The 55313-nt window shown below is 64.8% G+C and carries 58 protein-coding genes and 1 tRNA gene (2 of these 59 cut by a window edge); 29 read left to right on the top strand and 30 right to left on the bottom strand.

Translation table 11 applies throughout. The annotated features are described in order from the left end of the window. From LB525_RS03855 to LB525_RS03820, 8 genes are all read left to right on the top strand, one after another. Positions 1-544, top strand: the 3' portion of a protein-coding gene (locus LB525_RS03855) for an HlyD family type I secretion periplasmic adaptor subunit (protein ID WP_224543500.1). 788 nt of this gene lie to the left of the window's left edge; the window shows 544 of its 1332 coding nt (coding positions 789-1332); its start codon lies off the left edge, out of view; its stop codon occupies positions 542-544. Between the two features lie 137 nt (positions 545-681). After that, the gene (locus tag LB525_RS03850; protein WP_140727844.1) at positions 682-1284 is read left to right on the top strand and encodes an ANTAR domain-containing response regulator; all 603 of its coding nucleotides are present in this window, start codon (positions 682-684) and stop codon (positions 1282-1284) included. Positions 1285-1286: 2 nt separating this feature from the next. Further along, on the top strand, positions 1287-2513 hold the full coding sequence (locus LB525_RS03845; protein ID WP_224543549.1) for a CmpA/NrtA family ABC transporter substrate-binding protein: 1227 nt from the start codon (positions 1287-1289) through the stop codon (positions 2511-2513). A gap of 320 nt (positions 2514-2833) precedes the next feature. Next, positions 2834-3010, top strand: a complete 177-nt coding sequence (locus LB525_RS03840; RefSeq protein ID WP_224543498.1) for a twin-arginine translocation signal domain-containing protein — start codon at positions 2834-2836, stop codon at positions 3008-3010. Positions 3011-3074: 64 nt separating this feature from the next. Next, positions 3075-4376, top strand: coding sequence for an MFS transporter (locus LB525_RS03835; RefSeq protein ID WP_224543497.1), 1302 nt, complete (start codon positions 3075-3077; stop codon positions 4374-4376). Between the two features lie 16 nt (positions 4377-4392). Continuing rightward, the gene (nirB, locus tag LB525_RS03830) at positions 4393-6843 is read left to right on the top strand and encodes a nitrite reductase large subunit NirB (protein WP_224543495.1); all 2451 of its coding nucleotides are present in this window, start codon (positions 4393-4395) and stop codon (positions 6841-6843) included. Between the two features lie 5 nt (positions 6844-6848). Further along, positions 6849-7178 (top strand): nitrite reductase small subunit NirD, encoded by a 330-nt coding sequence (gene nirD / locus LB525_RS03825; RefSeq protein WP_224543548.1) that lies wholly within the window; start codon positions 6849-6851, stop codon positions 7176-7178. Between the two features lie 3 nt (positions 7179-7181). Continuing rightward, on the top strand, positions 7182-9851 hold the full coding sequence (locus LB525_RS03820; RefSeq protein ID WP_224543494.1) for a nitrate reductase: 2670 nt from the start codon (positions 7182-7184) through the stop codon (positions 9849-9851). Between the two features lie 89 nt (positions 9852-9940). On the opposite strand, the gene LB525_RS03815 is transcribed toward LB525_RS03820, so the two are convergent. The 9 genes from LB525_RS03815 to LB525_RS03775 form a co-directional block, all read right to left on the bottom strand. Beyond that, a complete protein-coding gene (locus tag LB525_RS03815) occupies positions 9941-10444 on the bottom strand; it encodes a hypothetical protein (protein WP_224543492.1) in 504 nt (167 codons plus the stop codon). 102 nt (positions 10445-10546) lie between these two features. After that, a complete protein-coding gene (locus LB525_RS03810; RefSeq protein WP_140688410.1) occupies positions 10547-11533 on the bottom strand; it encodes an ABC transporter permease in 987 nt (328 codons plus the stop codon). Continuing rightward, positions 11530-12516, bottom strand: a complete 987-nt coding sequence (locus LB525_RS03805) for an ABC transporter permease (RefSeq protein ID WP_140846304.1) — start codon at positions 12514-12516, stop codon at positions 11530-11532. Before LB525_RS03805 ends, LB525_RS03810 begins: the two co-directional genes overlap by 4 nt. Beyond that, positions 12513-14057, bottom strand: coding sequence for a sugar ABC transporter ATP-binding protein (locus LB525_RS03800; RefSeq protein ID WP_224543547.1), 1545 nt, complete (start codon positions 14055-14057; stop codon positions 12513-12515). The genes LB525_RS03805 and LB525_RS03800 overlap by 4 nt, the downstream gene beginning before the upstream one ends. Before the next feature lie 229 nt (positions 14058-14286). Further along, a complete protein-coding gene (locus tag LB525_RS03795; RefSeq protein ID WP_411970996.1) occupies positions 14287-15339 on the bottom strand; it encodes an ABC transporter substrate-binding protein in 1053 nt (350 codons plus the stop codon). Positions 15340-15392: 53 nt separating this feature from the next. Further along, positions 15393-16304, bottom strand: a complete 912-nt coding sequence (locus tag LB525_RS03790; protein ID WP_140846306.1) for a sugar phosphate isomerase/epimerase family protein — start codon at positions 16302-16304, stop codon at positions 15393-15395. Positions 16305-16323: 19 nt separating this feature from the next. Continuing rightward, on the bottom strand, positions 16324-17871 hold the full coding sequence (locus tag LB525_RS03785; RefSeq protein WP_224543490.1) for a mannitol dehydrogenase family protein: 1548 nt from the start codon (positions 17869-17871) through the stop codon (positions 16324-16326). Then, positions 17847-18629 (bottom strand): SDR family oxidoreductase, encoded by a 783-nt coding sequence (locus LB525_RS03780; protein ID WP_224543488.1) that lies wholly within the window; start codon positions 18627-18629, stop codon positions 17847-17849. The genes LB525_RS03785 and LB525_RS03780 overlap by 25 nt, the downstream gene beginning before the upstream one ends. Before the next feature lie 196 nt (positions 18630-18825). Beyond that, positions 18826-19725 (bottom strand): MurR/RpiR family transcriptional regulator, encoded by a 900-nt coding sequence (locus tag LB525_RS03775; RefSeq protein ID WP_224543487.1) that lies wholly within the window; start codon positions 19723-19725, stop codon positions 18826-18828. 190 nt (positions 19726-19915) lie between these two features. Between LB525_RS03775 and LB525_RS03770 the strand changes: the two genes are divergently transcribed. Then, positions 19916-21100 (top strand): Gfo/Idh/MocA family protein, encoded by a 1185-nt coding sequence (locus LB525_RS03770; protein WP_224543485.1) that lies wholly within the window; start codon positions 19916-19918, stop codon positions 21098-21100. Between the two features lie 30 nt (positions 21101-21130). Here LB525_RS03770 and LB525_RS03765 read toward each other — a convergent pair whose 3' ends face one another. Beyond that, positions 21131-21757 carry a TetR/AcrR family transcriptional regulator gene (locus LB525_RS03765; protein WP_224543483.1) on the bottom strand — a complete coding sequence of 209 codons (627 nt, stop codon included), beginning with the start codon at positions 21755-21757 and terminating at the stop codon, positions 21131-21133. A gap of 212 nt (positions 21758-21969) precedes the next feature. Between LB525_RS03765 and LB525_RS03760 the strand changes: the two genes are divergently transcribed. Beyond that, positions 21970-22626 (top strand): class I SAM-dependent methyltransferase, encoded by a 657-nt coding sequence (locus tag LB525_RS03760; RefSeq protein ID WP_224543546.1) that lies wholly within the window; start codon positions 21970-21972, stop codon positions 22624-22626. A 21-nt stretch (positions 22627-22647) separates the two neighbouring features. On the opposite strand, the gene LB525_RS03755 is transcribed toward LB525_RS03760, so the two are convergent. The 3 genes from LB525_RS03755 to LB525_RS03745 are packed head-to-tail and all read right to left on the bottom strand — an operon-like array spanning position 22648 to position 25725. After that, positions 22648-23508: a carbohydrate ABC transporter permease gene (locus LB525_RS03755; protein WP_224543482.1), complete on the bottom strand. Its 861-nt coding sequence runs from the start codon at positions 23506-23508 to the stop codon at positions 22648-22650. Continuing rightward, positions 23505-24395: a carbohydrate ABC transporter permease gene (locus LB525_RS03750; protein ID WP_224543481.1), complete on the bottom strand. Its 891-nt coding sequence runs from the start codon at positions 24393-24395 to the stop codon at positions 23505-23507. The genes LB525_RS03755 and LB525_RS03750 overlap by 4 nt, the downstream gene beginning before the upstream one ends. A 37-nt stretch (positions 24396-24432) precedes the next feature. After that, entirely contained in the window at positions 24433-25725 is a 1293-nt protein-coding gene (locus LB525_RS03745; protein WP_224543478.1) for an ABC transporter substrate-binding protein, read from the bottom strand. A gap of 280 nt (positions 25726-26005) precedes the next feature. Here LB525_RS03745 and LB525_RS03740 point away from each other — a divergent pair, with 280 nt between their 5' ends. Genes LB525_RS03740 through LB525_RS03730 form a run of 3 tightly spaced genes read left to right on the top strand, consistent with a single transcriptional unit; the run spans position 26006 to position 28456 of the window. Beyond that, positions 26006-26878, top strand: coding sequence for an ROK family protein (locus LB525_RS03740; protein ID WP_224543477.1), 873 nt, complete (start codon positions 26006-26008; stop codon positions 26876-26878). Beyond that, positions 26875-27642, top strand: a complete 768-nt coding sequence (locus tag LB525_RS03735; protein WP_140846317.1) for a GntR family transcriptional regulator — start codon at positions 26875-26877, stop codon at positions 27640-27642. Before LB525_RS03740 ends, LB525_RS03735 begins: the two co-directional genes overlap by 4 nt. A gap of 22 nt (positions 27643-27664) precedes the next feature. Then, a complete protein-coding gene (locus LB525_RS03730; protein ID WP_224543476.1) occupies positions 27665-28456 on the top strand; it encodes a sugar isomerase domain-containing protein in 792 nt (263 codons plus the stop codon). Between the two features lie 41 nt (positions 28457-28497). Here LB525_RS03730 and LB525_RS03725 read toward each other — a convergent pair whose 3' ends face one another. Beyond that, positions 28498-28680, bottom strand: a complete 183-nt coding sequence (locus LB525_RS03725; RefSeq protein WP_095766249.1) for a hypothetical protein — start codon at positions 28678-28680, stop codon at positions 28498-28500. 300 nt (positions 28681-28980) lie between these two features. Between LB525_RS03725 and LB525_RS03720 the strand changes: the two genes are divergently transcribed. Continuing rightward, the gene (locus LB525_RS03720; protein ID WP_095766690.1) at positions 28981-29415 is read left to right on the top strand and encodes a hypothetical protein; all 435 of its coding nucleotides are present in this window, start codon (positions 28981-28983) and stop codon (positions 29413-29415) included. Between the two features lie 77 nt (positions 29416-29492). Here the strand turns inward: LB525_RS03720 and LB525_RS03715 are convergent, their stop codons facing one another. The 3 genes from LB525_RS03715 to LB525_RS03705 form a co-directional block, all read right to left on the bottom strand. Further along, positions 29493-30683 carry an NADH-quinone oxidoreductase subunit D gene (locus LB525_RS03715; RefSeq protein ID WP_140846319.1) on the bottom strand — a complete coding sequence of 397 codons (1191 nt, stop codon included), beginning with the start codon at positions 30681-30683 and terminating at the stop codon, positions 29493-29495. 78 nt (positions 30684-30761) lie between these two features. After that, positions 30762-31157, bottom strand: coding sequence for a hypothetical protein (locus LB525_RS03710; RefSeq protein ID WP_224543474.1), 396 nt, complete (start codon positions 31155-31157; stop codon positions 30762-30764). An 83-nt stretch (positions 31158-31240) separates the two neighbouring features. After that, on the bottom strand, positions 31241-31852 hold the full coding sequence (locus LB525_RS03705; protein ID WP_224543473.1) for an alpha-ketoglutarate-dependent dioxygenase AlkB: 612 nt from the start codon (positions 31850-31852) through the stop codon (positions 31241-31243). A 95-nt stretch (positions 31853-31947) separates the two neighbouring features. On the opposite strand from LB525_RS03705, the gene LB525_RS03700 reads away from it, so the two are divergent. Continuing rightward, positions 31948-32187 (top strand): KTSC domain-containing protein, encoded by a 240-nt coding sequence (locus LB525_RS03700; protein ID WP_224523998.1) that lies wholly within the window; start codon positions 31948-31950, stop codon positions 32185-32187. 7 nt (positions 32188-32194) lie between these two features. Here LB525_RS03700 and LB525_RS03695 read toward each other — a convergent pair. Then, positions 32195-32284: transfer RNA gene (locus tag LB525_RS03695), tRNA-Ser, on the bottom strand. Between the two features lie 450 nt (positions 32285-32734). On the opposite strand from LB525_RS03695, the gene LB525_RS03690 reads away from it, so the two are divergent. The 4 genes from LB525_RS03690 (at position 32735) to LB525_RS03675 (ending at position 35584) form a co-directional block, all read left to right on the top strand. Further along, complete coding sequence (locus LB525_RS03690; RefSeq protein WP_140846322.1) at positions 32735-33436, top strand: DUF2569 family protein; 702 nt, start codon at positions 32735-32737, stop codon at positions 33434-33436. Positions 33437-33520: 84 nt separating this feature from the next. Then, positions 33521-33847 carry a hypothetical protein gene (locus LB525_RS03685; protein ID WP_095766255.1) on the top strand — a complete coding sequence of 109 codons (327 nt, stop codon included), beginning with the start codon at positions 33521-33523 and terminating at the stop codon, positions 33845-33847. 224 nt (positions 33848-34071) lie between these two features. Continuing rightward, entirely contained in the window at positions 34072-35061 is a 990-nt protein-coding gene (locus tag LB525_RS03680) for a BMP family protein (RefSeq protein ID WP_224543472.1), read from the top strand. Positions 35062-35128: 67 nt separating this feature from the next. After that, positions 35129-35584: a GNAT family N-acetyltransferase gene (locus LB525_RS03675; RefSeq protein ID WP_224543470.1), complete on the top strand. Its 456-nt coding sequence runs from the start codon at positions 35129-35131 to the stop codon at positions 35582-35584. On the opposite strand, the gene LB525_RS03670 is transcribed toward LB525_RS03675, so the two are convergent. Beyond that, positions 35579-35980, bottom strand: coding sequence for a hypothetical protein (locus LB525_RS03670; protein ID WP_224543469.1), 402 nt, complete (start codon positions 35978-35980; stop codon positions 35579-35581). The genes LB525_RS03675 and LB525_RS03670 overlap by 6 nt on opposite strands. A 21-nt stretch (positions 35981-36001) precedes the next feature. After that, positions 36002-36211, bottom strand: coding sequence for a SlyX family protein (locus LB525_RS03665; RefSeq protein ID WP_224543468.1), 210 nt, complete (start codon positions 36209-36211; stop codon positions 36002-36004). Between the two features lie 252 nt (positions 36212-36463). Here LB525_RS03665 and LB525_RS03660 point away from each other — a divergent pair, with 252 nt between their 5' ends. The 6 genes from LB525_RS03660 to deoA all read left to right on the top strand — a co-directional run bounded on the left by LB525_RS03660 (position 36464) and on the right by deoA (position 42705). After that, positions 36464-37996, top strand: a complete 1533-nt coding sequence (locus LB525_RS03660) for an ABC transporter ATP-binding protein (RefSeq protein WP_224543466.1) — start codon at positions 36464-36466, stop codon at positions 37994-37996. After that, positions 37993-39132 (top strand): ABC transporter permease, encoded by a 1140-nt coding sequence (locus LB525_RS03655; protein WP_224543464.1) that lies wholly within the window; start codon positions 37993-37995, stop codon positions 39130-39132. The genes LB525_RS03660 and LB525_RS03655 overlap by 4 nt, the downstream gene beginning before the upstream one ends. Before the next feature lies 1 nt (position 39133). Beyond that, entirely contained in the window at positions 39134-40105 is a 972-nt protein-coding gene (locus LB525_RS03650) for an ABC transporter permease (protein ID WP_140846328.1), read from the top strand. Positions 40106-40180: 75 nt separating this feature from the next. Then, positions 40181-40573 carry a cytidine deaminase gene (gene cdd / locus LB525_RS03645; RefSeq protein ID WP_224543463.1) on the top strand — a complete coding sequence of 131 codons (393 nt, stop codon included), beginning with the start codon at positions 40181-40183 and terminating at the stop codon, positions 40571-40573. A 12-nt stretch (positions 40574-40585) separates the two neighbouring features. Continuing rightward, positions 40586-41389 (top strand): purine-nucleoside phosphorylase, encoded by an 804-nt coding sequence (locus LB525_RS03640; protein WP_095766262.1) that lies wholly within the window; start codon positions 40586-40588, stop codon positions 41387-41389. After that, positions 41389-42705: a thymidine phosphorylase gene (deoA, locus tag LB525_RS03635; RefSeq protein ID WP_224543462.1), complete on the top strand. Its 1317-nt coding sequence runs from the start codon at positions 41389-41391 to the stop codon at positions 42703-42705. Before LB525_RS03640 ends, deoA begins: the two co-directional genes overlap by 1 nt. Positions 42706-42818: 113 nt before the next feature. On the opposite strand, the gene LB525_RS03630 is transcribed toward deoA, so the two are convergent. The 3 genes from LB525_RS03630 to LB525_RS03620 form a co-directional block, all read right to left on the bottom strand. Next, on the bottom strand, positions 42819-43385 hold the full coding sequence (locus tag LB525_RS03630; protein WP_224543461.1) for a TIGR02281 family clan AA aspartic protease: 567 nt from the start codon (positions 43383-43385) through the stop codon (positions 42819-42821). 208 nt (positions 43386-43593) lie between these two features. Then, positions 43594-44223 carry a uracil phosphoribosyltransferase gene (upp, locus tag LB525_RS03625; RefSeq protein WP_027165262.1) on the bottom strand — a complete coding sequence of 210 codons (630 nt, stop codon included), beginning with the start codon at positions 44221-44223 and terminating at the stop codon, positions 43594-43596. A 158-nt stretch (positions 44224-44381) separates the two neighbouring features. Next, the gene (locus tag LB525_RS03620; RefSeq protein WP_224543460.1) at positions 44382-45356 is read right to left on the bottom strand and encodes an adenosine deaminase; all 975 of its coding nucleotides are present in this window, start codon (positions 45354-45356) and stop codon (positions 44382-44384) included. Between the two features lie 168 nt (positions 45357-45524). Between LB525_RS03620 and ubiE the strand changes: the two genes are divergently transcribed. The 3 genes from ubiE (at position 45525) to coaBC (ending at position 49467) form a co-directional block, all read left to right on the top strand. After that, complete coding sequence (gene ubiE, locus LB525_RS03615) at positions 45525-46301, top strand: bifunctional demethylmenaquinone methyltransferase/2-methoxy-6-polyprenyl-1,4-benzoquinol methylase UbiE (RefSeq protein ID WP_224543458.1); 777 nt, start codon at positions 45525-45527, stop codon at positions 46299-46301. 43 nt (positions 46302-46344) lie between these two features. Next, positions 46345-47919 carry a 2-polyprenylphenol 6-hydroxylase gene (ubiB, locus tag LB525_RS03610; RefSeq protein WP_224543456.1) on the top strand — a complete coding sequence of 525 codons (1575 nt, stop codon included), beginning with the start codon at positions 46345-46347 and terminating at the stop codon, positions 47917-47919. Positions 47920-47991: 72 nt separating this feature from the next. Next, entirely contained in the window at positions 47992-49467 is a 1476-nt protein-coding gene (gene coaBC / locus LB525_RS03605; RefSeq protein WP_224543455.1) for a bifunctional phosphopantothenoylcysteine decarboxylase/phosphopantothenate--cysteine ligase CoaBC, read from the top strand. Positions 49468-49516: 49 nt separating this feature from the next. On the opposite strand, the gene LB525_RS03600 is transcribed toward coaBC, so the two are convergent. From LB525_RS03600 to LB525_RS03570, 7 genes are all read right to left on the bottom strand, one after another. Beyond that, entirely contained in the window at positions 49517-50983 is a 1467-nt protein-coding gene (locus LB525_RS03600; RefSeq protein WP_224543454.1) for an MFS transporter, read from the bottom strand. A 222-nt stretch (positions 50984-51205) separates the two neighbouring features. Further along, positions 51206-51682, bottom strand: a complete 477-nt coding sequence (locus LB525_RS03595) for a DUF992 domain-containing protein (protein WP_224543453.1) — start codon at positions 51680-51682, stop codon at positions 51206-51208. Between the two features lie 223 nt (positions 51683-51905). Then, on the bottom strand, positions 51906-52757 hold the full coding sequence (locus LB525_RS03590) for a tetratricopeptide repeat protein (protein ID WP_224543452.1): 852 nt from the start codon (positions 52755-52757) through the stop codon (positions 51906-51908). Between the two features lie 132 nt (positions 52758-52889). After that, positions 52890-53156 (bottom strand): 30S ribosomal protein S21, encoded by a 267-nt coding sequence (rpsU, locus tag LB525_RS03585; RefSeq protein WP_027165252.1) that lies wholly within the window; start codon positions 53154-53156, stop codon positions 52890-52892. Positions 53157-53335: 179 nt separating this feature from the next. Next, positions 53336-53722, bottom strand: coding sequence for an SET domain-containing protein (locus tag LB525_RS03580; RefSeq protein ID WP_095766271.1), 387 nt, complete (start codon positions 53720-53722; stop codon positions 53336-53338). A 110-nt stretch (positions 53723-53832) separates the two neighbouring features. Then, positions 53833-54591, bottom strand: coding sequence for an SDR family oxidoreductase (locus tag LB525_RS03575; RefSeq protein WP_224543451.1), 759 nt, complete (start codon positions 54589-54591; stop codon positions 53833-53835). 102 nt (positions 54592-54693) lie between these two features. Beyond that, positions 54694-55062 carry a YrdB family protein gene (locus tag LB525_RS03570; protein WP_224543449.1) on the bottom strand — a complete coding sequence of 123 codons (369 nt, stop codon included), beginning with the start codon at positions 55060-55062 and terminating at the stop codon, positions 54694-54696. 203 nt (positions 55063-55265) lie between these two features. Here LB525_RS03570 and LB525_RS03565 point away from each other — a divergent pair, with 203 nt between their 5' ends. Further along, a protein-coding gene (locus LB525_RS03565; protein ID WP_224543448.1) for a sarcosine oxidase subunit beta crosses the window boundary here: on the top strand, positions 55266-55313 show its 5' end (the start). The gene runs 1206 nt beyond the window's last position; the window shows 48 of its 1254 coding nt (coding positions 1-48); it begins with the start codon at positions 55266-55268; its stop codon lies beyond the right edge, outside the window.

Genomic DNA, 55313 nt, shown 5'->3' with positions numbered 1-55313 from the left:
GAAGGCGGCTGAGGACCTTCGTGACATCCAGACCAAACGCTCCGAGCTCGAAAAGGCGCTTCAGAAGACCGACGCGCGCGCGGCGCGCCGCGATGTCGTTGCGCCGGAAGATGGGGCGGTGATGAACCTTCGATATTTCACGCCGGGCGGAGTTGTACCCCCCGGCGGGATTATTCTCGATCTCGTTCCCGATCAGGACAAGATGGTGCTGGACGTCAAGCTTCAGCCCCTGGATATCGATGTCGTTCGCCCAGGTCTGCCGGCGACGGTGCGGCTGGTCGCCTATAAGCAGAGAACCACGCCCACGGTGAAGGGCGCCCTTACCCGTGTTTCGGCCGACGCAGAGATCGACGAGCGCAGCGGCGCGACTTTTTTCCGGGGGACCGTCGAGGTGGGCGCCGATGAGCTTAAGAAGCTTCCGCAAGTGAGGCTATATCCGGGAATGCCGGTGGAGGTCTCCGTTGTTACAGGCAAGCGAACCATGCTCGAGTATCTCTTCCAGCCGGTCGCCGACAGTTTTGCTCACGCCTTCAGAGAGGAGTGAGAAAGGCGGCCAACCTCCCTTGGCCGCAACACAGGGTTGGGCGCGATAGCGCAGCAGTTCATTCATTGGGGGCGCTTGCGATCCACCCCAGTCGATTGCCGCATTGCACAATTCCGCCCGGCCTGCACAATAGGCGCATGTCCGCCGGTTCGTTGACCATCCTTGTTATCGACGAGAACCGCATCCGTGCCTCGATCATCGAGGCCGGATTGCGGGACGCCGGCCATCGCCATGTCACGGTCGTCCATGACGTCGCCGGCATCGCCCGGCGCATCGCCGAGATCGAGCCGGACGTCATCGTCATCGATCTCGAAAATCCCAACCGCGACATGCTGGAGAACATGTTCCAGCTGTCGCGCGTGGTGAAGCGGCCGATCGCGATGTTCGTCGACCGCTCCGACCAGGCCTCGATCGAAGCGGCCGTCGATGCCGGCGTGTCCGCCTATGTGGTCGACGGACTGAAGAAGGAGCGCATCAAGCCGATCCTCGACATGGCGATCAGTCGCTTCAATGCTTTCTCGCGCATGGCGCGCGAACTGGAGGAGGCGCGCAGCGAGCTCGAGAACCGCAAGGTCATTGACCGGGCCAAGGGCATATTGATGAAGTCGCGGGGCTTAAGCGAGGAGGCGGCCTATGCGCTGCTGCGCAAGACCGCCATGAACCAGAACCGCAAGATCGCCGACATCGCCCAGAGCCTGGTGACGGCGGCGGGATTGCTGGGACCGCTGGAGGGCGAATGAGCATGTCGGCAGCGCATCAGATCACCGCCGGCTTCATGCCGCTCTTCGACAGCGCCGTCCTGGTCGCAGCCGGCGAGATGGGCTTTGCCGCGCGCGAGGGCATCGAGCTCAAGCTGCATCGCGAGACCTCCTGGGCCAATATCCGCGACCGCATCGCCATCGGCCACTTCGATGTCGCCCATATGCTCGGGCCGATGCCGCTCGCCTGCAGCCTCGGCCTCACGCCGCTTGCTTCCGAGACCATCGTGCCGTTCTCGCTCGGGCTCGGCGGCAACTGCGTCACTGTTTCCAATGCGGTGTGGCAAGGCATGGCGGCGCATGGCGCAGCACCTGACCTCGATCCGGCGCGCGCCGGAGCAGCGCTCGGCGCACTGATCCGCGAGCGGGCGGCCGCCGGCCGCGAACCGCTGCGTTTCGCCGTCGTGCATCCGCATTCCGGGCACAATTATGAGCTGCGCTACTGGCTCGCCGCCTGCGGCGTCGATCCCGACCGCGATATCGAGATCGTCATCGTGCCGCCGCCTTTCATGGCCGACGCATTGGCCGCCGGCCGCATCGACGGCTATTGCGTCGGCGAGCCCTGGAACAGCGCCGCCGTCGCGGCGGGCACCGGCCACGTCGTCACCGTGAAGGCGCTGCTGTGGCGCAACAGTCCGGAAAAGGTGATCGGGGTGCGCAAGTTGTGGGCCGAAGAGAACCCGGACGCGCTGGCGGCGCTGCTGAGGGCGCTGCATCACTCCGCCCGCTGGTGCCAGGATCCGGCACACCGCGGCGAACTGGCGGCGCTGATGGCGCGACCCGACTTCCTCGGCCAGCCGGAGGCGATCCAAATGCCGGCCCTGACCGGACAGCTTCAACTTGGCGGGGGCGCGGCACGGCGCGTCGAGGATTTCTTCGCGCCGTTCGACAAAGCGGCCAACTTTCCCTGGAAGAGCCATGCGCTCTGGTTCTACACGCAGATGGTGCGTTGGGGGCAGTTGCCGCATACGCCGCAAAACCTCGCCATCGCTCGGGAGTGCTATCGGCCCGACCTCTACCGCGCGGCGTTGAGGCCGCTTGGCGTCGCCTTGCCAGGCGCCAATGCCAAGGTGGAAGGCGCGCTGAGGATGGCAACGCCGGTCGGCTCAGCGGGGGCAAGCCTGGTCCTTGGCCCCGACGGATTTTTCGACGGCCAGATCTTCGATCCCGACCGGATAGACGCCTATATTGCCGGCCAGCGGCGCGCCTGATCATTTGCGCGCCATTCTTGTGCATTGCACAAAATTTATGCGCAATGCTGGTGCCATTGATCAATGTTTGACCGCGTCGCCGCTCGGCGCGGTCGAAGGGCAAAGCTTCCACATCATTGATTTTCCTTGAAATTCAGCTTTCGAGCGAAACTGGCACGCTTCGTGCTTTGAAATAATCGAGCCCGTTCGCGGGCAATGGAACAGGCGTCCAATGGCGGGCGCCACAGGCAAAGCTGCCGCTCAGGTCAATGCGCGATCCCGGATGTACGGACGCGCGAGGCTTGGACGGCGGCTTTTTTCGTTTTGGACCGGAGACGACGATGACCAAACGGATCGCAACGACATTGCTCAGGGATTTCACCCGCCGCGATTTCCTGGCGAGCAGCGCGCTGACGGCGGCGCTGTTCACCGCGGCGCTCCTGCTGTTTCCAGCCAATCACCAAACCGAAGGCAAAAGCCCGCAAGTGAGTGCGCAAGTCCCGGCCTCGCCCCGCTGACCGATGCCACGCCTCTGATCAACACAACGAGCGGCGCCTCCCACGCCGCAAACCGGAGCTCAAGATGACCGCAAACCTCCCAGCCGCGCCCAGCCAGGACAGTGCTTCAAGGCAGGCGCTCGTGATGTCCACCATCGCCTTCACCGTGTGCTTTGCGGTGTGGACGATCTTTTCCATCATCGGCGTGCGCATCAAACAGGAACTCGGCCTGAACGAGACCGAGTTCGGCCTGCTCGTCGGCACGCCGATCCTGACGGGCTCGCTCGTGCGCATGGTGCTCGGCGTCTGGACCGACCGCTATGGCGGACGCCTGGTCTATACAGCGACCATGCTCGCCGCGGCGATCGCGACCTTCCTGCTCGCTTTCGCCCACACCTACGGTCAGATGCTGCTTGCCGCTCTCGGCGTCGGCCTTGCCGGCGGCTCCTTTGCCGTCGGCGTCGCCTATGTCTCGCGCTTCTTCCCGGCCGGAAAACAAGGCACTGCGCTCGGCATTTTCGGCGTCGGCAATGTCGGCGCCGCTGTCACCAAGTTCCTGGCGCCCTTCGTGCTGCTCGCCTGGGGCTGGCAGGCGGTGGCGTTGATCTGGGCCGCGGCGCTGGTCGTCATGGCCGCCATCTTCTGGTTCACCACCGGCGACGATCCGGTCATCCGCGAGCGCCGCGCCGGCAAGGCGGCGCCGGCAAGAAGCTTCTGGCAGGAATTCGCGCCGCTGAAGAACCTGCGGGTCTGGCGCTTCGCGTTCTATTATTTCTTCTCCTTCGGCGCGTTCGTGGCGCTGTCGCTCTGGCTGCCGCGCTACCTGATCGGCGTCTACGGTTTCGGCATCGCCACCGCCGGGATGATCGGCGCCGCCTATTCGATCCCCGCCAGCATCTTCCGCGCCTATGGCGGCGTGCTTTCCGACCGCATCGGCGCCCGCACCGTGCTCTACTGGACCTTCAGCGTCTGTGCCGTCGCGACACTCGTTCTGTCTCTCCCCTCGGCAGACTATGTCGTGCGCGGCATCAGCGGGCCGATCCCCTTCCATTTCGAGATCGGCCCGCTCGCCTTCATCGCCGTCGCTTGCGTGCTCGGCTTCTTCATGAGCCTCGGCAAGGCGGCCGTCTACAAGCACATCCCCGCCTATTATCCGCAGAGCGTAGGCGCGGTCGGCGGCGTCGTCGGCATGATCGGCGGGCTCGGCGGCTTCATCCTGCCGATCGCCTTCGGCGCGCTGAACGATCTCACCGGGGTCTGGTCGAGCTGCTTCATGCTGCTCTTCCTCATCGTCGTCTCCTGCCTGGTCTGGATGCACGTCACCATCCGCCGGATGGAGCGCGCCGCCGCCGTCAACAACGCATCTCTTTCCTACGCCGCCGAATAGATCGGAGCAGAGCGACATGACCGAGAAACTCGTCATCATCGGCAACGGCATGGCGCCGGGCAGGATGCTGGAGCACCTGCTGGAAGCCGCGCCCGACCGCTACGCCGTGACCATCTTCAACGCCGAACCGCGCGTGAACTACGACCGCATCATGCTGTCGCCGGTGCTTTCGGGCGAGAAGGCGTTCGAGGAAATCGTCATCCATGGCGACGGCTGGTACATCAAGCACGGCATCACCCTCTACAAGGGTCACCGGATCGTCGCCATCGACAGGGGGGCCAAGACCGTCACCTCGGACCACGGCGTCATCGAGAGCTACGACAGGCTGGTCATCGCCACCGGCTCGGTTCCTTTCATCATTCCGGTTCCGGGCAAGGAATTGCCCGGCGTGCTCAGCTACCGCGATCTCGACGACGTCAACGCCATGCTGCTTGCCGCGCAGTCGCGCGCCAAAGCGGTCGTCATCGGCGGCGGCCTGCTCGGCCTCGAAGCCGCGGCCGGTCTGAAAGAGCGCGGCATGGACGTCACCGTGCTGCACGTCATGCCGACGCTGATGGAACGCCAGCTCGATCCCGCCGCCGGCTACCTTTTGCAGAAAGCCGTCGAGGCGCGCGGCATCAAGGTCATGACCAAGGCCAACACCAAGGCCATTGTCGGCAACGGCAAGGTCGAGGGTGTCGAGCTTATGGACGGCACGATCATTCCGGCGACACTGGTAGTGATGGCGGTCGGCATCCGGCCGAGCACCGCTTTAGCCAAGGAGGCTGGGCTCGAGGTCAATCGCGGCATCGTCGTCGACGACCGCATGCGGACTTCCGACCCCGCCATCATGGCGCTCGGCGAATGCGCCGAGGTCGGCGGCCATGTCTACGGGCTGGTCGCGCCTCTCTACGAGATGGCACGGGTGGCGGCAGCCAAACTGACGGACAGTGAGGACAGGCGCTTCGTCCACTCCGATACGCCGACCAAGCTCAAGGTCACCGGCATCGACCTTTATTCGCTGGGCGACTTCGCCGACGGCGACGACCGCGAGGAGATCATTCTGCGCGACGCGTCGGCCGGCATCTACAAGCGTGTGGTGCTGCAGGACAACCGCATCATCGGCACCGTCTTGTTCGGCGAGACGGCCGACGGCGCGTGGTTCAACGACCTCAAGAAGAAGGCGACCGACATATCGGAGATGCGCGACACGCTGATCTTCGGCCAGGCGTTCCAGGGAGGCGTTTCCTCGGACCCTTTGGCGGCCGTTGCGGCACTGGCGGATGATGCGGAAATCTGCGGCTGCAACGGCGTCTGCAAGGGCAAGATCACCGGCGCGATCACGGCCAAGGGGCTGACCGGCCTCGATGACGTGCGCGCCCACACCAAGGCCTCGGCCTCGTGCGGCTCGTGCACGGGTCTCGTCGAGCAGCTGCTTAAGCTCACGCTGGGTGACGCCTACAATCCGGCGGCGGTGCAGCCCATGTGCGGCTGCACGAGCCTTGGCCATGACGACGTGCGGCGCCTGATCAAGGCAAAGGGCCTGAAGACGATCCCCGCTGTCATGCAGGAGCTGGAGTGGAAGACCTCCTGCGGCTGCGCCAAGTGCCGGCCGGCGCTCAACTACTATCTCGTCTGCGATTGGCCGGACCAATATGCCGACGACTACCAGTCGCGCTTCATCAACGAGCGCGTGCACGCCAATATCCAGAAGGACGGCACCTATTCGGTGGTGCCGCGCATGTGGGGCGGCGTCACCAGCGCCGGCGAATTGCGCGCCATCGCCGACGTGGTCGACAAGTTCGATATCCCGATGGTCAAGGTGACGGGCGGCCAGCGCATCGACATGCTCGGCATCCGCAAGGAAGACCTGCCGGCGGTATGGGCCGATCTCGGCAAGGCTGGCTTCGTCTCCGGACATGCTTATGCCAAGGGCCTGCGCACGGTGAAGACCTGCGTCGGCTCGGACTGGTGCCGCTTCGGCACGCAGGATTCGACCGGGCTCGGCATCCGCATCGAGAAGTTCATGTGGGGCTCCTGGACGCCGGCCAAGGTGAAGATGGCGGTGTCGGGATGCCCGCGCAACTGCGCGGAGGCGACCTGCAAGGATGTCGGCGTGGTGTGCGTCGATTCTGGCTACGAAATTCACTTCGCTGGCGCCGCCGGCCTCGACATCAAGGGCACGGAAGTGCTCGGCCTTGTGAAGACCGAGGACGAGGCGCTGGAGACGATCGTGGCGCTCGTCCAGATGTACCGCGAGCAGGCCCGCTATCTGGAGCGCATCTACAAATGGGCCAAGCGGATCGGCACCGCCGAGATCAAGAAGCAGATCCTGGACGATGCCGAGCGCCGCAGGACGCTCTTCGACCGCTTCGTCTTCAGCCAAAAATTCGCGCAGGTCGATCCGTGGTCGGAGCGCGTCTCCGGCAAGGACAAGCATGAGTTCAGGCCGATGGCGTCGGTCGGGTTCGCGGAGGCGGCGGAGTGACCAATATGAACTGGATCGCCATCGGCTCCATCATCGATATTCCGCCGCGCGGCGCGCGTTGCGTTGCGACACCGCAAGGCAAGGTCGCCGTCTTTCGCACGGCAGACGACAAGGTCTTTGCCATCGACGACCACTGCCCGCACAAGGGCGGGCCGCTCAGCCAGGGCATCGTCCATGGCGCTGCCGTGACTTGCCCGCTGCACAATTGGGTGATCTCGCTGGAGACAGGCAAGGCGCTTGGCGCCGACGAAGGTTCGGTACGGACTATACCGGTCAAGGTCGAGGGCGAACGGTTGTTCATCGCGCTCGAGGCGCTGGCCTCGAAAGCGGCCTGAGGCATGCAAGAAGCACGCGAGGTGAGGACCACCTGCCCCTATTGCGGGGTGGGCTGCGGCGTGCTCGCCGAGGTCGCCGCGGACGGCACGACGACCGTCCGCGGCGACCCCGATCATCCCGCCAATTTCGGCAAGCTCTGCTCGAAGGGTTCGGCTCTCGGCCAGACGCTCGGCCTCGAAGGTCGTTTGCTGCGGCCGGAAATTCTCGGCAAGCCGGCGAGCTGGGACGAAGCGCTCGACCTTGTGGCCGCGAAATTCTCGCAGGCTGTAGCCGAGCACGGCCCGGACTCTGTCGCCTTCTATGTCTCCGGCCAGTTGCTCACCGAGGACTATTACGTCGCCAACAAGCTGATGAAGGGCTTCATCGGCTCGGCCAATATCGACACCAATTCACGGCTCTGCATGGCGTCGTCCGTCGCCGGTCATCGCCGCGCTTTCGGCGAGGACCTCGTTCCCGGTGTCTATGAGGATTTCGAGTGCGCCGACCTCATCGTGCTCACCGGCTCCAACACCGCATGGTGCCATCCGGTGCTCTATCAGCGCATGCTCGCGGCGCGAAAGGAACGCGGAACCAGGATCGTCGTCATCGACCCGCGCCGCACCGCAACCGCCGACGAATGCGACCTGCATCTGGCGCTCGATCCGGGCACGGATGTGCTGCTGTTCAACGGGCTGCTTGCGCATCTCATGCAGGCCGGAAAGATCGATGCCGATTTCATCCGCGAGAGTACCTCGGGCTTTGATGCCGCAGCTTCCTTGGCCGGTGCCGATGCGCCGTCGGTCGCGCGCGTGGCAAAGGGCTGCGGGCTGGCGGCAGCCGACGTCCAGGCCTTCTATGATCTCTTCGTCGAGACCGAGCGAGCGGTGACCGTCTACAGCCAAGGCGTCAACCAGTCGGCGCACGGGACCGACAAGGTCAACGCCATAATCAACTGCCATCTCGCCACCGGCCGCATCGGCAGGCCCGGCATGGGGCCGTTCTCGGTCACCGGACAGCCGAACGCCATGGGCGGGCGCGAGGTCGGAGGGCTTGCCAACCAGCTCGCCGCGCACATGGATTTCGGAGACGAGGCCAATATCGACCGGGTTTCCCGCTTCTGGAATGCGCCGAACGTCGCGCGGCGCGGCGGCTTGAAAGCCGTGGACATGTTCCAGGCGGTCGCGGACGGCCGCGTCAAGGCCTTGTGGGTCATGGGCACCAATCCCGCCGTCTCGATGCCCGACGCTTCGCGCGTGCGCGCTGCGTTGTCCAAATGCGATTTCGTCGCGGTCTCCGACGTGACCCGCACCGACACCACGCGCTATGCCGACGTGCTGCTGCCGGCCGCCGCCTGGGGTGAGAAGGACGGCACCGTCACCAATTCGGAACGGCGCCTCTCGCGCCAGCGGCCGTTCCTGCCGCCGCCCGGCGAGGCGAAAGCCGACTGGCGTATCATCTGCGAGGTCGCCGCGCGCATGGGCTTTGGCGAGGCCTTCGCCTACCGGACGCCGGCCGCGATCTTCCGCGAGCATGCAGCGCTCTCCGCCTTCGAGAACGACGGCAAGCGTCTGTTCGACCTTGGCGGTGTGGCTGATCTCAGCGATGAAGATTATTCCGCCTTCGTGCCGCGCCATTGGCCCGCGTCGGAGCGAGGCGGCCACCAGACGAGACTTTTCTCCGATGGCCGTTTCCCGACACAAGACGGCCGCGCGCGTTTCGTGCCGGTGCGGCAGGAGGCGACGGCCTTCACGGTCGACGCGGACTATCCGCTTGCCTTGAACACCGGCCGGCTGCGCGACCAGTGGCACACTATGACGCGCACCGGAAACGTGCCGCGTTTGATGGCGAACGCGCCGGAGCCCGCAGTCGACCTCCATCCGGCGGACGCGGCGGCGCATCAGCTCAAGGATGGCGACCTCGCTCATCTTTCAACCCGCTTCGGCTTCGTCCGCGCCAGGGTGCGCGTGGCCGACGCACAGCGGCGCGGCCAAGCCTTCATGCCCATGCATTGGAGCGGCCAGTTCGCGGCCAGGGCAGCAGCCGGCCTCTTGTCCTCGCCGGTCACCGATCCGCATTCCGGCCAGCCGGAGCTCAAGCATGTCCCCGCCAGGATCGCGCGGGAAGAGGCTGGCTGGGCGGGTGTGCTCATCACGCGGCGCGATCTCAGGCCGACCGGTTTCGTTCACTGGAGCCGGCATGCTGTCGAGGGCGGATGGATTTACGAGCTCACCGGAACCGAGCCGCCGGACCAGGGCATTCTCCTGGCGCGCAAGCTGCTCGGCGCGCAGCGACGGGATCAGCTCCTGGAATACACCGACCGTCGCGGGCTCGCCTATCGCGCAGCCGCCATCGACGAAGGCGGCGCCATGGCCGAAGCCCTGCTGGTCGCCGCTCCGGACCAGTTGCCCATGCGGGACTGGCTGGTGTCGCTGCTCGCCACGCGCCAGCCGCTCTCGGCTACAGACCGGCACGCGCTTCTGTCCGGTCGCTCGCCAGTGCCCATGCCTGCGATCGGGCGCGTCGTGTGCGCCTGCTTCCATGTCGGCGCCAACCAGCTCGCTTCGGCGGTCGCCGCGGGATGCGACAGCCTCGAAGCGATCGGCTCGACACTGCGCGCGGGCACCAATTGCGGCTCATGCCGCTCGGAGATCAGGGCGATCATCGACGCCCGCCGTGTGCAGGCTGCCGAGTAAACCATGCGTGTCGCCGTCGCCGGCATCGAAACGTTCTACTCCGGGTCTTTCTGCACTGGTCCCGCATAAGGCTACAGCGCGGTTTTGGCTCAGACGCCCGCGATCGCCAAGAGCCATGCCAGAATGTCGAGCAACAGAAAGAGCAGCGCGATCTGCAGAGCCACCCGCAGGCGCTGGATGATTCGCCAGTTGGCGGCCATGTCCGCCTTGATGCGAAGAGCAAGGGCGCGGTGCATCGCCGACATCGATGCCGGCCCGTCGCCATCGACATATTGATGCAGCAGTTCTTCCGGATCGAAGCGGAATGAGTATTGGTGGTAAGGCCAAAGCATGAAGACGATGAGCCCGCCGATGCTGAACAGCAGCGACACCGCAATCCATTCCCAAAGCCCGAGCCCGTCGGAAAGGGCCGCGCCGCCGAGCAGCGAGTTCGCGAATGCTGTGGCGAAGATCAGGCTGCCGGCGCGGGTGCTCATGTTCTCCACCACGGTCTGCTGATGGGTGAGACCTCTCACCGCCTCCTGATAGATGAACGCAAGACGACGGTCATCGTCGGCGGGACTGTTTGCAGCAGCACGCGAACGCTCGGCCATAAGGGTGCCTCTCCGATGCGACAGGGATGAGCCGCTTATTTTGTGCATGTCGTTGCCGCAAAACCGCTGCACACTTTTGCGCGACATGCCTTAGCTCAAATACTACCGATCCTCGATGATCCTCAAATACGCCGCCGTCACGAACAGCACGATGAAACCGAACAAAATGCGGCGGCCGCCTTCGGGCATCTGCAGGATGGTGAGCAGCGTCGTCAGCACCGTCAGGATCAGCGCGCCGACGATGGTGCCGGTGTAGCCGCCGCGACCGCCGAAGATCGAGGTGCCGCCGATGACGGCTGCCGCCACCGAAGGCAGCACCAGCGGCTCGGCGAGCGACAGCGAGGGCGCCTTGATCAGGCCTATATAGAGCAGGCCGGTGATGCCGGCGAGCAGGCTGGAGAGGACATAGAGCGCCGTGATCACCTGCCAGTAGCGGACGCCTGACAGGCGCGCGGCGCGTTCGTTATCGCCGACGGCATAGAGCAGGCGGCCGAAGCCGGTGCGGTTCAGCATAAAGACGATCAGCACCGCCACCGGCACGAACAGGAAGAGCGCGTTGGGAAAGCCGTAGGTGAGGCCGGTGCCCAGCCAGTTGAGGAAATCGGGAATCCTGGCGCCGGACGCGATGACGGTGCGCTGGTAGACCTGCAGGAAACCGGTGCCTATCAGGCTGGTGCCCAGCGTCATGATCAGCGGATGCACCCGAAACACGCCGACGCCGATGCCGTTGACGAGGCCGATCAGCACGGCGGGCAGCATGGCCAGCAGGAAAGCCACCGCCGGATCCTGGTTGACGATTTGCGTCGCCATGATGAAGGCGCTCATCGTCGCCACGGTGCCGACCGAAAGGTCGATGCCGCCGGTCAGCATGGTCATGGTCTGGCAGCCGGCGAGGATCGCCAGCGGGATGGCGAATTTCGCCGTGTTGGCGATCCAGCGCTCGTTGACGATGCCCGGACGCAGGACCTGCAGGATCGCCACGAGGACGATCAAAAGGATGATCAGCGGGATGAGCGGCCGGTCCGCCATGAAGCGCTTCAAGCGGCGGCCGAACGAGACCGGCTGGGGCATGGTCGCGATGTCAGTCATGGCGTTGCTCCCACCGGACGGCCGCGGATGGTGATGAAGGCGCCGAACATCACGACCGCGACCATGATCGCGCCTTCGATGATGGCGGTAACGTTCGGATCGATGGCCAGAAGCGTCAGATCGGTGCGCACCAGCCGCAGCACGAAGACGGCGATGATCGGCCCGAGCAGGCCGCCCTTGCCGCCGCCGAGCGCGACGCCGCCCAGCACGACGGCGGCGACGCTGGCGAGCAGATAAGGCCCGGGAATGGGCGCGCCAATGCCGGTGCTGATGGTGAGAGACAATCCGCCCATCGCGGCGAACAGGCCGGAGAGCGCATAGGCGACGATCCTGGTGCGCGCCACCGGCACGCCGCTGCGAAAGGCGGCGAGTTCGTCGCTGCCGATGGCATAGATGGAGAGGCCAAGCCGCGAGCGCCTGAGCGGAATCCACACGATGCAGAGGCAGACGACGAGCAGCACCAGGGCTTTCGGCACCCAGGCGTCGGCCCAGTCCGGCAGGCCGGGGATGGGCGCGGTGCCGATGACGCTGGCCTTCAGCCACTCGGCGGCGGCGCCGCCGGGAGCACCAAGCACCAGCAGCGCCGCGCCCTGCAGCACGAACAGCATGGCCAAGGTGACGACAATGTCGGGCACCCGCGTGACGACGATAAGCACGCCGTTCAGCGCGCCGAGCACCAGCCCCATGGCCAGCACAAAGGGCACGACGAACAATGCATATTCCTCGCTGGCGCCGTTCATCATCGAGGCAGCGGTCACGCTGGTCAGCGCCATCATGGCGGCGACCGACAGATCGATGCCGCCGGCGATGACGACGACGGTCTGGGCCGCGACGGCAAAGGCGTAAGGCAGAACCGCCCGCGCCAGCGAACCGAAGTCGCCGCTGCCATAGCCCGGCTGGATCAGCTTGGTGACGACGAAGACAAAGATCAGCAGGGCGAACAGGCCTGCCACCCAGCCTTGGTTTCGCAAGAAGCGGCTCATGACGCGGCCTCGGCGCTGGAACCAGGTTTGACCTCGGCAAGGATGCCGACATCCGCCCTGGCGCCGCGCGGCAGGCCGTAGGCGGCCCGCATCAATGCCGCTTCGTCGGCGTCTTCGACCGGGAAAGTGTCGACGACGCGGCCGCCGAAGATGACGATCACGCGGTCGCAGACACGCTGCACCTCTTCCATCTCGGATGTGTAGAACAGCACCGACTTGCCCTGGCCGGCAAGCTCGCGCAGCAGCTTGTAGATCTCCTGCTTGGTGCCGACATCGATGCCGCGCGTCGGGTCGAAGCAAAGGATAGTGCGGGCGTTGGCCGCGATCCAGCGGGCGATGGTCACCTTCTGCTGGTTGCCGCCGGACAGGCGCTGCACTTCGCCCTGGGCGCGGGTGTCGATCTGCAACCTGCCGATGGCGCCGGAAACCACCACCTGCTCGCGGCGCATGCGGATCGGGCCCCATTTGCGCGGCTTCGCGCTGAAGGGCAGCGCGATGTTCTCGCGCACCGAACGCTGCATGGCCAAGGCCTCGGCGCGGTCGCCCGGCACATAGGCGATGCCGGCCTGGATGGCGTCGCTCGGATGCGAGAATTTGACCGGCGCGCCGTCGACGTCGATGCTGCCGCCGGTCGGACGGATCGAGCCGGCAAGCGCGGCGAAGAGCTCGTCCTGGCCCTGACCTTCGAGCGCAAAGACGCCGGCGACCTCGCCATTGGCGAGATCGAAGGAGACGTCGTTGAGCTTGGTGCCGAGCTGCAGGTTGCGGACCGACAATCGCGGACGGCCGCCGCCGGCAACCGCCCCGTCATTCGCCGCGCGCGCGGCGACGCGCGTCTTCTCGATGCGGGTGCCGAGCATCATCTCGACTATTCTTTCCTCGATGCCCGGCTCGATGTCGACGACGCCGACGGTTGCGCCGTCGCGCAGCACGGTGGCGCGGTCGCAGAGCGCGGAGATCTCGACGAAACGGTGCGAGATGAAGATGACGGAGCGCCCGGCGTCGCCTTGGCGGCGCACGACCTCAAGCACTTTCTCAGCGAGGTTCGCCGGTAGTGCGGCGGTCATCTCGTCGAGAAGAAGCACGTCGGGCTCGACGGCGAGCGCGCGCGCCAAGTCGAGCACGCGCAGGATGGCCAAGGGGATATGACGCGCCGTCTCGCGGATATCGAGGTCGGGAATGCCGAGCTCGCGCACCCAGGCACGGAACAGCTCGACCGGCGTGCCGGTGAGCCGCAGATTGGATAGGACATCGAGGTCGGGGATCAGCGAAGGTTCCTGGTAGACCGGCAGCAGGCCGGCGCGGCGGGCGGCGGCGGGCGAGCGGACATCGAGCTGCTGGCTGCGGATCAGGATGCGCCCGGCGTCCGCCTTGATCGCACCCGTCAGGATCTTCACCAGCGTCGACTTGCCAGCGCCATTGGCGCCCATCAGCGCGTGCACCTCGCCCGGCAACACGGACAGCGAGGCGTTGCGCAGCGCGGCAACCGCACCATAGTTCTTCGCTACGCCGGAGGCGTCGAGGAGAGGGCTTTGCGGCAACGGGTTTGTTGTCAAATGGTGTGGTTCTCGTTCCAGAAATTAATGCAGGCGGTGGCTGAAGCAACCGACTTCCCCCTTTTCCCTTGTGGGAGAAGGTGTGGTCGAAGGCGCGGGGTGTTCCAGCGGCGTGAGACGTTGGCGTTCCCTGGAACACTCCTCATCCGTCTCGGCGCTATGCGCCGATCCGCCTTCTCCCACAAGGGGAGAAGGCAGAAAGGCGTCTCGTCTCTTACTCGCCCGGGCCCTTGCAGGCGATGATCTGATCCTTGGTGTAGGTCGTCCAATCCGGGATCGAGATCGAGACAGGCCATTCGGGGCTGAGCGAGGGGTCGACGACGCTCTTCAGCTTGGCCTTGCCTTCGTCGGTGGCGTTTTCCCAAAGCTGCGGCTCGACCAAGACGGTCTGCTGCGCCGGCTTCTTGCCGTCGAGGATCTGCAGCGCCAGCGCCACGCCGGCGCCGCCGATCGAACCGGGATTGGTGACGGCCGCTCCCACCAGGCCCTTGACCGAGCTCAACTGACCAACGAAGCCGGCATTGTCGGCGCCGACCACAGGCACCATCGGCGCCTGCTGCTCGACCAGCGCATCGACGATGACGTTGTCGATGCCCGAGGTCCAGATGCCGTTGATCGGGGTGCCGGTGGCGAGGAAGGACAGGATCTGCTGCTTGGCCTGATCCTGCTGCCAGCCGGTGAAGACTTCCTGCGCGACCTTCACGTCTGGGAATTCGGCGAGCGCCTTCTTGAAGCCTTTGTCGCGATCCGAGTCGGCCGAAGCGCCGGCGGCGCCGCGCATGTAGAGCACCTCACCCTTGCCGCCCATCTGCTGGAACAGCCACTTGGCGCCGAGATAGGCATATTGCTCTTGGTTGTTGGAGATGATGTAGGCGGACGGCTCGGTCACCGCCTGGTCGACGGCGACGACGACGATGCCGGCCTTGGTGGCTTCCTCGAGGCCGGCCTTGATGCCGGCCGGATCGGCCGGGTTGACGACGATGGCGTCGACCTTGGCGCTGATCAGGTTGCGGATGTCCTCGAGCTGGCCGGCGGCATCGGTGTTGCGGTGGGCGATGTTGAGCTTCGCCACTTCGCCCGAAGCGAGCGCCTGCGCCTTCATCGCGCAGATCATTTCCTCGCGCCAGCCATTGCCCTGCACCGTGTTGGAAATGCCGATCGTGTACTTGCCGGCTGCGACAGAGGCGCCCACCGAGGCAAGCAGCGCCGCGCCGGCAAGGAGCGAGGCCACGGTCAGATGTCTTTTCATTTCAGTACTCCTCCACATTGATCTTTTCAGTTCGGTTCCAGGCTCTGATTCAGTCGGAGCCAAGCTTTTCGTCATTTGATGAAGGGGCGCAGCACGTCGCGGGCCAGCAGGAAGCCGCGCTTGACCTTTTCGTCCGTCCCTTCGAAGCGCCGGTCCTCGTGCTCGATGACGACCGGTCCGTCATAGCCGGCCCGGTAGAGGCCCGAAAAAATCCTGCTCCAGTCGATGTCCCCAAGCCCCGGCATGCGCGGCACCTGCCAGCCTATGCCAGCCGAAAGGATTCCGCGCTCGTACAAACCATCATGATCAATCATCAGGTCCTTGGCATGCACATGCAGCATGTTTGCGCCGAACTCGCGGATGAAGCGCTCCTTGTCGATCATCTGCCAGACGAGATGCGAGGGATCGAAGTTCATGCCGACATCGCCGCCCCAGGCTTCCAGGATGCGGCGCCAGACATAGGGCGAGTAGGCGATATTGTGCCCGCCCGGCCATTCGTCATAGCTGAAGATCATCGGGCAGTTCTCGAAGGCGAGTTTTACACCGTGCTCGCGGGCGTGGGCGACGATCGCCGGCCAGACTTTTTGCGCATCCTCCCAGTTGGCATCGATGGTCTTCGAAGCATCGCCGCCGCAGAAGGTGTTGACGAGCGGCACGCCCATGCGGCTGGCAAGCACGATCACCTTCTTCAGATGGTCGATCACCGCTTCGCGATGCGCTTGGTCGGGATGGAGCGGATTGGGATAGAAACCGAGACCTGAGATGGCCAGGCCCTTGCCGGCAAGCTCGGCCGCGATGTCCTTGGCCTCAGCGGCCGGGACGTCCACGTCGATATGGCTGGTGCCGGCGTAGCGGCGGCTGGCGCCGGAAGTCTTCGGCCAGCAGGCGATTTCCAGCGCCTCGAAGCCGGCCGAGCACGCCCAGTCGGCGACTTCGCCGAGCGGCGTGTCGGGGAATGGTGCTGTCAGCAGTCCAAGCTTCATGATCCCTCCCGGTTGCTAACTATGCAGATCGCGCCGGCTGCTTCAACCGCGCATCGGTTGGCCCAGCGCAGACCTGACCGACAAAGCCCATCGGATCGTTCGAGAGCAAACCATCGAGCCCGGCGATGATATGGGCACGGAATTTGGCGTTGGCGGCCAAGGCCGGGTCGAAGATAGCGTCGATGGCGAGGATCGAATCGACGAGCGCTTTGCTGTCGGCCCCGATGCGGTCGGCGAGGGCGGCGATCTTGTCGGCAAAAGGATCGGACACCTGCCAGGCGCGGCCGAAGCGGGAAGAAGCCTTGATCAGATAAGCCATCCAGCCGGCGACCGGCACCGAGAGGAGCGCAATGCCTTCGCCCTTCGCCAGCCGGTCGCGGATCGGGTTGAGCAGGCGCTGCACGATCTTCTGCGAGCCGTCGGTGGCGATCTGGTGGTTGCGGTGGCGGATCGCCGTGTTGGTGAGGCGCGACAGGCTCTGCTCGACATAGGCCGTCGGCGTTAGGCCAGGCACGGGCGTCAACGTCGGCAATGTTTCCTCGGTCAGCATGCGCCGGACGAAACTGGCCAGAACCGGGTCGGCCATGGTCTCGAACGTGTGCTCGAAGCCGCCCAACACCCCGAGATAGCTGAGCGTCGTCTGGGCACCGTTCAGCACGCGCATCTTGAGGTGCTCGAATGGCGTGACATTGTCGACGAAGGTCGCGCCGACAAGGTCCCAGCGGGGCACGCGTCCGGCGAAGCGGTTCTCGATCACCCATTGGCGGAAGCGCTCGCCGACCACCACGGCGTCGTCGCGATAGCCGAAGCGCTGCTCGACGGCGTCGATATCGGCCTTGGTCGTCGCCGGCGCGATGCGGTCGACCATGGCCGCGGGGAAGGCGACATTGGCTTCGATCCAGTCCGCCAGCTTCCTGCTGCGCCGCTCGGCAAATGTCCGCACGACAGTGCCGAGGATGACGCCGTTGGTCGGGATGTTGTCGCAGGACAACAGCGTCACCGGCCTGGCATGCGTGGCCATGCGCAGTTCCAGCGCCCTTGCCAGAATGCCGGGCACGCTGCGCGGCGTCTCGGGGCTGGCGAGATCGTGCGCGATGTCAGGATGGTCGAGGTCGAGCGCGCCGATCGAGGGGATGTGGCAATAGCCTTTCTCGGTCACCGTCATGGTGACCGTCTCGATGTCGGGCGAGGCGAGCACATCCAGCGCCGGCGCCGCGCTGTCCTGGCTGTCGACGACGCGAACGATGCTGCCGATGACGCGCGCCTCGACCTCGTCGTTCTGGCGGATGAGCCGCGTGTAGAGACCGTCCTGGCGCCCCAGCGTGCCGGCCAGCAGGGGAGGGCGAATGTTGATGCCGACCAGTCCCCAGCGGTCGAAATCCTTCGCCAGAAGATCGTCGGTGTATTCGGCCTGATGGCAACGGTGGAAGGCGCCGACGCCGATATGGGCGATGCCTGGCTTCAGCGCAGCGCGGTCGTAAGCCGGCTTGCGGACCTCGGCCGGCAATCGACCGAGCAGGGCAGGGCCGAGGTTCTCGGCGCTCACCGATTGGCTCCGATCACCCATTGCTCCTGGTCGATCAGCGCGCCGGTCATCGGGCCGGCCGCGTCGGAAAGCAGGAAGACGGCAAGATTGGCGATGTCGGTTACGGACAACAGCCGGCCGAAGGGTTGCGTCGCATTGGCCGCGTCGAGCCAGCCCGGACCGTGGCCGAGCGTCTCGGCCTGCATGACGCGCTCGGCCGGGGTGTCGGTCCAGCCGACATTGATGCCGTTGACGCGGATGCGGTCGAAGCGGTGGGCGTTGGCGGCGTTCTTGGTCAGCGTCGCCAGCGCGCCCTTGGTGGCGGAATAGACGGCAAGCTCCGGCGAGCCGCAATGCGCGTTGATCGACAGGATGTTGACGATCGAGCCGCCCTGTCCGCGTTTCTTCATATCGGAGATTGCCGCCTGCATCAGGAAGAAAGGCGCACGGGCGTTGACGGCAAACAGCGATGCCCAATCGTCGAGGCTGGCGTCGACAAAGGAGGCGCGATCGGTCAGGCCGGCGGCGTTGACCAGGCCGTCGATGCGGCCGAAGTGGTCGATGCAGGCTTGCGCCAGCCGCGCCGGGGCCTCGGGGTCGCCCAGATCGGCAGCAGCGAAGGCGGTGGGAGTGCCGATGGCCGCGAGTTCGGCGGTGACAGCATTGCCGCGCTTCTGGTCCCGTCCGGTGATCAGCAATCCGGCGGCGCCGGAGCGCGCAAGCGTCTCGGCGATCGCCCGGCCGATGCCTTGCGTCGCGCCGGTGACCAGCACCACCTTGCCGTCGAGACGAACCTCCATTCCTCCTCCCGGAACAAAGTTTCCATTTTTCTAAATATGGAACGGCGGTTCTCTTTAGTCAATCGTGCTAGAGCGGTTCACCGTTCTCATGGAGCCGGTGAACCGCTCTATCTCCTTGTCTTCCGCAATTCCGGACGGAAGGTTACGGCGAAGACGCCGAACTTAACCGCTGATATTTTTCCTGGAATTGCTCTTGTCAGCCTGTCCGCTGCGCGACGACGCCGTGGACCAACGCCATGCCAACCGCGAGCGAGGCGGCAAGCGAGCGAAAGCCGCCGAAGTCCTGCTCGACCACTTCAAGCCAGGTGTCGGAGAGTTTTGCCAGCGGCGAAAAGGTGCTGTCGGTGATGGTGAGAATGCGCGCCTTGCGCTCATGCGCGACGGCGACAAGATCGGGCGTGATCGAGTTGTAGGGGCTGAAGGAGACGGCCAGCACCGCGTCGCGCGGCGTGATGCAGCCGACCTGGTCGAGCGCGGTCGAGCCGACATTGTCGACCAGCACGTTGCGCACGCCCTGCTGCGACAGCGTCAGCGACAGATAGGTGGTGACGGGGAAGGCGCGCTTGCTGCCGATGACATAGATCAGCTCGGCCGCCGCCAGGTGATCGACCATCGTCTCGAAAGCGACGATATCGAAATCATTGCCGATGCGGCCGAGCGAGGCCTGGCAGGCACCGACCATGCCGTTGAGAAAATGCAGGTTGGCGTTCGGCTCCGCGGCCTTGTCCGGGCTGCCTTGCGTGTCCGGCCAGGAGCCCTTCATGCGGTCCTTGAACAGGAGCTGGAAATCGGAAAAGCCCGAATAGCCGAAGATCTGGGCGAAGCGCACCAGGGTCGAAGGCTGCACGCCGGCCTGGTCCGCCACCTGCGCGATCGTGCTCAACGCCACTTCGCTCGGATGCTGCCAGAGGAAGATCGCCACCTGGCGAAGCCGCTTCGGGAAATGCACGGTTCCCGACGCAAGCACCGCCCGCAATTCCTCGTAGGTTTGCGGCTTCGTGTAGCCAAGTGCCGCCAGCGAACGGCTCCGTTTTCTTGCCGCCGTCTCCAGACTATCTGTGGACGGTTCGTCAGCCGCTCCGCGATGGCCGCTCATAGGAATACGCCTCATCGTGACCCAACCGTCGGATGCGTCATCGGATCCTGTCCTCCGGAAGCGCCCGATCGCCTGGTCCTAGGGTTAAAAAGCTAACGCGGCACAATCGTTTTACAAAACAAAAAATAGAAATATCATTTCGAAAACATCCGCGCCGGCCGGCATGCCGAACCTTGGGAGAATCGCAGTCATGGTCTACGCAACCGCCGACGGAACCTCGCGTCAACGCCTGCGGGTCGGCATGGTCGGAGGCGGCCGCAACGGCTTCATCGGCGCCGTGCACCGGCTGGCGATGCGGCTCGACGACCAGATCGCGCTGGTCGCCGGCGCGCTGTCCTCGGATCCGGAAAATGCCGCAGCCTCCGCCGCGGAGATCGGCATCGCGCCGGAGCGCAGCTATGCCGACTACCGCGCCATGGCGAAGGCCGAAGCGGCGCGGGCCGATGGCATCGAGGCGGTCGTTATCGTCACGCCCAACTATCTGCACGCGCCGATCGCCACGGCGTTCCTCGAGGCCGGCATCGACGTGATCTGCGACAAGCCGCTGTCGACGACGCTTGCCGAGGCGGAGGCGCTGGTGGCGCTGACAAAAGCGAAGCAGCGCCGCTTCGTCATCACGCTCAACAATACCGGCTACGCCATGGTCCGCCAGGCGCGCGAGATGGTGGCGGCGGGCGAGCTCGGCCGGATCGTTTCGGTGCATGGCGCCTACATCCAGGACTGGCTAACCAGGCCGATCGACGCCGAGGGCCAGAAGCAGGCGGAATGGCGCACCGATCCGGCGCGCGCCGGACAGTCGGCGGTGCTCGCCGATATCGGCGTGCATGCCTTCAACCTGGCAAGCTTCGTCTCCGGCTTCGAGGCCGAGGCGGTTTCGGCTGACCTCTTCACCGCCGTGCCGGGACGGCGGCTCGACGACAACGCGCATGTGCTGCTGCGCTGGGCGGGCGGGGCGCGCGGCACGATCCTCGCCAGCCAGACCTCGCCTGGCCACTACAATGACCTTTCGGTGCGCATCTATGGCGAGAAGGCCGGGCTCGAATGGTTTGGATCGCGGCCGGAGGAACTGCGCTTCTCGCCCTATGGCGAGGAAACCCGCACGCTGGTGCGCGGCGGCCATGGCTCGACGGCGGAAGCCCGGCGCGTCTCGCGCATGCCGGCGGCGCATCCCGAGGGCTATATCGAGGCCTTCGCCAATTTCTACCGCGACGCCGCCGAGATCATCCGCGCGCATCGCTCGGGCGGTGCCGTAGACGCCGGGCGCGCGGCGCAGGTACCCGACGTGGTCGACGGCGCGCGCGGCGTGAAGTTTGTCGCCGCCGCGGTGGAGTCGAACGCGGCGGGAGGGGCTTGGACGGCGGCGAGGTTTGGATAAACGCTGCGTCTCTTGCGTCCTTGAGACCGATCAATCGGTGTCGCGGCTTGCGGCCGGGCGACCGACCTGCCGGTGCTCGCCGCCGATCAGGTGTGAAAGCCCTTCGAGCGCCAGGCGCCGGAACATGGCGTCTACCTGCGACGGAGACAATTTCGGCTTTCGCTCGAACCACCAGTTCAACGCCGTAAGAAAAGCGCCGACGATGAATTGCACGACGAAGTCGCGCGGGATGGCATCGCCGTGGAGGGTAGGGGGCAATTCCTGCCGCACCATTTCCGACAGGATCAGGCGGATTTCGTTCTCCGTCACGGCGCCGCCCCGCCCGCCGATCATCGTGCGGTAATGGTCGGCATATCGAGCCGCATGCTCGAACATGGCCGTGCTGAAACCTAGCGGATCGTCGTGCGATGCTTCGGCTCCAGCACGCGTCGCCGACTGCGCCTCCTTGAGCTCCTCACGAAGCATCTGGAAGCCGCTGCGCAGCAAGTCCTCCTTGCCGGTATAATGCGCATAGAATGTCGAGCGGCCGACATCGGCTTCGTCGATAATGTCCTGCACCGAAAGGGTCTCGTAGCCCTTGCGCAGCATCAGCGCCAGCAGCGCCTCGTGGAGGGCTTTGCGGGTGCGGGCCGCCCTCCGGTCGATTTCCCGAGGCATGGGTTCGCTCCTTTGCTGTCGCACGGATTGGGCGACTTTTCCGGGACAGCGGGCTCGGATTGTCCGGTATCGAACGGTCCACCCGCTTCTTCCGTCGAAAATCCCGAACAAGCTGTCCATTATCCTACGAGCTGTTTCGAAACTGCGCCAGCCGCGGTCGCTGTGCCGGTATCGGCCGGACCTTGCGCTGCTGAAGAAAGGACGTGACGAACATGCACCATATGCGAAGCGAAGCACACACGGGGGCCGCAATCGGCCCTGAGGCCAACAGGGGTATTACCTTTCCGCGCCTCTACGATCTGCTGGTGTTCATATTAACCCGTGGGCGCGACAAGGCCTATCGCGAGGCCATGCTCGATCTGGCCGGCCTGGCACCGGGTTTCCACTTGCTGGACGTCGGATGTGGCACCGGCACTCAGGCGATTTCGGCCTGGCGCCGCGTGCAGCCTGGTGGATCGGTGGTCGGGGTCGACGTCTCCGAAAAGATGCTTGCCGCCGCGCGCCGCAAGGCGAGCCGGGCGGGCCTCGACATCGCGTTTCACCACGCCGATGCGGCCGAGCTGCCGTTCGAGGAAGGTCGCTTCGATGTCGTCACCTTCACGACCGTACTGCACATGGTGCCGGAGGCAAGGCGCGGTTTTTGTCTGCGCGAGGCCGCGCGCGTTCTGCCCCCCGGCGGGCGGCTGCTGGTGATCGATTACGCCGGACCGGCGGGCGAGCGCAGACACCTGTCGGCAAAGCACGGCCTGCATGGCCAATTCGACCTGCACCGCCTTCGCGAACCGCTGGCGGCAGCCGGGTTCGAGCGCATAGAAGGCGGCCCGCTCAACTGGCTGGGCCTGCATTACCTGCGGGGCATCAAATCATGAATACTGCGGTCGTGCTGATGGCTACCCCTTGATTGCCGAGCCGACGATCGAATCGACGAAGAAGCGCTGCAGGAAGACGAAGAGGATGAGCGGCGGCAGCACGGCGAGCGTTGCGCCGGCCATCACCAGGCCGGTGTTGACGGCGCCGCGGTTGTAGCTGAGCAGCCGGCTCAGGCTGATGACGATCGGATAGGCGTCGGCGTTGCCCTGCAGCACGGTCAGCGGCCACAGATAGCTGTTCCAGTGATAGACGAAGGCGAACAGAGCCAGCGCCGCGATGGCCGGCGCCACGCTCGGCGCCACGATCTTGAACAGGATGAGCAGCTCGGAAGCGCCGTCCATGCGGGCGGCGTCGATCAACTCGTCCGGCACGCCGGCGATGAACTGGCGCATCAGGAAGATGCCGAAGGCGTTGGCGAGGTTGGGCACGATGATGCCGGCAAGGCTGGCGCTCAGCCCGATCGAGCCGACCATGCGGTAGAGCGGGATCAGCGTCACGATCGGCGGCAGGAACATGGTGGCGATCAGCAGCGAGAAGAGCAGCGAGCGGCCGGGGAAAGAATATTTGGCGAAGGCGTAGCCGGCCATCATGCTGGTGACCAGGATGCCGGCGGTGGTGATCGTGGCGATGACCAAGGAATTCCACATCGAGCGTCCGACATTGATCACGCCGGCGACCTTGCCATAGGCCTCCAGGGTCGGCGTATGCGGGATCCAGACCGGCGGCACCTGCATGGTCTCGGCCGGCGTCTTCAGGCTGGAGAGAACCATCCAGGCCAGCGGGAAGGCGGAGGCGACGGCGACCAGAAGCATTGCGGTCGCGAGCAGCGCCTTGCGGCCCGAAGGGCGCTTGCGGGTGAGCGACCGGGTTGGAGCGCTCATTCGGTGTCCTTGCGATTGGCAAAGGCAAACAGCGCCGAGACGCAGACGATCAGCGACAGCATCAGCATCACCGCCATGGCCGAGCCCAGCCCGCCCTGGGCGCGTTCGATGCCGACGCGGCGGATGTGGTAGGTGAGCACGTTGGTCGAGCCGACCGGTCCGCCTTGCGTGATCAGCGCCACCGGCTCGAATACCTGCACCGCATTGATGATGGCAATGACCGCGCTGAACAGAAGCGTGCGGCGAAGCAAGGGCAGGGTTATGAATCGGAACTGCTCGCGTCCGTTGGCGCCGTCGAGCGTCGCCGCCTCATAGAGGCTGCCGGGGATCTGCGTCAGGCCGGCGATGGCGAGCACCGTGAAATAGCCGACCTGCTGCCAGACATTGAGGAGCACGATGGAGACCAGCGCCGAGCGCGGCGAGGAGAGCCAGGGCTGCGGACCGATGCCGGCCAGGCCGAGCAGTTGGTTGAGCGGTCCCTCGCTTGGCGAACAAAGCTTCGACCAGACCAGCGCGACCGCAATCATCGGCACCATGTAGGTCGAAAACAGCACCGTGCGCAGCGCCGTGCCGCCGGCGATTTCGCGCTGGTAGACCAGCAGTCCGAAGACGACCGACAGCGGCAGGATGAGAACGACGGACAGCGCGGTGTAGATTGCGGTGTTGAGCAGCGCCGTCTTGAAATCACGGCCGACCGAGGTCGGGCCGAAGATTTCCTGGAAATTGCCGAGGCCGGTGAAGCTCGCCTCGGAAAAGGGCGTCTGCGTCGACCAGTCCTGGAAGGACAGCCACACAGTCAGCAGCATCGGCAGCAGCACGAACACGCCGATCAATGTCACGGCGGGCGCAAGCATGATGCCCGCCGAGGCACGAAAAGCTTTGGCCATTCACCTGCTTCCGATGGCTCCGGGTCAAAGACCCGAGCTATTTCGCCGCGCGCTCCAGGATCGACGTGGCGTCGTCCTGCGCATTCGCCTGCGCATCCTTGGCCGAGACCTGGCCATACTGCAACGCCTCGAGCGTCTGCTGCAGCGACTCGCTAAACTCCTGGCCGCCGGGCACGACGGGGAAGGGGCGCGCATCGGCAAGCACCGAGACGTAGCCGGACAGGAATTCGGAGCCGAGCTTGTCCTTATGCGCTTCGATGTCGGAGGTGCGTGACGGCAGGATGCCCATCGACATCAATATGTCGGACATGGCCGAGGCGCCGTTCTTGCCCGACTTCGGGCTGTTCAGCCAGGCGAGGAATTCCCAGGCCGCCTTCTGCTCGGCCTCGCCGGCCTTGGCGTTGACAACGGTCATCCAGGAATAGGAGATCGAATGCGGCTTGTCGCCGCTTGGGCCGACAGGGATGGGAGCGGTGGCGATGTTTGCGAACTTGTCGCCCATGCCGGTCTTGAGCGCGCTTTCCCACCAGTTGGCCATTATGATCATGCCGGTCTTGCCGGAGACGAAATTGTCGAGGAACGGGCCCGTGGTGTTGGCGTCCGCCGTTGCCATCGCCGGATTGCTCGCGCCGGACTTTATCAAGTCTTCATAGAGAGCGAAGGTTTCGCCGACCTGGGGACTGTCCAGTGCCGGCTTGCCGTCCTTGACCAGGTTGCCACCATTGGAGACGAGCAGCGAGGCGAAAGGATGGACCACGCCCGCCGCCCATGAGTTGATCATGCCGAAGCCCTGCTGGCCCTTGGCCTTGTCGGTCAGCTTCGCGGCGGCATCCTTGAGTTCGGCCCAGGTCTTGGGCGGAGCGGCGATGCCCGCTTCCTTGAACAGTTCCTTGTTGTAGTTCAGCGCGTAGACGTCGATCTCGTTCGGAATGCCATAGAGCGTCCCGCCGACCGAGGCGGCGCTGACTACGCCCGCCGGCCAGGCGCTCTTCACCTCGGCTGCCACCGCATCGGGAGCAGGGGCGACGAACTTGTCCTTTGCCAGTTCCGGCAGCCACAGATCGTAGATGCCGCCGATCGTCGGACCATCGGACGAGCCGCCCTGCGAGCGCAGCGTGGTCAAGAGATCGCCGAAGGGAACCGCACGCACGGTGACGGCGACATCCGGGTGCTCCTTGGAAAAATCCTTGGCCGCCGCTTCGAGCAGCGCCACCGTCTCCGGCGACCAATGCGTCAGGTAGGAGATGTTGACCGATTGCGCCCAGCCGGTCGCGGGCAGCGCAATAAGTCCCGCGGCGAATCCAAGCTTCGAGATCCAGGCAAGCGACATCGGCGTCCTCCACATAAGCCGTGACCAGAGTGGATGACGTTGTGACAACTTTGAGCAAAGGCGCAAGCCCCCTTGCGCGCGAAGGTTCGGAGCACGTTTGCAGATGAAAAACCAGATGGCGTCGATCCATTCAGATTTTGTAAATATATCACCAGGATAAGATGCGGTTTCCTGGCCGATCACCGATCAATAAGCAGCCGCCGACGTCTTTGCGGCACTTGCGAGCGGCATCATGTCGTTATAATGACATCTGAAAAAATGCTGACCGGAGCCGCCATACATGACACGGGTTCTCGCCATCGATCTCGGCGGCACCAATCTGCGCGCCGCGGTCCATACGGGCGATATCGGCGCCCTCGTGCCCCAGGTCCGTGAGCCGGCTCCGGCGAGCCTCGACGCGTTCGTGACGCACGTTCGCACGCTTGCGGCCGCAGGCGAGACCGAAGCGCTCGGGCTTGCCGTGCCGGGACTTGTCGAGGGCTCCGCATGCCGCTGGATACCGAATCTGCCCTGGCTCGACGGCGTCGACGTCGCGGCGCTGTTTCCCGACGTTCGCGTGGCGGTCGGCAATGACGCGCAGATCGCGCTGCTCGCGGAAGCGGCGCAAGGCGCAGCCAGGGATGTCTCCGACGCGATCCTGCTGGCCATCGGCACCGGCATCGGCTCGGCGGTACTGGCCAATGGCGGCATCGTCGCCGGCGCGCATGGCGGCGCCTGCTCCTTCGGCTGGGCCAGCGCCGACGTCAAGGACCACGGCGAGGATCGCAGCGGCTGGCTGGAACGTGTCGCCTCCGGCCGTGCGCTGGACGCCCATGCCGCACAGATCGGACTGGCCGACGGCCGCCAGCTGATCGCCGCCGCCAAGGCAGGCCAGCTTGCCGCGCAGACCCTGCTCGAGGTGCCGGCGCGCCAACTCGGCACGGCGCTGGCCGGCGCGGTCGGGTTGCTCGATCCAGGCGTCATCCTGGTCTCGGGCGGCCTGGCCGACGCACTGGATGTGATCGCGCCGCCTTTGCTTGCGGCGCTACGGCGTCAATTGCCGCCGCATCTGCGCGGCGTCGAACTTAGGCCTGGAAAATTCGGCTCTCGCGCCGGCCTGGTTGGTGCTGCGCTTGCCGGACAGGCGGGAAGCGGGTGGAGACAGATCCGATGAGCGAAGCAAGCTTTCAGCAGCCGGACCGCAGGCGACCGGAGCCGCTCTGGTACCAGGTCGAGGAGGCGATCCGCGCCATCGTCAAGAGCGGCGAGTGGGCGACCGGCGACCAGATCCCGGCCGAGGACAGGCTCTGCGCGCTATTCGGCGTCAGCCGCATCACGCTTCGCCACGCGCTGCGCAATCTTGAGGAAAGCGGACTGCTCAGGCGCGAGCATGGAAGGGGCACCTTCGTGCGCTCGGCGACGCTGGTCGCCGGCACGCGCGAGCTCACCTCCTTCACCCAGGAGATGGGCAATATCGGCGTGGTCGCCGGCTCGCGCCTGCTCGACTGCAGCCTGACGACGGCGAGTGCGGCGGCGGCCGGCGCGCTGGAGATCGAGGAGGGCGACCCTGTCGTGCGGATCCGGCGATTGAGGCTCGGCAATAACGAGCCGATCGGCATCCAGACGGCGCAACTGGCGGCCGCGCGCGTGCCGGGTTTTCTCGATGCCGGCCTGCTCAAGGGCTCGCTCTACGAGGCGCTGGAGCGTCAGTACGGCATCGTGCCGGCCGAGGCGCGCGAGAACTACCGCGTCGGCGCGGTCAGCGCCGCCGACGCCGAGCTGCTCGACCTGCCCGCGGGCAGTCCCGCCTTCGTCGTCGAGCGCATCACCATCGACGAGCGCGGCCCGTTCGAATTCACCGTCTCGATCATGCGCGGCGACCGCTACGAGATACGCTCGACGCTGCGCGCCGGCCGTCTCCCAAACACCAGAAGCTGACACGATCAACAGGAGTACCGAAGTGTCCGATCTCTACATTCCCCGTCTCGCCGCCCTCCTCGAACAGGCATCGAAGGCCAATGAAGAAGCCTTCGGCCAGGCGGCGAGCCGTTTCGCCGACACGCTGCAAAACGGCGGGCTGGTCCATCTCTACGGTTCGGGCCATTCGGTGCTGCCGGCGCAGGAGATGTTTCCGCGCTATGGCAGCTTCGTCGGCTTCAATCCGCTGACCGACCCGCGCGTGATGTGGCACAACGTGCTCGGCGCCGGCGGCGTGCGCGAGCTTTTGTGGCTGGAGCGGACCGAGAAATATGCCGAGAAGTTCCTCGACCATCAGCCGCTGAACAAGGGCGATTCCATCATCATCTTCGGCCATAGCGGCCGCAATTCCTCGGGTATCGACACCGCGCTCTACGCCAAGAAGCGCGGCATCTTCGTCGTAGCGGTCACCAGCAAGAACAATCTCGACAAGCCGGCCACGCATTCCTCCGGCAAGCGGCTGGCGGACGCCGCCGACCTCGTCATCGACACCTGCTCGCCGATCGAGGACGCGGTGGTGCCGATCGAAGGCTGGAGCCGCCCGGTGTCGGGCTCGTCGACGGTGCTGGCGATGATCATGGCGCATGAGTTGCTCGCCCGCACGGCCGAGCAATTGTCGAAGCGCGGCATCGAGCTGCCGGTCTTCGCCTCGCCGACCATTGCGGGCGTGACGCTGCACGACACCGACGTCATCTACGGCGTCTACCGCGAACGCATGATCGAGGCGCAGAAGAAGCACCTGCCGACCTTCCAGGCGACGATGCGCGGGGAATGATCAGGCGGCGGGGGGCGCATCAGGCGCCTCCCGCGAGCCGTTCAAATCCGGCGCCGCCTGGTTGCGGAATGCCTGGGCGGCGCGTCATTCTCATCGGGATTGGGGATCGGCTCCTCGTCGGGCAGCCGATCCGGCTCCGGCTCGCGCACCGGTTTCGGTTCCGGGATGGGCGGCGGCGTGGGCACGGGCGTGGGAGATGGGTCCGGATTGGGGAGAATGGCCATCGCGTTTTCCTTCCGTTCGATGCCTTGGCAAGGCCTGCTGCGAATCCCAAAAACGGGGATGTCCTGCCCGACCTGAACTGATGGAGTGATCGCTGCATTCAGACGCTTCGTCTGGAGCGATCGGCGGCGCAAGCTGGCAGAACGGCCACGCCCGCGGATGGTTCCAACACGATCGCGGCGCGCGACGGCGGCAGACAATGATCAAATGATTCCACCTGCCTGTTTCGGCTCTTGCCGGCGTCGGTCGGCGCCTTAAATCCCGTTGTGGACGGGGGCCATCTGCCGACACAGGAGACGGCCGTGAAGCACCAAACCCTTGATCAGATCAACGCCGTTGCCGACGTTCACACCGAAGCACCGGCTCTCATCGCCAATCGCGGTCAGCGCCTCGAGCGCTGGGCGCAGCTTCTTGAACAAAATCCCGGCCGCCGCCTCACGGCGCTGGCGGGCACCGAATACGCCTCAGCCGATGTGCGCCAAAGAATGCGTATCGACGGCTCGGCGATCACCATCGCTTTCGAGGATCCGATCTTCCGCGCGCAAGGCCTGCGGGACGACACTTACGGCGAAGCCAAGCGCTTCTTCGAAATGAGCGACTGGCAGCTGCATGAAGTCGTCTGCCATTGCCATGTCGGCGCCAACATGCCGGCCCGCTGGGCGGCCTCGCGCGTGCGGGCGGCGATCTCTCCGGGCGCCGGCATTCTTGCGTGGCTGAGAGCGGTGTTCATGCGCTAGAGCGGTTCCGTCGGCGGGATCGCCTCGGGCTCGCTGGTTGACGCAGACGAAGGAGAGGCGCCGGGCTCTCCTCCGCGTCAGCGATCGATCTCGCCGAACACGATGTCGAGCGAGCCGATGATCGCCGCGACATCGGCCACCATGTGCCCGCGCGACAGGAAATCCATCGCCTGGAGATGGGCGAAGGATGGCGCGCGTATCTTGCAGCGATAGGGAATGTTGCTGCCGTCCGAGACCAGATAGACGCCGAACTCGCCTTTCGGCGCCTCGACCGCGGCATAGACCTCTCCGGGCGGCACGCGGTGGCCTTCGGTATAAAGCTTGAAATGATGGATGGTCGCTTCCATCGAGCGCTTCATGGTGGCGCGCGGCGGCGGCGTGATCTTCTGGTTGGGCACCGCGACCGGGCCCCGGCCATCGGATGAGCGCAGCTTTTCCAGGCACTGCCGCATGATCCGCACCGACTGGCGCATCTCTTCCATGCGCACCAGATAGCGATCGTAACAGTCGCCGTGCTTGCCGATGGGGATGTCGAAATCCATTTCGGGATAGCATTCATAGGGCTGCGCCTTGCGCAGATCCCAGGCGGCGCCCGAGCCGCGCACCATGGGGCCGGAGAAGCCCATGCCCCAGGCGTCGTCGAGCGAGATCACGCCGACATCGACATTGCGCTGCTTGAAGATGCGGTTGTCGGTGAGCAGGCCCTCGAGATTGTCGCAGACCTTCAGGAACGGATCGCAGAAATCCCAGATGTCGTCGAGCAGCTTTTCCGGCAGGTCCTGGTGGACGCCGCCGACGCGGAAATAGTTCGCGTGCATACGCGCGCCTGAGGCGCGTTCATAAAACACCATCAGCTTCTCGCGTTCGGCGAAACCCCATAGCGGCGGCGTCAGGGCGCCGATATCCATGGCCTGCGTGGTGACGTTGAGAAGATGCGACAAGAGCCGCCCGATCTCGCAAAACAGCACGCGGATCAGTTGGCCGCGCCGGGGAACGGACAGCTCGAGCAGCTTTTCGGCGGCAAGGCAGAAGGCATGCTCCTGGTTCATCGGCGCGACGTAGTCGAGCCGATCGAAATAAGGCAGGGCCTGCAGATAGTTCTTGTATTCGATCAGCTTCTCGGTGCCGCGATGGAGCAGGCCGATATGCGGATCGGCGCGGTCGACGATCTCGCCGTCCAGTTCCAGCACCAGCCTGAGCACGCCATGCGCCGACGGGTGCTGCGGCCCGAAGTTGAGCATGAAGTTGCGGACCGCGGCTTCGGTCATGACGGCCTCCGCAAGAGTGAGGATCGAAGGCGAACCGCGGCCCGTCGGCCGCCGTTCGGCTGGGTCATGCCCCCAAGGTCAGGCCGTCGTCTGGATGATCAGCGTCAGCGTGCCGTCACCGTCGATGTTGGCGGCAACGACCTGCGAGGAATTCAGTCCGTTCGCATGCAGAACCGACGTTGCCTCGGGCGAGGCGTCGACCGAGTTCTGCAGCTTGGCCAGTTCCTTCGCGGTCGTCCTGGTGACTACGGCTTCGGCCTGCGCCTTCACTTCCAAGGGCAGGTCCTCCATCGCCACCACGACGATGTTGGTGACGTTCTGGGCGGCATCGTCCTGGCCGGGCTGCGGCTGGCCGGGGATGGGCTCCTGGGCAGGGGGCGTCGCTTGCGGCGGCTGCGGATCGGCGCGTTGAGCGGAAGCGGGCTGCGCCAATGCCATTGCCGACAGCGTCAGGACCATCGTCAACATGCGCATCGTCTTTCCTTTCCATCTGGAAAACCTGACGACACAACCCTGGCGCCCAGCGATGGTTCCCGGATAATCGCCGGCGCGGCTGCTTAAAGAGCCCGCATTGTCCGCAACGTCACCGAATAGCGATGGCGTTCGACGGGCGGGATGCTGTGCTCCCACTCGTGCCTGGCCGGCCCTGCCATGAGGTAGAGCGATCTGGGCTCGACCTCGATCGTTTCACGGTCCCACGCCGCGCCGTTCTTGCGGCGCAGCCGGAAGCTGCAGGACGCCAGCAGGGAAACGCCGGCGACCAGCTCGAAATGCGGCTTGTCCCGATGCCAGCCTATGCCGGCGCCCGGGCGATATTCGTTGATCAGCACTTGCGCGAACTCTGTTGCGGGGATGCACGCAAAAGCGGCGACCTTGGCGCGAAGCGGCAGCAGGAAGTCCGGTATGGGCGGCGCTTCCACGACCTGGCGGCGTTCGTAATCGTAGCGCAAGCCGAAGCCGACGACCTGCCTGTTGGCAAGATGGCCGTGGAAATCGAACGGCTTGAAGGGCAGGCCCCGGATATGACGGACCAGCTCGTGTTCTTCGTCGCGGGCAATCAGATCCGGCTGGTAGGAGAAGCCTGCGGGCATGGGCGGCTGGCTTGCAGGCCCACCGAACAGATCGCCCTGGAAAGCGTCGCCGGCAGCTCGGTTTTTCAATGATGTCATGCGGCTCAGATAGGCAATCGGGCCCCTTGTGCAAGCCGGCATCGCGGAACCTCGCGGCGCACGAAGAATTAAGCGTTGGAAGCAGGAGGCGGCACATGCCTTCCACCGCGATCCGGGCTATCCATTACGATCCGTCGAGGCGGGTCCTCTCGGTATGGTTCGTCCCGACCGGCAAGCGCTATGACTATGAGGACGTAGGACCCGAGGTCTACACGGCTTTCAAGGCGGCCTTCTCAAAAGGGCAGTTCTTCAACGAATTCGTGCGCGACCGTTTCAGATATCACCTGGTCGAGCATGAAGGCTCGGCCTGCTCCGAAAAATATAGAAATCAATGAAGCTTGCTGGCGGAGAGAGCGGGATTCGAACCCGCGTTACGGTTTCCCGTAAACACACTTTCCAGGCGTGCGCCTTCAACCACTCGGCCACCTCTCCGTCTTGGCATCTCGCGTCGGCCGGTTTTGCCGCGCGGGTTGGGGAGATGCTCCCATGGGAAGTCCTCAACGGATATCTGGTGTGCCCTCAACCGGCAGGCAACCCTTCCCCGCACCGCTAGCCGTCTAGGCAAACAGGCGCGGGGCTCATCTAGTCGATCCTAATGCGAATGCCAAGCCATATTGGCATTGCCGCGGCTTTTGCCGTGTATGGGCGCAAAGGCAGGGTCAGGGCGATGCGTTCGAATGATGTGCACAGGCGATGGCGACGCGCCGGTGATGCTTGACTTCGCCTCCGCCCGGCTGTCGACTGCGCCAATCTTGTTTTCATGCAGTCCCGGTGGACGGTTGCGAGCTTTCCCTGGAACTGCAGGTTCGGTTTTGCAGTTCCCGCCGGAAAGCCGCGAGGCGGCTTTCCCGGAATTGCTTGGGCGAGGGGCATCGTCCCGACATGGCATCGATCGACCAGCAACCCGCGGGGCGGCCGGACGGCGGGCTTTCCCTCATCCCGGTGGCGTGGCTCGTCATCGTTATGGGGCTGTCGGCCTACGGGCTGATCTCCTCCTGGCGGCTGATCGGCGACTTCAGCCTGCCCGACAGCGTGTTCTTCCTGGTCTATGGCGGCCTTACGGGCGGCGTCATCACCATCCTGTGGGGGCTGTACCTGCTTGGCCTTGCCTTCAACCGGTCGGCCCGCTTTCCTCGCCATTACACGATCTGGCAGATCGCCATCATCATCTGGCTCCTGGTGCGCCAGGCCTATGTGTTGCTCGTGTCCGACTTCGTCTTCTCGGCCGAGGCGCTGGGCTTCACCGTCGCCGAGATCGCCATCGGCCTACTTTGCATTTACCTGCTGCGCAACGGGGCCGGCGCCGAGACGATCTACGCCAATCCGGAGACCGAGCGGCCACCGGTCTTCGTCTCGATCCTTGCCGCGCTGCTCGGCATCATCCTTGGCGGCGCGATCGGCGCCTGCGCCGGTTTCTTCGCCGGTTCGCTGATAGCGGACCTAACGCATATGAGCTGTTTCGAGGGCGCCTGCGGATTTTTCGCGGCTTTTGTCGGCCTGGGCGGCCTGATCGTCGGCGCGGTCGCCGGCGGCATTTTCGCCATCTGGCGGGTGAACCGGCGCAAGCCGGCGCGGGCTCGCTAATTTCACGGGCCGCGATTGCGCGGAAACCACGCACGCTCTATGTCGATTGCGGAGCAGACGGGAGCGTTCCCGGGGAGAGCGTCGATGTTGCGTTTCATCTTTCGGCTGGCAGCCATGGTTGCGCTGTCGATCTCGGTGATCATGGCGGTGATCGATACGACACGCTCGGTCGCAGCCTCCTCGCTGGTGATGACGCCGCTCAATGCAAGCTGGCTCGCGGTCTCGCCCGATACCCGTGCGGCCTTCGAGACTTTCGTGCGCACCAAGGCAAGCCCGCTGGTCTGGGACGGCGCCGTCGCATGGGTGCTCGCACAACCAGGTTTTGCTGTTTTCGCGGTGCTGGCCTTCCTGCTCTACGCCATCGGCTACCGGCGCAAGCGCCGCGGCGCGGAATTCGCTCCAAGTCCCTGAAGGCCCTTGTTTTGACGCTGTTGCGGACGGACGGCCACGGCGAAACCGCGGGTAACCGCTTTTTCCAACAGGTCAAAATTCCACGTGAATTTTGTTTCGCGCCGTGCCAGATTGACCGCGAGCGGGAGGGGCAAAACACTTCCTGCCTGGCACCGCAAGCCTGCCGGAGAACCGGGCGGGCAGGCGGCGCATAACGGAAAAATAACCGACAGGGTGTGGATCACATGAAACGTATCGTTCTCGGCCTTCTGGCCGCAACCGCAATGGTTCTTCCGGCTTTCGCCGCGGATGTCCAGCCGGCCATCCTCTATGATCTGGGCGGCAAGTTCGACAAATCCTTCAACGAGGCCGCCTATCATGGCGCGGAGAAGTTCAAGGCCGAGACCGGCATCGCCTATGTCGAATTCGAGGTCTCCAACGCCTCGCAGCGTGAGCAGGCGCTGCGCCGCTTCGCCGAGGACGGCCGCAACCCGATCGTCATGGCCGGCTTTGCCTGGGAGGACGCGCTGAAGAAGGTCGCGGCCGAATATACCGATCTCAACTTCGCCATCATCGACGATGCCGTCGACCTGCCCAATGTCCGCTCGCTGGTGTTCAAGGAGAATGAAGGCTCCTACCTCGTCGGCATCCTGGCGGCGATGGCGTCGAAGTCGAAGAAGGTCGGCTTCGTCGGCGGCATGGACATCCCGCTGATCCGCAAGTTCGAATGCGGCTATGTCGGCGGCGCCAAGTCGGCCGGCGCGACGGACGTCATCCAGAATATGACCGGCGACACGCCGGCCGCATGGAACGACCCGGCCAAGGGCGGCGAGATCGCAAAGACGCAGATCGACCAGGGCGCCGACGTGGTTTACGCGGCTGCCGGCGGCACCGGCGTCGGCGTGCTCCAGGCGGCGGCGGATGCGGGCAAGCTCGGCATCGGCGTCGATTCCAACCAGAACGGCCTGCAGCCCGGCAAGGTGCTGACCTCGATGCTGAAGCGCGTCGACGTTGCCGTCTACAATGCCTTCATGGACGGCAAGAACGGCACCTTCAAAGGCGGCGTCGAAAATCTCGGCCTCAAGGAAGGCGGCGTCGACTACGCCATGGACGACAACAACAAGGTGCTGGTGACCGATGAGATGAAGGCGGCCGTCGAAAAGGCCAAGGCCGACATCATCTCGGGCAAGGTCCAGGTGCACGACTACACCACCGACAACGCCTGCCCGTATTGATCTGCGGCTGAAGCAAGGTTTGAACCGCCGGGCCAACGCCCGGCGGTTTCGCTTTGGAGAGGGAACGATGCGGACGACGATCGAGGCCATGGCGGAAGGCGACGTCGAAGCAATCGCGGGGCTTCGCCTCGCGGCTTTCTTCGAAGGCACGGACCGGACACTCGACGAGGACATGGCCGGGTTGCGCGGGTTGATCGCTGGCGACGGCTCCGAGACAGCCTTCGTTGCGCGCGACCGTGGCCGGCCGATCGGGAGCTGCCTGCTCGTCCGCAGCGAAATCAGTTCGCCGCACGACTTCTCGCCATGGCTGGCCGGGCTGATCGTCGAGGATGGATATCGCGGCAGCGGCGTCGGCACGGCGCTGGTCAGAACTGTCGAGGCTCGTGCCGTCTCGGCCGGTATCGGCAAGCTCTATCTCTACACCTGGCAGGCGCGCGGCTTCTACGAGGCGCTTGGATGGACGGCGGTCGAGACCTTCGAGCAGGACGGCGCGCCGATGCTTCTCATGTCGCGTGAGCTATAGCGTGCCGGCGAGATAGCCGAGCGCAAAGGCCGCCAGCAGGGCAAGCGCAATGACAAAGCCCAGCCTGCCGCCACGCGAATGCAGGCCGACGCGATAGGGCCTGCGCTCGAGCCGGAGGATCATCGGCGGCGGTTCGGCCTCGGGGGCAATGCCGGCGAGCCGTGGCTGCATCTGCGGCAATTCGGCAAGGCGCTGCGTGACCAGCTCCCAGCGATTGTAGCGCCCTTCAGGTGCCGCGGGATCGAAGGCGCGCAAGCGCTCGGCCAGCCGCAGCACCGTGTCGCGAAAGGCGGGATCGATTTCGAGGTCGCGCTCGGCGCGAGCGCGTTCCCTGTCGTTCATCAGGCCAAAGACATAGTCGCCGGCCCTGGCGACACGGTCGCTTTCACCAGACATGGCCGTCCTTTCCCATGCTCCTCACCAGTGCGGCGGCTTGGTCACCGGAACATCGGAGCCGGTCTGCTCCTCCAACTCCAGGAACCGGTCGGTGAGCGCTGCGAGCTTGCGCTCCATGCGCTCGATCACCTTCCACTGTTCGGCGATCTGCCCGGACAGTTCCTCGATGGTGTTTTCCTGCTCGGCGGCGCGGATTTCCAACGCCGTCAGCCGATCGTCAGGCATGGTCATGCAAACCGATCCTTGCGAATGTGAAGCCTCCGCCTCAGCAGATATTCCTGGATGCCCGAATATCTGCTTAGGCCCTGTTGGTTCTCGCAGGTTCTGATCGCAAAACCGTGGACAGTTTTGCGGAACTTGCTCAGGTTCGAAATTGACAAGGGCGCGGCGATTTGTCGAGAGTGAGCGGCCGATTGGCATAAGCAGGGCATCATGCTAGGCCTTTTGACCAAGCGATAAAAAATAACAGTGGGAACAGGCTGCATGGCGCAAGCCGCAATCGAGCTCATAGGCATCAACAAGAGCTTTGGCGCAGTGCGCGCCAACCGCGACATCAACCTGGAAGTGGCGCGCGGCACCATCCACGGCATCGTCGGCGAAAACGGCGCCGGCAAATCGACGCTGATGTCGATTCTCTACGGCTTCTACCAGGCCGACAGCGGCGAGATCCACGTCGGCGGCAAGCCGGTGTCGATCAACACCTCCAACGACGCCATCGCGCTCGGCATCGGCATGGTGCATCAGCACTTCATGCTGGTCGACAATTTCACGGTGCTGGAAAACATCATCCTCGGTGCCGAGAACGATGTGCTGCTGAAAAGCAGCATCGCCAAGGCGCGCTCGGAACTCGACCGGTTGGAGCGCGAATACGGGCTCGAGGTCGATCCCGACGCCGTCATCGAAGAGCTGCCGGTCGGCTTGCAGCAGCGTGTCGAAATCCTCAAGGCGCTCTATCGCGGCGCCGAGATCCTGATCCTCGACGAGCCGACGGGAGTGTTGACGCCGGCCGAGGCCGACCACCTTTTCCGCATCCTCAAGCAATTGAAGGAGCAGGGAAAAACGATCGTGCTCATCACGCACAAGCTGCGCGAGATCATGGCCATCACCGACACGGTCTCGGTGATGCGCCAGGGCACGATGGTGGCAACCCGGGTGACCAAGGAAACCACTGTCGGCGAACTGGCCGAGCTGATGGTCGGCCGGCGGGTGCTTCTCAGGGTCGAGAAGGGCCAGTCGGAAGCCGGCGCTGTAAAACTCTCGGTCAAGAACCTGACGGTCAAGGATTCGCGCGGCGTCACCATGGTCGACAATGTCTCCTTCGACGTGCGCGGCGGCGAGATCGTCGGCATCGCCGGCGTTGCCGGCAACGGCCAGTCCGAACTGTTGGAGGCAATCTCCGGCATAAGGCATGCGGTTTCCGGCGAGGTTATGCTCGACGGCAAGCCGATCGATCTCACCGGCAAGGCCGATCCCGGCGAATTGCGCGACCGTGGGCTTGCCCACGTCCCGGAGGACCGCCACCATGTCGGGCTGGTGCTCGCCTTCGAGGAAAACGAGAATTCGATCCTCGGCTATCACGACGACGAGCGCTATCTGAGGGGGCCGTTCCTCGACGTCGATGCCATCATGGCCGACGCGAAGGACAAGATCGAGAAATACGACATCCGCCCCGGCAATCCGCGGCTGAAGACGGCGAACTTCTCCGGCGGCAATCAGCAGAAGATCGTGCTGGCCAGGGAGATGGAGCAGGATCCGGGCGTGCTGATCGTCGGTCAGCCGACGCGCGGCGTCGATGTCGGCGCCATCGAATTCATCCACAAGCGGCTGATCGCCATGCGCGACCAGGGCAAGGCCGTGCTGGTGGTCTCGGTCGAGCTCGACGAGATCCGCTCGCTGTCCGACCGCATCCTGGTGATGTTCGCCGGCCGTGTCGTCGGCGAGCGCGGCCCTGACGCGACCGAAGGCGAGCTCGGCCTGCTCATGGCCGGCGTCGAGCACCAGGAGGCCGCCGAATGAGCACGCCTTACGCCAAGCTGCCTGCCTGGGCCGATTATGGGTTGATTCCGCTGATCAATCTGTCGGTTGCCTTCATCGTTGCCGGCTTCGTCGTCATGCTGGTCGGCGAAAATCCGTTTCGTGCCGCCGTCATCCTGGTCGAAGGCGCCTTCGGCAAGGGCACGGGCATCGCCTTCACGCTCTTCTACGCCACGACCTTCATCTTCACCGGGCTGTCGGTGGCGGTGGCGGCGCATTGCAGCCTGTTCAACATCGGTACCGAGGGGCAGGCCTATATAGGCGGCCTGGGCATCGCGCTCGTTTGCCTGAGCTTCGACAGCGTGCTGCCCTGGTGGGCGATCTTTCCGATCGCGATCGTGGCCGCGGCGGCGTTCGGCGCGCTGTGGGGCCTGATCCCGGCCTATCTGCAGGCCAAGCGCGGATCGCACATCGTCATCACCACCATCATGTTCAACTTCATCGCCGCTTCGGTGATGGTCTATCTGCTGGTCGGCCCGCTGAAGCCGGCCGGCTCGCAGGCGCCGCAGACGCGCAATTTCCTGGCCGGCGCCGAGCTGCCGAAGCTCAACTGGATCATCGAATTGTTCGGCGCCAAGATCCGCTCGGCGCCGCTCAACATCTGCTTCCTGCTGGCGCTCGTCATGGCCTTCCTGGTCTGGCTTTTGATCTGGCGCACCAGGCTCGGCTATGAAATGCGCACCTACGGCCACAGCCCGAAGGCGGCGCGCTATGCCGGCATTTCGGAAATCCGCATCATCATCACCGCGATGATGATCTCGGGCGCGCTGGCCGGCATGATGGCGCTCAACCCGGTGATGGGCGACCAGCACAATGTCGCGATCGATTTCGTGTCCGGCGCCGGCTATGTCGGCATCGCGGTTGCGTTGATGGGCAGGCTGCATCCGGTCGGCATCGTCCTGGCGGCGATCCTGTTCGGCATGCTCTACCAGGGCGGCGCAGAGCTTGCCTTCGAAATGCCGGCGATCAGCCGCGACATGATCGTCATCATCCAGGGGTTGGTCATCCTCTTTGCCGGCGCGCTGGAACACATGTTCAGGCCTTACATCCAGGCGCTGTTCGCCTCGGTCAGTCCGAAATCGGTCGGCATGCAGGCAGTGAACGGGAAGGGGGCCTGAGATGGACATGTTCAACGCCATCATCCAGGTGCTGGATTCGACCATCCGCCTTTCGGTGCCGCTGCTGCTCGCTTGCCTGGCCGGCCTCTATTCGGAACGGGCCGGCATCTTCGACATCGGGCTGGAAGGCAAGATGCTGGTCGGCGCCTTTGCCGGCGCTTCGGCCGCCGCCGTCTTCCATTCGGCGCTGATCGGCCTCGGCACGGCGGTGCTGATCTCCGTCGCCTTCGCGCTGGTGCACGGCTTCGCCTCGATCACGCATCGCGGCAACCAGATCGTGTCCGGCGTGGCGATCAATTTCATCGCCGCCGGATCGACCATCATCCTCGGCCAGGCGTGGTTCCAACAGGGCGGGCGCACGCCGGCGCTGCAGCCGGCCGAACGCTTCGAGGCGATCGTCTGGCCCGGCGCCGAGGCGATCAAGGACGTGCCGATCATCGGCCCGATCTATGCCGAGCTGATCTCCGGCCATTCGATCCTGGTCTATTTCGCCTTCGCCATGGTGCCGTTCACCTGGTGGGTGCTGTTTCGCACCCGCTTCGGTCTCAGGATGCGCGCGGTCGGCGAAAACCCGGCCGCGGTCGACACCGCCGGCATTTCGGTCGCCTGGCTGCGGTACCGCGCGCTGATCTGCACCGGCATCCTCACCGGCGTCGCCGGCGCGTATCTTTCCATGGTGCAGAATGGCGGCTTCGTGAAGGACATGACTGCGGGCAAGGGCTATATTGCGCTGGCCGCGCTCATCTTCGCCAAATGGAAGCCGGTCAACGCTATGTTCGCCTGCCTGTTGTTCGGTTTCCTTGATGCTGCGGCGATCCGCCTGCAGGGCTCGCCGCTGCCGATCATCGGCAAGGTGCCGGTGCAATTCATGCAGGCGCTGCCCTATGTGCTGACCGTCATCCTGCTCGCCGGCTTCATCGGCAAAGCCATCCCGCCGCGCGCCGGCGGCGTGCCTTATGTGAAGGAACGCTGAAGTCGGAGAATGCCGGGCGGATTTTCGTGCGGCGGCGACCGGTATTTGAACAAGATCGTGGGAGAGAAGAACCGGATGTCGCATGATCTTTTCGAGGCGGCGAAGACGGCGATGGCAAAGGCCTATGCGCCCTATTCGAAGTTCCCTGTGGGGGCAGCACTGCGCACCGAGGACGGGCGCGTCTTCGCCGGCGCCAATATCGAGGTGGCATCCTATCCGGAAGGCTGGTGCGCCGAGACGACGGCGCTCGGCCATTACATCATGGGCGGCGGCGGCAGGATCGTGGAGATCGCGGTGATCGCCGAACGCATGGCCAAATGCTCGCCATGCGGCGGCTGCCGGCAGCGGCTGGCGGAATTCTGTCGGCCGGACACGAAGCTTTATCTCTGCGACAACGCCGGCGTGGCCGAGACGGTGACCATGGGCGACATGCTGCCCTACGGCTTCAGGGGCGACATCTTGAAATGAAGAGGGGTTGAAATGAAGGAAGCGCTGGATCATCTGGTCGAGAAACTGGACGGACTGGCGCCGACCGCGGCGCTCGTGCTGGGCTCGGGCCTGGGCGGGCTGGTCGACCAGGTCAAGGATGCCAGGCGCATCTCCTATGCCGAACTGCCGGGCTTCCCGCGCAGCGGTGTTTCCGGCCATGCCGGCGAGGTGGTTGCCGGGCATTTCGCCGGCACGCCGGTGCTGATGCTGTCGGGGCGCGCGCATTATTACGAGCATGGCAATGCCGCGGCGATGCGGCCGGCGCTGGAGGTGCTTGCCGGCATCGGCATCTCGCATTTGATCCTCACCAATGCCGCCGGCTCGGTCGATCCTGAAATGGGGCCGGGCTCGGTGATGCTGATCACCGACCACATCAATTTCTCCGGCTCCAATCCGCTGATCGGCGAGCCGAGCGACCGCCGCTTCGTCGGCCTCACCGAGGCCTATGATGCCGGCTTGCGCGGCGCGATCGAGAAAGCGGCGAAGGCAACGGGAACTGCGCTGCATCAGGGCGTCTATATGTGGTTTTCCGGGCCATGCTTCGAGACACCGGCCGAGATCCGCATGGCGCGCGTCATGGGTGCCAACGCCGTCGGCATGTCGACCGTGCCGGAGGTCATCCTTGCCCGCTTCCTCGGGCTCAAGGTCGCCGCCTGCTCGGTCATCACCAACCTGGCGGCCGGCATGACCGGAGCGGAGCTCTCGCACCAGGAAACCAAGGATATGGCGCCCATCGGCGGCGCGCGGCTGGCGACGATCCTGCGGCGCGTCTTCCAGGACGGCTTGCCCGACTGATGCTGCCGCAGGAGATCATCCGCCGCAAGCGCGACGGCCACAGGCTCTCGGCCGACGAGATCGCGGCCTTCATCGCGGGGCTGACGGCCGGCACTATCTCCGAGGGCCAGGTCGGCGCTTTCGCGATGGCCGTGTTCCTCAACGGCATGAGCCGCGAGGAAGCGGTGGCGCTGACGATCGCGATGCGCGATTCCGGCGATGTGCTCGACTGGTCCGACCTGCCGGGCCCGGTCACCGACAAGCATTCCACGGGCGGCGTCGGCGACAATGTCTCGCTGATGCTGGCGCCGATCGTCGCGGCCTGCGGCGCTTGTGTGCCGATGATCTCGGGCCGCGGCCTCGGCCACACCGGCGGCACGCTGGACAAGATGGATGCCATCCCCGGCTATGCCAGCCAGCCGGACGTGGCGCTTTTCCGCAAGACGGTTCTCGAGACCGGTTGCGCCATCATCGGCCAGACCGCCGGTCTCGCGCCGGCCGACCGCAGGCTCTATGCGATCCGCGACGTGACCGGAACGGTCGAATCGGTGCCGCTGATCACCGCCTCGATCCTGTCGAAGAAGCTTGCCGCCGGCTTGGGCTCGCTGGTGCTCGACGTCAAGGTCGGCAACGGCGCCTTCATGGAGAAGTCGCGCGATGCCGTCGCTCTGGTGAACAGCCTGGTCGAGGTCGCCAATGGCGCCGGCTTGAGCGCCTCAGCGCTGGTGACCGGCATGAACGAGCCGCTGGCCTCGGCCGCCGGCAACGCGGTCGAGGTGAAGAATGCCGTCGATTTCCTCACCGGGCGATATCGCGACCGGCGGCTGGAGGAGGTGACGCTGGCGCTGGCGGCCGAGATGCTGCAGTCGGCGGGGCTCGTCTCGTCCAACCAGGACGGCATCAGGCGCGCCACCGAAGCGCTTGCCGGAGGCCGTGCGGCGGCCGTCTTCGCGCGAATGGTTTCCGCACTTGGCGGTCCCGCCGATTTCATCGAGAACGCGGAAAAATATTTGCCGGCTGCGCCGGTCGAACTGGCCGTGAAGGCGGAACAGGATGGGTTCGTGACCGGCATCGCCACGCGCGATATCGGGCTTGCCGTCGTCACGCTCGGTGGCGGGCGTAGCCATCCGGACGACAAGATCGATCATGCCGTCGGTCTGACCCGGCTGTTGCCGGTCGGCGCCGAGCTGCGCCCGGGCGAGGCACTGGCGCTGGTGCATGCCCGTACCAATGCGGAGGCCGAGGTAGCAGCGGCGGCCGTGCGAGCTGCTTATACGATCGGCGGTTCCAAACCGCCCGCCGAAAAGACCGTGCTCAGGCGGATACTGCCGCGCTAGACTAGAGCAGTTCATCGTTTCGCGGAAACGGTGAACTGCTCTATCCTTTGTGGCTGACGCAATTCCGGACGGAAAACCGCTGCGCACTTTTCCTGGAATTGTTTACGTCGGATTTACTGAACGAGCAGCAGCGAGCCGTCCTGGACCTGGTATTTCTGCAACCGCTGCAGGAAGCTCATGCCGATCAGGTTGGTCTGCAGCGCCCTGTCGTCGAGCACCATCGCCTGGACGTTGTCGACCGAGATCTTGCCGATCTGCAGGCGGTCGACCGTCACCACGGCGGCCTTTACCGCGCCGTTGGCGGTGCTCACCGATCGATTGAAGTCGGACGGATTGAGCGAGACGCCGATCCTGCGCGCCGTCGAGGTGTTGATGGCGACCAGCGTCGCGCCGGTGTCGATCATGCCATCGATCTGGCGGCCATTGAGCTTGAACTGCGACGTGAAGTGGCCGCGCGCATCGGCGTTGACCAGCACCTGGCGGCCGAGCGGCATCGGCGCGGCTGGTTTGTTCGGGACCGAAGCGAGATTGACCAGGGGCTGAGCCTCCGGGGCTGCCGGCTGCGGGGCGACGGCCGATTTCAGCAGGCCGTCCACCAGATGCGGGTTAGCCTGATAGACGATCGGAATCGAAGCCGAAGTTCCGGCAAAGATGCCGAGGATGAGAAGCTTGCGCAGCATGGATGCCCCTAAAGCGTTTTCACCGTTTCACGAAAACGTTGAACCGCTCTTATCCCTTTGGTTTGGAGCAATCCCGAAAGGAAAACCGCTTCACACTTTTGCTGGAATTGCTCCCGAAGGCCTCCATCCTTATGCCGATATGGTGTGTGCGACTTTAACGCGTGTGGGAAACCGCAAGCTTGCGTAAACGGCCAGTTAAGAACGGCGCTCACTTTGTGCCGTACATGCGGTCGCCGGCGTCGCCGAGGCCCGGCATGATGTAACCCTTGTCGTTCAACTGCCGGTCTATCGAGGCGGTGAAGATCGGCACGTCCGGATGCGCCTTGGTGAAACGCTCGATGCCTTCGGGGGCGGCAAGCAGGCAGAGGAAGCGGATGTTGGTGGCGCCGCGCCCCTTCAGCTTGTCGATCGCGGCGATCGCGGAATTCGCGGTCGCCAGCATCGGATCGACGACGATCACCAGGCGGTCGGCAAGATCGCTCGGCGCCTTGAAGAAATACTCGACCGCTTCAAGCGTCTCGTGGTCGCGGTAGAGGCCGATATGGGCGACGCGCGCGGCCGGCACCAGGTCGAGCAGGCCCTCGAGCAGGCCGTTGCCGGCGCGCAGCACCGAGGCGAAGACCAGCTTTTTGCCTTCCAGCGTCGGTGCCTCCATCTCCTCGATCGGCGTCTCGATCATGGTCGTGGTCAGTTCGAGATTGCGGGTCACCTCATAGCCGAGCAGCAGTGAAATCTCGCGCAGCAGCCGCCGGAAGCCGGCCGTCGAGGTCTCCTTCTTGCGCATGATGGTCAGCTTGTGCTGGACGAGGGGATGGTCGACGACGGTGACGCCCTGCATGATGTGCTCCGACGGGGTAGTAGTCAGTAGTCAGTAGTGAGTAGTGAATAGTGAGCCGATTTGCGAGTCCTCGCCTGGGGAAAGCTCCGGCCTTCAACCGACCTATGCGCGCTCGGCCAAATGCATAACTACTGACTACCGACTACTCCCCTACTCACTCACCGCACCTTCGCGTCCAACCGGCTTAGCAGCACCGCCTTGGTCTTCTTGTCCACGAAGGCCGCTTCGATAGCCGTTCTGGTGATCCCGGCGAGCGCCTTGTCGTTCAAGGCGAAATGCTCGGCGGCGATATCGTATTCGCGCTTCAGCGAGGTCCAGAAGTAGGGCGGGTCGTCGGAGTTGAGCGTCACCTTGCAGCCGGCTGCGCGCAGCGCCGGAAAGGGATGGTCGGCGAAGCTGTCGAATACTTTCAGCGCGATATTGGAGCCCGGGCAGCATTCCAGCACCACGCCTTCGGCGGCGATGCGGCGGACCAGGTCAGGGTTCTCGATGGCGCGAACGCCGTGGCCGATGCGGGAGGGGCGGATGTGGTCGAGAGCCGCCGCCACACTTTCCCAGCCCATCAGCTCGCCGGCATGGATGGTGATGCCGAGACCCGCTTCGCGCGCGATCTCGAAGGCGCGGACATAATCCTCGAAGTCGCCGATGCGCTCGTCGCCGGCGACGCCGAAACCGGTCACCAGCGGGTGGCCGCAGCGTGCCGCGAAGCGCGCCGCCTGCTCGATCGCCTCGACCCCGACATGGCGCACGCCGGTGACGATCATGCGGCCCTCGATACCGGTCTTGGCCTTGGCGCGGGTCATGCCTTCGCCCAGCGCATCCGTATAGGCTTTTGGCGACAGGCCGGCCTTTTTGGCATGGTCCGGCGAGGTGAAAATCTCGGAATAGATGGCACCGTCGCGGGCGAGGCTGGTCAGATAGTAGTCGGCGAGGCGGGCATAGTCCTCCTCCGTGCGAAACAGGTCGGAAGCGAAATCGTAAGCCGCGAGAAACGAGGTGAAGTCCTGCCAGACGAAGGAGCCGTCCCGGATGTAGGGCGAAGGGTCCTTGCCGTATTTGCGGGCTTGGGCGACGACGAGCTCGGGCGCCGCCGCCCCTTCGATGTGGCAGTGCAGTTCGGCCTTCAAAATCATGCGGTCATCCCGTCCGATATGCTGCTCTCGCGCGGATTCTGGCCGGAAAATCATGCGTGGCCTTTCCCTGCCGCGTTTTGAAGGCGCGGCCGAAAACCGCGCCTTGGACAATAGCGTCGGCACCATCGATCGGCTATGGTCCCGCCGGTTTTATGGCGGATCAAAATAATGTCGGTTGAGAGAACCACGGCCGCGGGCGGCATGGAAACCTCCTATGGTTTCAGGAAGGTCGGGGAAGGCGAGAAGCAGCCCCTGGTCAACGACGTCTTCCATAAGGTGGCCAATCGGTACGACCTGATGAACGATCTGATGTCGGCCGGGTTGCATCGGCTGTGGAAGGACGCGACGGTCGCCTGGCTCAATCCGCCGAAGCGTGCGGGCTGGAAGGTGCTCGATGTTGCCGGCGGCACCGGCGATGTCGCCTTTCGCATCGTGGAGGCCAGCCAGCGCCAGGCCCATGCCACGGTGCTCGACATCAACGGCTCGATGCTGGCCGTCGGCCGCGACCGCGCCGAGAAGCTGGGGCTTGCCGCAAACACCGACTTCGTCGAGGCCAATGCCGAGGAATTGCCGTTCGAGGACGACAGCTTCGATGCCTATACGATTGCGTTCGGTATACGCAACGTGCCGCGCATCGAGGTCGCTCTTGACGAAGCCTATCGGGTGCTGAAGCGGGGCGGACGGTTTCTGTGCCTGGAGTTCTCCGAGGTTGACATGCCGCTGCTCGACAAGGCCTATGAGGCCTGGTCGTTCAACGCCATCCCCAAAATCGGCAAGGCGGTGACCGGCGATGGCGAGCCCTATTCCTATCTCGTCGAATCGATCCGCAAGTTCCCCAATCAGCAGAATTTCGCAGCAATGATCACCCGCGCCGGCTTCGACCGCGTCACCTTCCGCAACTATTCGGGCGGCATCGCCGCCCTTCATTCCGGCTGGAAGCTTTGAGGCGCGGCACCTTGCAGCAGGCCGCTTTGAAGCAGGCAGCGCTATGAGCAGCGTCGCTGCCGCCTTCAGGCTCGCCAGGGCCGGCTGGGTGCTGGTCCGCGAGGGCGTCGTCGCGGCGCTGCCGGGCGAAGAGCTTTCCGGAATGCCGAAATTCGGCTGGCGCGTGGCGCGGCTTTTCACCCGCCGCCGGGCGCTGAGCTATCAGCGGGGCGACAGGCTGGCGCGGGCGGTGGTGCGGCTCGGACCTTCCTACGTCAAGCTCGGCCAGTTCCTGGCGACGCGGCCCGATGTCGTCGGCAACGACATGGCGCTGGACCTCGCGCTCTTGCAGGACAAGATGCATACCTTCCCGAGAGCGGAGGCGGTCCATGCGATCGAAGCCTCGCTCGGTCGCAGGATCGACGATCTCTATTCGAGCTTCGGCGAACCGGTGGCGGCGGCCTCTATCGCGCAGGTGCACGGCGCCGAAATCGTGCGCGAGGGTAGCGCTTCGCAGGTGGCGGTGAAAGTTATCCGGCCCGGCGTGCGGCACCGCTTCTTCCAGGATCTCGAAAGCTATTTCCTTGCCGCCCGCCTGCAGGAGAAATACATCCCCGCGTCGCGTCGCCTGCGCCCGGTCGAAGTGACCGAGACGCTGGCACAGACCACCAGAATCGAGATGGATCTGAGGCTCGAGGCAGCCGCGCTTTCCGAACTCGGCGAGAACACCAAGGACGATCCGGGCTTCCGCGTGCCGGCGGTCGACTGGGAGCGGACCGGCCGCGATGTCCTCACCATGGAGTGGATCGACGGCATCAAGATGAACGATCTCGCCGGTCTTGCCGACGCCGGCCACGACCTCAAGGCGATCGCCGCCAATCTGGTCCAGTCGTTTCTCAGGCACACGTTGCGCGACGGCTTCTTCCATGCCGATATGCATCCTGGAAATCTGTTCGTCGAGGCGAACGGCACCATCGTTGCCGTCGATCTCGGCATTGCAGGTCGGCTCGGCAGGAAGGAGCGCCGCTTCCTCGCCGAGATCCTCTACGGCTTCATCGTGCGCGATTATCAGCGCGTCGCCGAGGTGCATTTCGAGGCGGGCTACGTGCCGCGCCAACACAATGTCTCGGCCTTCGCGCAGGCGATCCGCGCCATCGGCGAGCCGATCCACGGCCAGTCGGCGGAGACCATCTCGATGGCGAAGCTGCTGACGCTGCTGTTCGAAGTCACCGAGCTGTTCGATATGGCGACGCGGACTGAGCTGGTGCTTTTGCAGAAGACCATGGTGGTTGTCGAAGGCGTCGCCCGCACGCTCGATCCGGCCTTCAACATGTGGAAGACGTCCGAGCCTGTGGTCAGCGACTGGATCGCGGGCAATCTCGGCCCGCGCGGCATGCTCACCGACGTGCGCGACGCGGGCAGAGCCCTTGTGTCGCTGGCAAGGCAGGCGCCGGATCTTGTGGCCCGCACCGAGCGGCTGTCGCGCGAGATCGATTTGATGGCGGAAAACGGCCTGCGCTTCGACGAAGCGACCGCGCGCGCGATAGGCAGGGCGGAAGCGCGCCACACCCGCTCCGGTCGAGTCGCGCTGTGGGTGATCGCGCTGACGCTGGTCTATATCACTTGGAAGTTGCTCTGACTGCCATGCGGCTTGTCGCCGGTTGATTGCATTGCTATCATTGCAAGCGCTACCTCACGCGAGTGCAATCACATGGCCAGCATCACGATCCGCAATCTGGATGACGAGGTGAAGGACCTGCTCCGGCAACTCGCGGCCGAAAATGGCTGCTCGATGGAGGAGCAGGCACGAGCGATGATACGCGCCGCGGTCGAAGGCCGGGCAGGGCAGGCCGACCGCATCGGTCAGATCGAAGAAAAGCTGCGTGCGCTGACAGGCTCAAAGGAGCGGGCGGCGCCGATTGTCGCCGCATCCGCCAAAACAGTTTCGCGAGGTTCTCTTTCCGGCAAGCGCATCCTGCTCATCATCGGCGGCGGCATTGCCGCCTACAAGACGCTCGACCTGATCCGGCGGTTGCGCGAGCGGGGCGCGTCGGTGCGGGTGGTGATGACGTCGGCCGCGCAGGAATTCGTCACCACGCTGTCGGTCGGCGCGCTTTCGGCCGACCATGTCTTCACCGAGCTGTTCGACCGCAAGGACGAGCACGATGTCGGCCATATCAGGCTGTCGCGCGAGGCCGATCTGCTGGTTGTCGCGCCGGCCACCGCCGACCTGATGGCGAAGCTCGCCAACGGCCATGCCAACGACCTCGCCTCGACGGTGCTTCTGGCCACCGACAAGAAGGTGCTGATGGCGCCGGCGATGAACCCGAAGATGTGGGGGCATCCGGCAACGCGGCGCAATCGGGCCACCTTGCAGAAGGACGGCGTCGCCTTTGTCGGCCCCGCCAAGGGCGAGATGGCCGAAAGCAACGAAGCGGGCGAGGGCCGCATGGCCGAACCGCTGGAGATCGTCGCTGCCATCGAGGCGATGCTCGACGAGAAGCCGAAACTGCTTGCCGGGCGCCGGATCATCGTCACCTCTGGTCCGACGCATGAGCCGATCGATCCGGTGCGCTACATCGCCAACCGCTCCTCGGGCAAGCAGGGCCATGCCATCGCGGCCGCGCTGGCTAAGCTCGGCGCTGATGTCAGGCTTGTCTCCGGCCCGGTCACCGTCGCCGATCCGGCCGGTGTCGCGACCACCCACGTCGAAACGGCCGCGCAGATGAAGCAAGCGGTCGAGAGCCTGCTGCCGGCGGATGCCGCCGTGTTCGTTGCCGCCGTCGCCGACTGGCGCACGCAAAACGCCGCCGGCGAGAAGATCAAGAAGGTTGTGGGCAAGGGACCGCCTTCGCTGCGGATGGTCGAGAACCCCGACATCCTCGCCGGCATCGGCCATCACGTTCAGCGGCCCAGACTCGTCGTCGGCTTTGCCGCAGAGACACAGGACCTCATCGCCAATGCCGAGGCGAAGCTCAGGAAAAAGGGCGCGGACTTCATCGTCGCCAATGACGTTTCGCATGAAAGCGGCATCGGTCCATCCGGCGTGATGGGCGGCGACCGCAACAAGGTGCGCATCGTGTCCAGGACCGGCGTCGAGGAATGGCCGGAAATGGGCAAGGACGAAGTGGCGGCGCGGCTCGCCGCGCTGATTGCCGAGCGGCTGCAGCAGACTGTGGTCGTCTGAGCCCGAGCGGCAAGCCGGCGCCTCGGCCGCGGCCGCCGTGACATCCCCGTCAACCCGCTGCCAATCTCGCGCGGTTTGTCGCTGAAAATATCCTCAGCGCCGCCAGGCAGCCGAACACGCCGAGGGGCACGAAGGCCAGAAACAGCCAGCTGGCGACGCCTGCGGCCGCTTCACGGCTCAGACCTTCCGAGAAGCCGCTGGCATTGGCGACGATGCCGGCAAGCGCTGCGCCTACCGCATAGCCGATGCGCTGCATGGTCGGCACGGCGGCCGAGGCGATGGTCTGCTCACCGTCGCGGGCCGAGGCGACGATGACGCGCGTGAGGAAGGGCCAGCAAACGCCGAAGCCGCCGCCCTGCAAAAGGGCGCAGAGCAGGATCAGCGGGATCGAGCCTGCCGGGATTGTGTAGGCGAAGCCGGCGAGGCCGGAGGCGATCATCAAGGCGCCGACGACGATGATCAGCCTCTCGCGCTCCAGCGGTGCATTGGCGATGAGGATCGACAGGATCGACCAGGCGATCGATTCTGCGGCGATGATGTAGCCGGTGGTCAGGATCGGAATGCCGTGCAACGTGGTCAGAAGCAGCGGCCCGTAAATGGTGAAGGTGCAGGTCGCCATGGAGAATGCCGCAACCATCGTCATGCCGCTGCCAAGCGGCGAGCGCCATGAAAACAGAGGCGACGGGAAGAGCCGGGATTGCGGTCTAAGCGCATCCACGTGGAAGAAAAGCGCTAGGCCGGTCAGGCCGAGGAAGAGGAGCAGCGACGAGCGCAACAGGGCGATATCGATGCCGGCGGCGGCGATCAGCACGACGCTGAGGGCGAGACAGGCAAGCGCGGGATAGGGAAAGGGCGGTGCCTTGCCGCCGCTCGCCTGCGGCTTCCTCGCTTCAGGCGTGTCGAGCACGACGAAGCTTGCCAGCGCCATCGCCGCGCCGCCGAAGGTGAATACGCCGAAAGCCCATCGCCACGACAGGAATTCGGTCATGAGAGCGCCGAGCATCGGGCCGCTGAAGGCGGCGACGCCCCAGATCGCGGACATGATGCCGAAGAGCTGCGGCCAGATGTTGCGTGGAAACAGGCGCTCGACCGAGACGAAAGCCAGCGATACCAGCGCGCCGCCGCCAAGCCCTTCGACCAGACGCCCGATGAGGAACAAGGGCATGGAAGGCGCCGCGGCGCAGATCAGCGCGCCGGTCGCGTAGAGCAGGGCGGCGACCATCATGTTGGAGCGCAGGGCGACATAACTGACCAGCCGGCCCGCAGCGGCGCCGGCGACGATCGCGCCGAGCTCGTAGATCGCCAGCGACCAGCCGACCAGCTGGACGCCCGCCAGTTCGCCGACCATGGCCGGCATCACCGTCGCCACCATTGTTTCGTTGGTGGCATGCAGCAGGATGCCGAGGCTGACGAAGCAGAAGCGCGCCAGATCGCCACTTGCCCACAGCGCCCGCCAATCCACCCTCTTGCTGGCCACCCTGTTGCTGGCCACCTTGTTGCCGCTCGCTGCCGTCACGCCGATCTCCTGCTTGTTTTGCGCACCTCATCCGCGTTGCGAACGAGGGGCAAGATCCAGTTCGGCAGGGCTTGTAGAACCTCAAGCGCAGTTGAGCTCAAGAGGCTTTTTCGCGGATTTCGAGGCAAGCCACCATTGGCGCCGAAGGGCTTTCCAAAGCACTCGGCCCGGAACAGATGTTCCGGGCCGAGTGCGGCGCAATGAATTTGAAAAGCCGAGGGCTCACTTATAGGAGTGGACGAGGTCCAGCGACGCTACGGTGACGGCCAGGTTGAGGCCGGTCTGCGCCTGGACGCTGAGCGGCTCCAGCATGAAGGCGCTGTCCAAGCCGCCGACCAGGACGTTGGCGCCGCCGCCGGTCACCACGCTCGCCTCGGCGTTGACGCCGTAATAGCTGCCAGCGAGATCGCCCGCGTCATGGCTGCGGGTGGCGGCAAGCACCGCCCAGACGAGCTGGCCCTGATGCGTCTTGCCGACGTCGACGCCAAGCTTGGCGATCATCCCGGTATAAATCTCGGCCGGGCCGTGATGGGAAGGGCGGAAGACGCAGGAGACGCCCTTGTTCGACGTGATGACATAGCCGACACCGCCGTCGATGGTGCAATCGAGCGTGCCGAGCCGGAGCGTGCCGGCGCTGACCGGAGAAGCGAGGACCGTGGCGGCGAGCGCGGCAGCGGCACAGGCAAGTGTCTTGATCATTGGAAAGTCCCTTTCGCGAAAATCTGGCCCCGACTTAAACGATCGAGGTGCACGGAGCGTTCCGCCGAAACTTTGACGCGAACATGGCAAGGGTTAACGCATTGCCCTGGGCGGTTAACGGATCGCTATCGGCGTCTCCGCAGCGCATCATCGCGGCCGCCGACGGCGACCGGAAACGACGCCCAAGCGCCGTGCAATACACCCTTCCCGCGTCGGCTTGAGATCAGCTGGCGTTGCCGCTGGTGCGCGACAGACCGTCCTTGGCCGGCTGGTAGTTGGGGTCGAGGTGGACAGCCTCGCGGTAGGACTTGGCGGCCCTTCCCTTGTCGCCGCGCTTTTCGTAGATCAGCGCCTGGTTGGCCCAGGCCTCGGCGTTCTTGCCGTCGAGCTTGATGGCCATGTTGAAGTCGGAGAAGGCGTTGTCCTCGTCGCCTGTCGCCAGATAGGAGAGGCCGCGGCCGTTGTAGGGCTCGGCAGCGTCCGGCGCCAGCGAGATCGCGGTCGAGAAATCCTCGATGGCGAATTTGTGCTGGCCCTGGCTCTGATAGATCAGGCCGCGATTGTGGTAGGCGCGGGCATCGGTGGTGTCGAGTTGGATCGCCTTCTGGAAGTCGTTGAAGGCATCTTGGGTGCGGCCCGCCTTGCGGTAGAGATTGCCGCGGCCGATATAGGCTGCGTCGTAGTTGGCGTTGATCTGGATCGAGCGGTTGTAGTCGGCCAAAGCGGCTTCCTGATTGCCGAGGAAGCGCTGGATCAGCGCGCGATTCGAATAGGCCTGGTAGAAGTTCGGATTGAGCTGGATCGCCTGGTTGAAGTCCTTGAGCGCCGCCTGGTACTGGCCGCCGCGGCCATAGGCCGAGCCGCGCACGTTATAGCCCTCGGGATCCTGTGGATTGCGCTGGATGACCGCCGAAAGCGAGGAGATGTTCTCGCTCGACGCCTGCGCCTTGTCGATCGAGTTGAACTCACCCGTCGGGGTCGTCTGGCATGCTGCAAGCGTCAGACCCGAAAGCAGGGCCGCCGTCAGGGCGAAGCCGCGAAAAGCGGTTTTGCGCTCCACGGTAATTGCGTTCATCTTTGTCCTCACTGCCGCAGCGCCGTCAGTCCGTTCCCTCTCCGAACCGGCTCCAATACATAAACAAAAAGGTGGCGGCGATTCCGCATCGCGCCACCCTCGGTATCCTTCGAAAAGGACGAAAAATAGGCGTTATGAGCGCGGCGAGCGCGATGCGCCGGCGGCACCAGCCGGAGCCGGGCGCGGGGTCATCGGCAGCAGGCCTTCGCGCTGGGCGCGCTTGCGGGCCAGCTTGCGGGCGCGGCGCACGGCCTCGGCCTTCTCGCGGGCACGCTTTTCGGACGGCTTCTCGTAGTGACCGCGCATCTTCATTTCGCGGAAAATACCTTCGCGCTGCATCTTCTTCTTCAGCGCGCGAAGCGCCTGATCAACGTTGTTATCGCGGACGAGTACCTGCACGGGCAATCCTGTCTTCGGGTTTGAAATCATTAGGCAAACAGCCATAGCTGACATGCCTCCGCGGCGAATTGCACCGCGAATTGTGGCGGCTGATAGCAGAATCAGGCTGGGATGTCCACCTCCGATTGCGCGAAACGGCGATCAAAAACCCGAGCGCTGCGCCCGCATGTTTGCTCGCGCTACGCGGTCGCCAGATGGTGGCGCGCAAAGTCCTCGAAAAACTCACCATAATCGCAGGTGATTTCCTCGCCTGCAGCGATGTCGCGAATGGCTGTGGCGCCGCCATACTGCGAGAAATCCGTGTTCGGCCGCTCCGAATGGTTCATGAAGCGGCCATTGTCCACCTCATAAACCATGAAGCCGGGCTTGTCCGGGCTCGGATAGGCATAGCGGTCGAGCAACTCGCGCAGATGCGGCGGCGCCGCCTCATATTTATCCATCGGGATCAGCCGGTCGAAATCCGGATCGAGGCGCCAGATCGAAGCGCCCTTACGGATCGGCTCGGCGGCGAAGACCCCGACCCCTTCGATGGCGCTCTGGGCAACATAGGTTCTGATCAGCAGCATCGTTCCGGTCCGATTTCGACGGAAACGAAAATCGTCAAAATGAACGGGAATGCAAGGCCGCATCGCCAACATTTTGGCGGATGGGCATGTCTGTCGTCTGCCAAAATAGATCATGTCCGGTTGATCGAGACACCGCCATCGGCAAACAGCGCGGTTCCGGTGGTGAAGCTCGACGCATCCGAGGCAAGGTAAAGCGCGGAGCGGGCGATCTCTTCCGGCTGCGCCATGCGCTTCAAAGCATGAATGCCTTCGACGAAAGCGCGCGCCTCGGGCGTGGTCGTGGTTGCGCCGGGCGTGTCGGTGCCGCCGGGCAGCAGTGCGTTGACGCGCAGCCCTTGCGGACCGTATTCGGCAGCGAGCACTTGCGTCAGGCCGATCAGTCCGGCCTTGGCAGCGGCGTAGGCCGCCATGCCCGGCATGCCGGCGGTGTAGCCGACGAAGCTCGAGGTGAAGATCAGGGAGCCGCCGCCGCGCTCCAGCATGGCCGGTATCTGGTGCCTTGCGGCGAGGTAGGCGCTGGTCAGATTGGTGTCCATCGTCGAGTGCCAGGTGGCTGGCGCTATATCGGTCACCGGTCCCATCACGCCGACGGCGCCGGCATTGTTGAAGGCGATGTCGAGGCCGCCAAACCTTGCGACGGCGAATTCGACGAGCGCCTTCGCATAGGCCTCCTCCCTCACATCGCCGGCAAGCGCAGCTGCCGTGCCGCCGGTCGCTTCGATCTCGCCGACGAGCACGTCGAGCTCGGCCTGACGCCGAGCCGCGACGACCAGGGATGCGCCTTGCTCGGCAAACAGTTTGGCGGTGGCGCGGCCGATGCCGGAGCTCGCGCCGGTGACGATGGCGACCTTGTTTGTAAGGGTGAACATGTCTTTGCATCCTTCCTCTGTACCGGGCTTGCCGGTGGTTGGATGCTTGGTCGCAGATGAGGATTACGGCGGCCACCCGAAACCGGCAAAGGCGCCATTGCCCTACTGCCGCAACAGCCAAGCCAACCGATCCAGCGAGAAGGCGTAGCTGAAGGCAATCAGCAGAGCCATAACGATGCCAATGGCCGCGTGACCGGTCAGATAGAATCCCGCGGCGCCGCCGCACAGGATGACGAGTTCCAGCGCCAGCCTGAGGGCGCCGGGCACAGGCACCGGAGCTCGACCCGACCGGCTCGGATCATTGAGCACGGCGAAAGTGCCCCACAGCACCGCCGCGACGAGCGGCAAGGCGACGGCAAGAATCCAACGGCTTAAACCGACAGCAAAGCTCCAGCCGACCATGCCGAGCCCAAGCAGCGCTGCAAGTTCCAGCAGGAAGCGCAGGGTCAGATTCCACCAGGCATTACCCATTGTCGTCCTCCAGCATCACGCGGCAGGAGTGTCGCCGAACGGAATCTCGGAAGCCAGAGCAGACGCTTCGTTTTGACCGTGGCGCAAAACGGCAAGCGCCGTCGCAAACAGCGCAAGGATGACATCGCGGTTTCGCTAGTGATACACCTCGCGTGACGGGAGAGGCCCGAACGACATCCGCGATTTTTGGCGCGAGGCTTAACGTGAAGAAATACTCGGTATTCGCCATTGCCCGCGAGGCGATGCGCGGC

Source organism: Mesorhizobium sp. CA16, assembly GCF_020165175.1.
Taxonomy (GTDB): domain Bacteria; phylum Pseudomonadota; class Alphaproteobacteria; order Rhizobiales; family Rhizobiaceae; genus Mesorhizobium.
The sequence above is the reverse complement of the archived record's forward strand: the minus strand, read 5'-3'. Positions and strand labels throughout refer to the sequence as shown.

Excerpts from the sequence above, each read along its gene's own strand:
- LB525_RS03850 (WP_140727844.1), top strand. The coding sequence starts at position 682 with ATGTCCGCCGGTTCGTTGACCATCCTTGTTATCGACGAGAACCGCATC.
- LB525_RS03845 (WP_224543549.1), top strand. The coding sequence starts at position 1,287 with ATGTCGGCAGCGCATCAGATCACCGCCGGCTTCATGCCGCTCTTCGAC.
- LB525_RS03840 (WP_224543498.1), top strand. The coding sequence starts at position 2,834 with ATGACCAAACGGATCGCAACGACATTGCTCAGGGATTTCACCCGCCGC.
- LB525_RS03835 (WP_224543497.1), top strand. The coding sequence starts at position 3,075 with ATGACCGCAAACCTCCCAGCCGCGCCCAGCCAGGACAGTGCTTCAAGG.
- nirB (WP_224543495.1), top strand. The coding sequence starts at position 4,393 with ATGACCGAGAAACTCGTCATCATCGGCAACGGCATGGCGCCGGGCAGG.
- nirD (WP_224543548.1), top strand. The coding sequence starts at position 6,849 with ATGAACTGGATCGCCATCGGCTCCATCATCGATATTCCGCCGCGCGGC.
- LB525_RS03820 (WP_224543494.1), top strand. The coding sequence starts at position 7,182 with ATGCAAGAAGCACGCGAGGTGAGGACCACCTGCCCCTATTGCGGGGTG.
- LB525_RS03815 (WP_224543492.1), bottom strand. The coding sequence starts at position 10,444 with ATGGCCGAGCGTTCGCGTGCTGCTGCAAACAGTCCCGCCGACGATGAC.
- LB525_RS03810 (WP_140688410.1), bottom strand. The coding sequence starts at position 11,533 with ATGACTGACATCGCGACCATGCCCCAGCCGGTCTCGTTCGGCCGCCGC.
- LB525_RS03805 (WP_140846304.1), bottom strand. The coding sequence starts at position 12,516 with ATGAGCCGCTTCTTGCGAAACCAAGGCTGGGTGGCAGGCCTGTTCGCC.
- LB525_RS03795 (WP_411970996.1), bottom strand. The coding sequence starts at position 15,339 with ATGTGGAGGAGTACTGAAATGAAAAGACATCTGACCGTGGCCTCGCTC.
- LB525_RS03790 (WP_140846306.1), bottom strand. The coding sequence starts at position 16,304 with ATGAAGCTTGGACTGCTGACAGCACCATTCCCCGACACGCCGCTCGGC.
- LB525_RS03785 (WP_224543490.1), bottom strand. The coding sequence starts at position 17,871 with ATGGGTGATCGGAGCCAATCGGTGAGCGCCGAGAACCTCGGCCCTGCC.
- LB525_RS03780 (WP_224543488.1), bottom strand. The coding sequence starts at position 18,629 with ATGGAGGTTCGTCTCGACGGCAAGGTGGTGCTGGTCACCGGCGCGACG.
- LB525_RS03775 (WP_224543487.1), bottom strand. The coding sequence starts at position 19,725 with ATGAGCGGCCATCGCGGAGCGGCTGACGAACCGTCCACAGATAGTCTG.
- LB525_RS03770 (WP_224543485.1), top strand. The coding sequence starts at position 19,916 with ATGGTCTACGCAACCGCCGACGGAACCTCGCGTCAACGCCTGCGGGTC.
- LB525_RS03765 (WP_224543483.1), bottom strand. The coding sequence starts at position 21,757 with ATGCCTCGGGAAATCGACCGGAGGGCGGCCCGCACCCGCAAAGCCCTC.
- LB525_RS03760 (WP_224543546.1), top strand. The coding sequence starts at position 21,970 with ATGCACCATATGCGAAGCGAAGCACACACGGGGGCCGCAATCGGCCCT.
- LB525_RS03755 (WP_224543482.1), bottom strand. The coding sequence starts at position 23,508 with ATGAGCGCTCCAACCCGGTCGCTCACCCGCAAGCGCCCTTCGGGCCGC.
- LB525_RS03750 (WP_224543481.1), bottom strand. The coding sequence starts at position 24,395 with ATGGCCAAAGCTTTTCGTGCCTCGGCGGGCATCATGCTTGCGCCCGCC.
- LB525_RS03745 (WP_224543478.1), bottom strand. The coding sequence starts at position 25,725 with ATGTCGCTTGCCTGGATCTCGAAGCTTGGATTCGCCGCGGGACTTATT.
- LB525_RS03740 (WP_224543477.1), top strand. The coding sequence starts at position 26,006 with ATGACACGGGTTCTCGCCATCGATCTCGGCGGCACCAATCTGCGCGCC.
- LB525_RS03735 (WP_140846317.1), top strand. The coding sequence starts at position 26,875 with ATGAGCGAAGCAAGCTTTCAGCAGCCGGACCGCAGGCGACCGGAGCCG.
- LB525_RS03725 (WP_095766249.1), bottom strand. The coding sequence starts at position 28,680 with ATGGCCATTCTCCCCAATCCGGACCCATCTCCCACGCCCGTGCCCACG.
- LB525_RS03715 (WP_140846319.1), bottom strand. The coding sequence starts at position 30,683 with ATGACCGAAGCCGCGGTCCGCAACTTCATGCTCAACTTCGGGCCGCAG.
- LB525_RS03710 (WP_224543474.1), bottom strand. The coding sequence starts at position 31,157 with ATGCGCATGTTGACGATGGTCCTGACGCTGTCGGCAATGGCATTGGCG.
- LB525_RS03705 (WP_224543473.1), bottom strand. The coding sequence starts at position 31,852 with ATGACATCATTGAAAAACCGAGCTGCCGGCGACGCTTTCCAGGGCGAT.
- LB525_RS03700 (WP_224523998.1), top strand. The coding sequence starts at position 31,948 with ATGCCTTCCACCGCGATCCGGGCTATCCATTACGATCCGTCGAGGCGG.
- LB525_RS03690 (WP_140846322.1), top strand. The coding sequence starts at position 32,735 with ATGGCATCGATCGACCAGCAACCCGCGGGGCGGCCGGACGGCGGGCTT.
- LB525_RS03685 (WP_095766255.1), top strand. The coding sequence starts at position 33,521 with ATGTTGCGTTTCATCTTTCGGCTGGCAGCCATGGTTGCGCTGTCGATC.
- LB525_RS03680 (WP_224543472.1), top strand. The coding sequence starts at position 34,072 with ATGAAACGTATCGTTCTCGGCCTTCTGGCCGCAACCGCAATGGTTCTT.
- LB525_RS03675 (WP_224543470.1), top strand. The coding sequence starts at position 35,129 with ATGCGGACGACGATCGAGGCCATGGCGGAAGGCGACGTCGAAGCAATC.
- LB525_RS03670 (WP_224543469.1), bottom strand. The coding sequence starts at position 35,980 with ATGTCTGGTGAAAGCGACCGTGTCGCCAGGGCCGGCGACTATGTCTTT.
- LB525_RS03665 (WP_224543468.1), bottom strand. The coding sequence starts at position 36,211 with ATGACCATGCCTGACGATCGGCTGACGGCGTTGGAAATCCGCGCCGCC.
- LB525_RS03660 (WP_224543466.1), top strand. The coding sequence starts at position 36,464 with ATGGCGCAAGCCGCAATCGAGCTCATAGGCATCAACAAGAGCTTTGGC.
- LB525_RS03655 (WP_224543464.1), top strand. The coding sequence starts at position 37,993 with ATGAGCACGCCTTACGCCAAGCTGCCTGCCTGGGCCGATTATGGGTTG.
- LB525_RS03650 (WP_140846328.1), top strand. The coding sequence starts at position 39,134 with ATGGACATGTTCAACGCCATCATCCAGGTGCTGGATTCGACCATCCGC.
- cdd (WP_224543463.1), top strand. The coding sequence starts at position 40,181 with ATGTCGCATGATCTTTTCGAGGCGGCGAAGACGGCGATGGCAAAGGCC.
- LB525_RS03640 (WP_095766262.1), top strand. The coding sequence starts at position 40,586 with ATGAAGGAAGCGCTGGATCATCTGGTCGAGAAACTGGACGGACTGGCG.
- deoA (WP_224543462.1), top strand. The coding sequence starts at position 41,389 with ATGCTGCCGCAGGAGATCATCCGCCGCAAGCGCGACGGCCACAGGCTC.
- LB525_RS03630 (WP_224543461.1), bottom strand. The coding sequence starts at position 43,385 with ATGCTGCGCAAGCTTCTCATCCTCGGCATCTTTGCCGGAACTTCGGCT.
- upp (WP_027165262.1), bottom strand. The coding sequence starts at position 44,223 with ATGCAGGGCGTCACCGTCGTCGACCATCCCCTCGTCCAGCACAAGCTG.
- LB525_RS03620 (WP_224543460.1), bottom strand. The coding sequence starts at position 45,356 with ATGATTTTGAAGGCCGAACTGCACTGCCACATCGAAGGGGCGGCGGCG.
- ubiE (WP_224543458.1), top strand. The coding sequence starts at position 45,525 with ATGTCGGTTGAGAGAACCACGGCCGCGGGCGGCATGGAAACCTCCTAT.
- ubiB (WP_224543456.1), top strand. The coding sequence starts at position 46,345 with ATGAGCAGCGTCGCTGCCGCCTTCAGGCTCGCCAGGGCCGGCTGGGTG.
- coaBC (WP_224543455.1), top strand. The coding sequence starts at position 47,992 with ATGGCCAGCATCACGATCCGCAATCTGGATGACGAGGTGAAGGACCTG.
- LB525_RS03595 (WP_224543453.1), bottom strand. The coding sequence starts at position 51,682 with ATGATCAAGACACTTGCCTGTGCCGCTGCCGCGCTCGCCGCCACGGTC.
- LB525_RS03590 (WP_224543452.1), bottom strand. The coding sequence starts at position 52,757 with ATGAACGCAATTACCGTGGAGCGCAAAACCGCTTTTCGCGGCTTCGCC.
- LB525_RS03580 (WP_095766271.1), bottom strand. The coding sequence starts at position 53,722 with ATGCTGCTGATCAGAACCTATGTTGCCCAGAGCGCCATCGAAGGGGTC.
- LB525_RS03575 (WP_224543451.1), bottom strand. The coding sequence starts at position 54,591 with ATGTTCACCCTTACAAACAAGGTCGCCATCGTCACCGGCGCGAGCTCC.
- LB525_RS03570 (WP_224543449.1), bottom strand. The coding sequence starts at position 55,062 with ATGGGTAATGCCTGGTGGAATCTGACCCTGCGCTTCCTGCTGGAACTT.